The 57,671-nt window shown below is 33.3% G+C and carries 54 protein-coding genes (1 of these 54 only partly in view); 22 read left to right on the top strand and 32 right to left on the bottom strand.

All coding sequences use genetic code 11. From position 1 onward, the window contains the following. Window positions 1–1,004 precede the first annotated feature (1,004 nt). Entirely contained in the window at window positions 1,005–1,337 is a 333-nt protein-coding gene (locus LG45_RS11685; RefSeq protein WP_035127405.1) for a hypothetical protein, read from the bottom strand. Between the two features lie 39 nt (window positions 1,338–1,376). Here LG45_RS11685 and LG45_RS11680 point away from each other — a divergent pair, with 39 nt between their 5' ends. From LG45_RS11680 to LG45_RS11660, 5 genes are all read left to right on the top strand, one after another. Beyond that, window positions 1,377–3,353, top strand: coding sequence for an alpha-ketoacid dehydrogenase subunit alpha/beta (locus tag LG45_RS11680; protein ID WP_035127397.1), 1,977 nt, complete (start codon window positions 1,377–1,379; stop codon window positions 3,351–3,353). A gap of 228 nt (window positions 3,354–3,581) precedes the next feature. Next, entirely contained in the window at window positions 3,582–3,806 is a 225-nt protein-coding gene (locus LG45_RS11675) for a hypothetical protein (RefSeq protein ID WP_035127395.1), read from the top strand. 17 nt (window positions 3,807–3,823) lie between these two features. Then, entirely contained in the window at window positions 3,824–4,057 is a 234-nt protein-coding gene (locus LG45_RS11670) for a hypothetical protein (RefSeq protein WP_035127393.1), read from the top strand. Between the two features lie 9 nt (window positions 4,058–4,066). After that, the gene (locus LG45_RS11665; RefSeq protein ID WP_035127391.1) at window positions 4,067–4,468 is read left to right on the top strand and encodes an RDD family protein; all 402 of its coding nucleotides are present in this window, start codon (window positions 4,067–4,069) and stop codon (window positions 4,466–4,468) included. Window positions 4,469–4,500: 32 nt separating this feature from the next. Further along, a complete protein-coding gene (locus LG45_RS11660; protein WP_035127389.1) occupies window positions 4,501–6,228 on the top strand; it encodes a DUF885 domain-containing protein in 1,728 nt (575 codons plus the stop codon). 12 nt (window positions 6,229–6,240) lie between these two features. Here the strand turns inward: LG45_RS11660 and LG45_RS11655 are convergent, their stop codons facing one another. Beyond that, window positions 6,241–7,134 carry a LysR family transcriptional regulator gene (locus tag LG45_RS11655; protein WP_035127387.1) on the bottom strand — a complete coding sequence of 298 codons (894 nt, stop codon included), beginning with the start codon at window positions 7,132–7,134 and terminating at the stop codon, window positions 6,241–6,243. A 100-nt stretch (window positions 7,135–7,234) separates the two neighbouring features. On the opposite strand from LG45_RS11655, the gene LG45_RS11650 reads away from it, so the two are divergent. Both LG45_RS11650 and LG45_RS11645 read left to right on the top strand, forming a co-directional pair. Beyond that, window positions 7,235–7,828 (top strand): NAD(P)H-dependent oxidoreductase, encoded by a 594-nt coding sequence (locus tag LG45_RS11650; protein WP_035127385.1) that lies wholly within the window; start codon window positions 7,235–7,237, stop codon window positions 7,826–7,828. 2 nt (window positions 7,829–7,830) lie between these two features. Continuing rightward, complete coding sequence (locus LG45_RS11645; RefSeq protein WP_035127382.1) at window positions 7,831–8,121, top strand: putative quinol monooxygenase; 291 nt, start codon at window positions 7,831–7,833, stop codon at window positions 8,119–8,121. A 51-nt stretch (window positions 8,122–8,172) separates the two neighbouring features. On the opposite strand, the gene LG45_RS11640 is transcribed toward LG45_RS11645, so the two are convergent. From LG45_RS11640 to LG45_RS11510, 26 genes are all read right to left on the bottom strand, one after another. Further along, on the bottom strand, window positions 8,173–10,458 hold the full coding sequence (locus LG45_RS11640) for a GH92 family glycosyl hydrolase (protein WP_035127381.1): 2,286 nt from the start codon (window positions 10,456–10,458) through the stop codon (window positions 8,173–8,175). A 170-nt stretch (window positions 10,459–10,628) separates the two neighbouring features. Beyond that, the gene (locus LG45_RS11635) at window positions 10,629–10,862 is read right to left on the bottom strand and encodes a 4a-hydroxytetrahydrobiopterin dehydratase (protein WP_035127379.1); all 234 of its coding nucleotides are present in this window, start codon (window positions 10,860–10,862) and stop codon (window positions 10,629–10,631) included. A gap of 5 nt (window positions 10,863–10,867) precedes the next feature. Then, entirely contained in the window at window positions 10,868–11,614 is a 747-nt protein-coding gene (locus LG45_RS11630) for a maleate cis-trans isomerase family protein (protein WP_035127377.1), read from the bottom strand. 103 nt (window positions 11,615–11,717) lie between these two features. Then, a complete protein-coding gene (locus LG45_RS11625) occupies window positions 11,718–12,626 on the bottom strand; it encodes a fumarylacetoacetate hydrolase family protein (RefSeq protein WP_035127376.1) in 909 nt (302 codons plus the stop codon). Further along, window positions 12,626–12,805: a hypothetical protein gene (locus LG45_RS11620; protein WP_035127374.1), complete on the bottom strand. Its 180-nt coding sequence runs from the start codon at window positions 12,803–12,805 to the stop codon at window positions 12,626–12,628. The genes LG45_RS11625 and LG45_RS11620 overlap by 1 nt, the downstream gene beginning before the upstream one ends. A 34-nt stretch (window positions 12,806–12,839) precedes the next feature. Continuing rightward, window positions 12,840–13,946, bottom strand: coding sequence for a cupin domain-containing protein (locus LG45_RS11615; RefSeq protein ID WP_035127372.1), 1,107 nt, complete (start codon window positions 13,944–13,946; stop codon window positions 12,840–12,842). A gap of 85 nt (window positions 13,947–14,031) precedes the next feature. Beyond that, window positions 14,032–15,012 carry a carbon-nitrogen hydrolase family protein gene (locus LG45_RS11610; RefSeq protein ID WP_035127370.1) on the bottom strand — a complete coding sequence of 327 codons (981 nt, stop codon included), beginning with the start codon at window positions 15,010–15,012 and terminating at the stop codon, window positions 14,032–14,034. A 2-nt stretch (window positions 15,013–15,014) separates the two neighbouring features. Further along, window positions 15,015–15,881 (bottom strand): hypothetical protein, encoded by an 867-nt coding sequence (locus LG45_RS11605; RefSeq protein ID WP_035127368.1) that lies wholly within the window; start codon window positions 15,879–15,881, stop codon window positions 15,015–15,017. Next, window positions 15,878–16,300, bottom strand: a complete 423-nt coding sequence (locus LG45_RS16145; RefSeq protein WP_052087573.1) for an acyl-CoA thioesterase — start codon at window positions 16,298–16,300, stop codon at window positions 15,878–15,880. Before LG45_RS16145 ends, LG45_RS11605 begins: the two co-directional genes overlap by 4 nt. A gap of 203 nt (window positions 16,301–16,503) precedes the next feature. Then, a complete protein-coding gene (locus LG45_RS11595; RefSeq protein WP_035127366.1) occupies window positions 16,504–18,084 on the bottom strand; it encodes an FMN-binding glutamate synthase family protein in 1,581 nt (526 codons plus the stop codon). Between the two features lie 8 nt (window positions 18,085–18,092). Continuing rightward, complete coding sequence (locus LG45_RS11590; RefSeq protein WP_035127364.1) at window positions 18,093–19,682, bottom strand: AMP-binding protein; 1,590 nt, start codon at window positions 19,680–19,682, stop codon at window positions 18,093–18,095. Window positions 19,683–19,684: 2 nt separating this feature from the next. Further along, window positions 19,685–21,985: an oxidoreductase gene (locus LG45_RS11585; protein WP_035127362.1), complete on the bottom strand. Its 2,301-nt coding sequence runs from the start codon at window positions 21,983–21,985 to the stop codon at window positions 19,685–19,687. An 83-nt stretch (window positions 21,986–22,068) separates the two neighbouring features. After that, complete coding sequence (locus tag LG45_RS11580; RefSeq protein WP_035127361.1) at window positions 22,069–22,674, bottom strand: flavin reductase family protein; 606 nt, start codon at window positions 22,672–22,674, stop codon at window positions 22,069–22,071. Between the two features lie 147 nt (window positions 22,675–22,821). After that, entirely contained in the window at window positions 22,822–24,120 is a 1,299-nt protein-coding gene (locus LG45_RS11575) for a DUF389 domain-containing protein (protein ID WP_035127358.1), read from the bottom strand. A 307-nt stretch (window positions 24,121–24,427) separates the two neighbouring features. Next, window positions 24,428–25,051, bottom strand: coding sequence for an MCP four helix bundle domain-containing protein (locus LG45_RS11570; protein WP_035127356.1), 624 nt, complete (start codon window positions 25,049–25,051; stop codon window positions 24,428–24,430). A gap of 70 nt (window positions 25,052–25,121) precedes the next feature. Beyond that, window positions 25,122–25,661 carry a hypothetical protein gene (locus LG45_RS11565; protein WP_035127354.1) on the bottom strand — a complete coding sequence of 180 codons (540 nt, stop codon included), beginning with the start codon at window positions 25,659–25,661 and terminating at the stop codon, window positions 25,122–25,124. 286 nt (window positions 25,662–25,947) lie between these two features. Further along, window positions 25,948–26,514 carry a hypothetical protein gene (locus LG45_RS11560; protein WP_035127352.1) on the bottom strand — a complete coding sequence of 189 codons (567 nt, stop codon included), beginning with the start codon at window positions 26,512–26,514 and terminating at the stop codon, window positions 25,948–25,950. 44 nt (window positions 26,515–26,558) lie between these two features. Continuing rightward, window positions 26,559–27,449, bottom strand: coding sequence for an alpha/beta hydrolase family protein (locus LG45_RS11555; RefSeq protein ID WP_035127351.1), 891 nt, complete (start codon window positions 27,447–27,449; stop codon window positions 26,559–26,561). A 106-nt stretch (window positions 27,450–27,555) separates the two neighbouring features. Continuing rightward, complete coding sequence (locus tag LG45_RS11550; protein ID WP_240471874.1) at window positions 27,556–28,014, bottom strand: nuclear transport factor 2 family protein; 459 nt, start codon at window positions 28,012–28,014, stop codon at window positions 27,556–27,558. A 43-nt stretch (window positions 28,015–28,057) separates the two neighbouring features. Further along, window positions 28,058–28,372, bottom strand: a complete 315-nt coding sequence (locus LG45_RS11545; RefSeq protein WP_035127347.1) for a hypothetical protein — start codon at window positions 28,370–28,372, stop codon at window positions 28,058–28,060. Window positions 28,373–28,459: 87 nt separating this feature from the next. Beyond that, complete coding sequence (locus tag LG45_RS11540) at window positions 28,460–29,521, bottom strand: tetratricopeptide repeat protein (protein ID WP_131494660.1); 1,062 nt, start codon at window positions 29,519–29,521, stop codon at window positions 28,460–28,462. 126 nt (window positions 29,522–29,647) lie between these two features. Beyond that, complete coding sequence (locus tag LG45_RS11530; RefSeq protein ID WP_052087572.1) at window positions 29,648–31,129, bottom strand: rhomboid family intramembrane serine protease; 1,482 nt, start codon at window positions 31,127–31,129, stop codon at window positions 29,648–29,650. Window positions 31,130–31,313: 184 nt separating this feature from the next. Continuing rightward, window positions 31,314–32,351, bottom strand: a complete 1,038-nt coding sequence (locus tag LG45_RS11525; protein WP_035127335.1) for a serine hydrolase domain-containing protein — start codon at window positions 32,349–32,351, stop codon at window positions 31,314–31,316. Window positions 32,352–32,619: 268 nt separating this feature from the next. Continuing rightward, on the bottom strand, window positions 32,620–33,003 hold the full coding sequence (locus tag LG45_RS11520) for a DoxX family protein (protein ID WP_035127333.1): 384 nt from the start codon (window positions 33,001–33,003) through the stop codon (window positions 32,620–32,622). Between the two features lie 6 nt (window positions 33,004–33,009). Continuing rightward, complete coding sequence (locus LG45_RS11515; protein WP_035127331.1) at window positions 33,010–33,513, bottom strand: SRPBCC family protein; 504 nt, start codon at window positions 33,511–33,513, stop codon at window positions 33,010–33,012. Then, window positions 33,503–33,829, bottom strand: a complete 327-nt coding sequence (locus tag LG45_RS11510; RefSeq protein ID WP_035127328.1) for an ArsR/SmtB family transcription factor — start codon at window positions 33,827–33,829, stop codon at window positions 33,503–33,505. The genes LG45_RS11515 and LG45_RS11510 overlap by 11 nt, the downstream gene beginning before the upstream one ends. A 171-nt stretch (window positions 33,830–34,000) precedes the next feature. Between LG45_RS11510 and LG45_RS11505 the strand changes: the two genes are divergently transcribed. Continuing rightward, the gene (locus LG45_RS11505) at window positions 34,001–34,270 is read left to right on the top strand and encodes a MerR family transcriptional regulator (RefSeq protein WP_052087571.1); all 270 of its coding nucleotides are present in this window, start codon (window positions 34,001–34,003) and stop codon (window positions 34,268–34,270) included. A 107-nt stretch (window positions 34,271–34,377) separates the two neighbouring features. Here the strand turns inward: LG45_RS11505 and LG45_RS11500 are convergent, their stop codons facing one another. Both LG45_RS11500 and LG45_RS11495 read right to left on the bottom strand, forming a co-directional pair. Then, window positions 34,378–34,923, bottom strand: a complete 546-nt coding sequence (locus tag LG45_RS11500; RefSeq protein ID WP_131494659.1) for a hypothetical protein — start codon at window positions 34,921–34,923, stop codon at window positions 34,378–34,380. A gap of 124 nt (window positions 34,924–35,047) precedes the next feature. Next, window positions 35,048–37,942 carry an SIR2 family protein gene (locus LG45_RS11495; RefSeq protein WP_035127324.1) on the bottom strand — a complete coding sequence of 965 codons (2,895 nt, stop codon included), beginning with the start codon at window positions 37,940–37,942 and terminating at the stop codon, window positions 35,048–35,050. A 503-nt stretch (window positions 37,943–38,445) separates the two neighbouring features. Between LG45_RS11495 and LG45_RS16140 the strand changes: the two genes are divergently transcribed. After that, the gene (locus tag LG45_RS16140) at window positions 38,446–39,087 is read left to right on the top strand and encodes a DUF6266 family protein (RefSeq protein ID WP_052087570.1); all 642 of its coding nucleotides are present in this window, start codon (window positions 38,446–38,448) and stop codon (window positions 39,085–39,087) included. Between the two features lie 201 nt (window positions 39,088–39,288). Here LG45_RS16140 and LG45_RS11485 read toward each other — a convergent pair whose 3' ends face one another. Both LG45_RS11485 and LG45_RS11480 read right to left on the bottom strand, forming a co-directional pair. Further along, the gene (locus LG45_RS11485) at window positions 39,289–39,984 is read right to left on the bottom strand and encodes a PAS domain-containing protein (RefSeq protein ID WP_131494658.1); all 696 of its coding nucleotides are present in this window, start codon (window positions 39,982–39,984) and stop codon (window positions 39,289–39,291) included. A 263-nt stretch (window positions 39,985–40,247) separates the two neighbouring features. Beyond that, window positions 40,248–40,973 carry a hypothetical protein gene (locus LG45_RS11480; protein WP_131494657.1) on the bottom strand — a complete coding sequence of 242 codons (726 nt, stop codon included), beginning with the start codon at window positions 40,971–40,973 and terminating at the stop codon, window positions 40,248–40,250. A gap of 296 nt (window positions 40,974–41,269) precedes the next feature. Between LG45_RS11480 and LG45_RS11475 the strand changes: the two genes are divergently transcribed. The 13 genes from LG45_RS11475 to LG45_RS11415 form a co-directional block, all read left to right on the top strand. After that, window positions 41,270–41,689, top strand: coding sequence for an IS1/IS1595 family N-terminal zinc-binding domain-containing protein (locus tag LG45_RS11475; RefSeq protein WP_035127320.1), 420 nt, complete (start codon window positions 41,270–41,272; stop codon window positions 41,687–41,689). A gap of 99 nt (window positions 41,690–41,788) precedes the next feature. Beyond that, the gene (locus LG45_RS11470) at window positions 41,789–43,165 is read left to right on the top strand and encodes a hypothetical protein (protein ID WP_035127318.1); all 1,377 of its coding nucleotides are present in this window, start codon (window positions 41,789–41,791) and stop codon (window positions 43,163–43,165) included. A gap of 27 nt (window positions 43,166–43,192) precedes the next feature. Continuing rightward, a complete protein-coding gene (locus tag LG45_RS11465; protein WP_035127316.1) occupies window positions 43,193–44,731 on the top strand; it encodes an MFS transporter in 1,539 nt (512 codons plus the stop codon). 11 nt (window positions 44,732–44,742) lie between these two features. Then, the gene (locus LG45_RS11460) at window positions 44,743–44,958 is read left to right on the top strand and encodes a DUF6814 family protein (RefSeq protein WP_035127314.1); all 216 of its coding nucleotides are present in this window, start codon (window positions 44,743–44,745) and stop codon (window positions 44,956–44,958) included. 553 nt (window positions 44,959–45,511) lie between these two features. Beyond that, entirely contained in the window at window positions 45,512–48,208 is a 2,697-nt protein-coding gene (locus tag LG45_RS11455) for an ATP-binding protein (protein ID WP_035127312.1), read from the top strand. A gap of 92 nt (window positions 48,209–48,300) precedes the next feature. Next, on the top strand, window positions 48,301–48,663 hold the full coding sequence (locus tag LG45_RS11450) for a response regulator transcription factor (RefSeq protein ID WP_035127309.1): 363 nt from the start codon (window positions 48,301–48,303) through the stop codon (window positions 48,661–48,663). 183 nt (window positions 48,664–48,846) lie between these two features. Beyond that, entirely contained in the window at window positions 48,847–50,742 is a 1,896-nt protein-coding gene (locus LG45_RS11445; RefSeq protein ID WP_035127307.1) for an acetate--CoA ligase, read from the top strand. 82 nt (window positions 50,743–50,824) lie between these two features. Beyond that, a complete protein-coding gene (locus LG45_RS11440) occupies window positions 50,825–51,412 on the top strand; it encodes a TetR/AcrR family transcriptional regulator (protein WP_035127305.1) in 588 nt (195 codons plus the stop codon). Next, complete coding sequence (locus tag LG45_RS11435; RefSeq protein WP_035127301.1) at window positions 51,409–52,494, top strand: efflux RND transporter periplasmic adaptor subunit; 1,086 nt, start codon at window positions 51,409–51,411, stop codon at window positions 52,492–52,494. The genes LG45_RS11440 and LG45_RS11435 overlap by 4 nt, the downstream gene beginning before the upstream one ends. A gap of 2 nt (window positions 52,495–52,496) precedes the next feature. Continuing rightward, window positions 52,497–53,720 carry an ABC transporter permease gene (locus tag LG45_RS11430; protein ID WP_035127300.1) on the top strand — a complete coding sequence of 408 codons (1,224 nt, stop codon included), beginning with the start codon at window positions 52,497–52,499 and terminating at the stop codon, window positions 53,718–53,720. A 2-nt stretch (window positions 53,721–53,722) separates the two neighbouring features. Further along, window positions 53,723–54,394, top strand: coding sequence for an ABC transporter ATP-binding protein (locus tag LG45_RS11425; RefSeq protein ID WP_035127298.1), 672 nt, complete (start codon window positions 53,723–53,725; stop codon window positions 54,392–54,394). A gap of 130 nt (window positions 54,395–54,524) precedes the next feature. Then, the gene (gene acs, locus LG45_RS11420) at window positions 54,525–56,432 is read left to right on the top strand and encodes an acetate--CoA ligase (protein ID WP_035127297.1); all 1,908 of its coding nucleotides are present in this window, start codon (window positions 54,525–54,527) and stop codon (window positions 56,430–56,432) included. Between the two features lie 123 nt (window positions 56,433–56,555). Further along, window positions 56,556–57,671 carry the start of a zinc-dependent metalloprotease gene (locus tag LG45_RS11415; RefSeq protein ID WP_035127295.1) on the top strand. 1,368 nt of this gene lie beyond the right edge of the window, so the window shows 1,116 of its 2,484 coding nt (coding positions 1–1,116); the start codon lies at window positions 56,556–56,558; its stop codon lies beyond the right edge, outside the window.

Raw genomic sequence — 57,671 nt, 5'->3', positions numbered from 1 at the left:
AAATTTAGTTTAAGTTATATATTTTCAGTTAATTAACTAGGTTTGTTTATTTGATCTTTTGTTGCGAAGAGTAAATTACTGCTAACTTATTGATGTCAGCGATAAATTACCAAATATCTAAACAAATTAAACTAGTGATGTGATGCAAATCAATTTTGCTACAACACAAACATATAAAATTATTCCTATTAAAAACCAAGTAAAACTACCTGATTTTCAACAAAGTTATTACCAAATTTTCATAGTTCGTTTACGGTTTTCCGTAAGGTTATTAAAAAAGTTTGTTGTAAGGCAATTGCATTATTTGGCATTTTTTAAAATACTTACTCCGTACTTACGTCATACATACGTCATACATACGTCATACATACGTCGTACATACGTCGTACATACGTCGTACATACGTCACACATGAGTCGGGTATGGTTAGTTTACGGTTGTCAAAAAGGTTATTAAAAATGTTTGTTGTAAGGCAACATTAATTCGTAGTAGCAAAGGCATGGATAAAGCATAGATAAAGCGTACATAGTGTGTGTAGTGTATGTAAAAGCAGTACTTAGTTTGGGTATGATTAGTAAGAAGGTTTTTTTGTAGTGATTTTTGGGTTTTAGTTTGCCTTTGTTCTACAGTTGTTCGACAAAAGTGCCCTTTTAGCGAAGCGCAGTAGAACAACATACGAACAAGATAGTAACAAAACCCCTAAAAAAACGGTCAAACAAGTCAAGACCGGTCAAAACCAGTCAAAACCAGTCAAGACCAGTCAAAACCGTTCACGCAATTTATGGGTTTTTAGAGTAAAATAGCACTAAATACAAGGCTTTACAGCGTTTATCTTATAAATAACAAAGTTGTCGTTTTTAACCACAAAGTGCACAAAGAATGCACAAAGCACACAAAGAAAAAAATCAGCGCTAAATCCGTTTAATCCGTTTAATCTGCGTCCCAAAATTTAACCACAAAGCACATAAAAAAACCGCTTCAATCCGCGCTGCTTAGCATCCGTTTCATCCGCGTCCCAAACTAAACCGTGCCATCCGCGTCCCAACATTTAACCACAAAGCACATAAAATAATCCGCTTCAATCCGCGCTGCTTAGCATCCGTTTCATCCGCGTCCCAGAAAAAACCGTGCCATCCGCGTCCCAAACTAAACCGTGCCATCCGCGTCCCAACATTTAACCACAAAGCACATAAAAAAATCCGCTTCAATCCGCGCTGCTTAGCATCCGTTTCATCCGCGTCCCAAACTAAACCGTGCCATCCGCATCCCATTTTATACAATTCACGGAAAACAAATAAATTCATAAAGAATTCCGCAAAAATAATAGGAGAAACCATGCTCTTTTTTATATTTTTGCAAGGCTTAAAATACACGCAATGAACTTCGATAGAAAAGAATTATCCAATATCCAATTATTAGATTTATATAAAAGACTACTAAAACCAAGACTTATAGAAGAGAAAATGCTTATTCTTCTGCGTCAAGGAAAAGTATCCAAATGGTTTTCTGGAATTGGTCAAGAAGCCATTTCTGTGGGAATCACTGCCGCTTTAGACCAAGACGAATACATTTTACCAATGCATAGAAACTTGGGTGTTTTCACCGGTCGTGACATTCCGTTGCACCGTTTGTTCTCGCAATGGCAAGGTAAAAAAACCGGATTCACAAAAGGTCGCGACAGAAGTTTTCACTTTGGTACGCAAGAGTTCCACATCATCGGAATGATCTCGCATCTTGGTCCGCAATTAGGTGTTGCCGACGGAATTGCATTGGCAAACAAACTAAAACAAAACGGTAAAGTAACCGCCGTTTTTACTGGTGAAGGCGCAACGTCTGAAGGTGATTTTCACGAAGCGTTGAACATTGCTGCTGTTTGGGATTTACCTGTTTTATTCGTTATCGAAAACAACGGTTACGGATTATCAACGCCAACCAACGAGCAATACCGTTGTGAAAACCTTGCCGATAAAGGCGCAGGTTACGGAATGGAAAGCCACATCATCGACGGAAATAACATCTTAGACGTTTATACCAAAATAGCCGAATTGAAAGCTTCGTTAGCCGTAAATCCGAGACCTGTTTTATTGGAATTTAAAACCTTTAGAATGCGCGGTCACGAAGAGGCGAGTGGCACCAAATACGTTCCGCAAGAGTTGATGGATATGTGGGCAATTAAAGATCCGATTGCGAATTATAAAGATTATTTGGTAGCTGTTGGCGTACTTTCGGAAGAATTGGACACCGAATTTAAAGCCAAAATAAAAGCAGAAATAGACGAACATTGGGCAATTACACAAGCCGAACCAGATATTATTGCTGATTTAAGCGAAGAATTAAATGATGTGTACAAACCGTATCAATTTGAGGAAGTTAACCCTTCAAGCGAAGTAGAAAATATTCGTGTGGTGGATGCTATTTCTCATGCGTTGCGTCAGTCGATGGAACGTCACGATAATTTGGTAATTATGGGACAAGACATTGCCGAATATGGTGGTGCGTTCAAAATTACAGAAGGTTTTGTAGCACAGTTCGGAAAAGAACGTGTTAGAAATACACCCATTTGCGAAAGCGCCGTAGTTTCTGCCGGAATGGGATTATCGATTAACGGACACAAAGCGATTGTAGAAATGCAGTTTGCCGATTTCGTTTCTACAGGATTCAACCCAATTGTGAATTTATTGGCTAAACAACATTACCGTTGGAACGAAAAAGCCGACGTAGTAGTAAGAATGCCTTGCGGTGGTGGTACACAAGCTGGACCATTTCACTCGCAAACTAATGAAGCTTGGTTTACCAAAACACCAGGTTTGAAGGTAGTTTATCCAGCGTTTCCTTATGATGTAAAAGGACTTTTGAATACTGCGATTAACGATCCAAATCCGGTGATGTTCTTTGAGCACAAACAATTGTATCGTTCGGTTTATCAAGATGTGCCTAAAGATTATTACACCATTCCGTTTGGAAAAGCGTCGTTGATTAAAGAAGGAAATGATGTTACTGTAATTTCGTTTGGAGCTGGTGTACATTGGGCTTTAGAAACTTTGAATAAAAATCCAGAAATAAAAGCCGATTTAATCGATTTAAGAACATTAGTTCCAATGGATACCGAAGCGATTTTGGCATCGGTTAAGAAAACAGGAAGATGTATTATTTTGCAAGAAGATACTATTTTTGGTGGAGTTTCTAGTGACATCTCATCGTTTATTATGGAGAATGCGTTCCAATACCTTGACGCACCAGTAAAACGTGTTGGAAGTTTGGAAAGTCCGATTCCGTTTGTGAAATCGTTGGAAGATCAATATTTGCCTAAAGTTAGATTTGAAGAAGTATTGAAGGAGTTGTTGGCGTATTAGATTCTACTATTTAACCACAAAGCGCAAAAAAAAATTACACAAAGAAACGCAAAGAGACACAAAGCAACACAAAGGAAGAATCTTTTTAATCTTTGAATCAGTGGCTAAAAAAAATAACCTAAATCGAGAGTTCGTAAGTTCGAGTGTTTTTTGTGGAGAGCAACGGAACAAAAAATTTATCGAGAACCGTTTTATATTCGAGAAAAGTATAATTACTAATGCATCATAATGAAACCTTTAATTGAAAAATTATTATTGGAAGACGCCACCATTCATAAAGTAAAATATGATAAAGAGTGGTTTTATAATCTAGAAGATATTGCATTTTATCTGAAAGAAGATTTATCTGAAGTAGATTTCATACATTTACCAATGCAGATTTTTGACGAAGAAGAAATCGTAAAATGCAGTACATTTGAAGAAATTCAAAGAGGTAGAAAAGAGGCGAAGTAAAGTAAAAGTAAATCGAGATGGATGCAACTGCAATAGGAGAATTGAAGATTAAATACCAAGAAGTAATTGATTTAATTGCACAGAAAAAAGTGGTTGAAGCAGCGTTGAAACTTTCGGAAGTTACTGAAAAGGTGAATGATCTAATCGATTTTGCTACATCGGATAAAGAACTGCAAGAATTGAGTCCGTTTCAAATTTTGTCCAATCATTTGCAGTTGAAAATTGATTTGTTGAAATTACCTTTGAATTAAAAAGCAGTTATGAACGAAAATTATCCTTCAATTTTAGACAGAATTAAATCAACATTAATTGATTCAATTATTGTCATAGTATGTATGATGTTTTTTTCTGACTTACTTAATTCATTTGAAAATGTTCCCAATTGGGTAAGGATAACTTTATTCTTCTCTTTGCTTATGTATGAACCAGTATGTACTGCTTATGGCGCTACTTTTGGAAATCATAAAATGGGTATTAGAGTACGAAAACAATCTAATGAAAATGAACGTATTTCAATCTTTCAAGCTATAATTAGGTATTTTCTCAAAATTATACTTGGTTGGTTTTCATTTATATCAGTTTTTTTAAATCCAAAAAGCAGAACTATTCACGATATTATTAGTGGAAGTGTAATGATTAAAATCGATGAAAAACAAAGTTAATATCAAGGTTACTAATTTATAAATCAATTTCCATGAAAAAAATAATTGCTTTAAGTCTTGTAGTTTTATTTGCTTCTTGCAAGAAAGAAGAACGTGTTAAAACCGATGCTGATTTTGAAAGTTACAAGAAGAATTTTGTTGACAATTTGTGGAAACTGAATCCGGGTTGGGCTTCCAATGTAGGATTTCATAAATACGATAGCGTTTTGGTTGTTCCAAATGCCGAGTATTCTAAGAAATTAGTAGATTTTGTTCAAGCTAATTTAGATTCGTTGGAAACCTATTCGATAGATAATTTATCGGATAATAATAAAACGGATTTCTACATGATTAAGAATTATGCAGAAGGAACAGTTTTTTCAATAAACGAATTAAAATCAGATACTTGGAATCCTTCTGAATATAATGTTTGCGGTGCTTTCGCTGAAATATTAAACGGAAGTTACGACACTTTAGAAACCAGATTAAAGAATTTTGGTACTAAAATGGATAACATTCCGGCGTATTATGAAGCTGCAAAAGCGAATATTAAAAATCCAACAATTGAGCATACGCAATTAGCAATAGATCAAAATTTAGGTGGTATTTCAGTATTTGAATCCGATTTAAAAGCCTCCTTAGACAAAAGTAAATTATCGGAATCGGAGAAAACGGCTATTTTAAGTAAAGCACAAAAATCGGTTGCAGCAATTAAAAGTTATGCTGATTGGTTGCAAAAATTAGAAAACAAAACACCAAAATCATTTCGATTAGGAAAAGAATTGTATGCAAAGAAATTTGATTTCGACATTCAGTCGAGTTATTCTGCCGATGAAATTTATCAAAAAGCCATCAATCATAAGAAAGAATTGCATGAAAAAATGTTTGTTTTAGCCGATAAATTGTGGTCAAAATACATGGGTTCGGCTCCAAAACCAACTGATAAATTACAAGTTATCCGACAAGTTATTGATAAAATCTCGTTACAACATACCTCGCCAGATAAATTCCAATCGGAAATAGAAAAGCAAATTCCCGAACTAACGGCTTATGTAAAAGCGAAAAACTTGCTTTATATAGATCCATCAAAACCATTAGTTGTGCGCAAAGAACCCGATTATATGGCTGGTGTTGCTGGTGCGTCTATTTCTTCGCCTGGACCTTATGACAAAAATGCCAATACGTATTACAATGTAGGAAGTATGTCGGGTTGGGATGCCGAACGTTCTGAAAGTTATTTGAGAGAATACAACGATTATATTTTGCAGATTTTAAACATTCACGAAGCAGTTCCTGGACATTACACGCAGTTGGTTTACAGCAATCAATCGCCAAGTATTATCAAATCTATTTTAGGAAATGGCGCAATGGTCGAAGGTTGGGCGGTTTACACCGAACGAATGATGCTAGAAAGTGGTTACAAGAATTCAGACGAAATGTGGTTGATGTATTACAAATGGAATTTAAGAACGACTTGCAATACAATTTTGGATTATAGTGTTCACACCAAAGATATGTCTAAAGAGGAAGCGATTAGTTTGCTAACCAATGAAGCCTTTCAACAACAAGCCGAAGCCGATGGCAAATGGAAACGAGCTACGTTATCTCAGGTGCAATTGTGTTCCTATTTTACAGGTTATACAGAGATTTACGAATTTAGAGAAACACTTAAAAAGAAAGACGGCGATCAATTCGATTTAAAGAAATTCCATGAAACGTTCCTGAGTTACGGAAGCGCACCAGTGAAATACATTAAAGAATTGATGTTGGATAAAAAGTAGTTTGTAAAAGATTTACATTACTTCTAAAAATATTTTCTTTATCAAATCAATTTCATCGACATACAAAGTTTTCTTTCGTGTGGCAAAATATAAAGTGTTTACCAACGGCACTTTTCCTTTCCAGATGAGTTGAATCTGATGGTTGTCGATTTCTTTTCGACACAGAAAATCAGGAACAACGGCAAGACCTTTTCCGCTGCTTAAGCAACGTACAATAGAATTCAAATTAGGCACAATATAATTCGGACGAAAATCGGCGTATTTATTAAAATTCAATTGCCAAAAGCGACGTAAATGTTCCATATCGCCAGTGGTTCCGTACCATTTTTGTTGCTTTAACCAGTTTTCAGTTGCTTCAAGATTGTTGTTATTTTCTATGGTTTCAAATTCTGATTTGTCGATTTCATTTCCACCAACAAGTACAATGGTTTCTGATGAAAAAGGTTGGTATTCGATAGTATTTTTCGAAACCATTTGTGGTGTAATTATCAAATCTAAAATTCCTTTTTCAAGATTTTCAACCATCAACGGATATTCTCCAAATTGAATTATTACATTAAATGGCAAGGTTGAAATGTACTGTTCTAGAGTAATTTGAAAAGTTTCAAAACACATTCCGATGCTTATCGTTGGTGTATGTTTTTCGGTACTTCGTTGGAAGTTTTGTTCGGCTTCTTCTAATTTGCTTAAAGCTTCTATTGTAAAATTATACAAAACTTTTCCTTTCTCTGTTGGCACCATTTTTCTTCCAGTTCGATCAAATAATTTGTACCCAACATAATTTTCAAGAGAACTTAAGTGCAAACTCACGCCAGGTTGCGAAATAAACAGTACTTCGGCAGCACCAGTTAGTGTTCCGGTTTTGTAAACGGCTTTAAAAGTACGATACCATTCTAAATTTACCATAATTAACTATTATAATTCTGATACAAAGGTATGAATTAAGTTATTTTAATAATACAAATGCTGGTCGTAAATTTGTGACATCAAATTAAAGTATAAGAATATGACAAAAATATTTATAATCAATGGCGGACAAAAGTTTGGTCATTCAGGTGGAAAATTCAATGAAACAATTGCTAAAGAAACATTAGAATTTTTTAAAAACAACAGCAATTTTGAAGTAAAAACAACCGATGTAAACGATGAGTACAATCCTGCAGAAGAAGTTGAAAAATACGTTTGGGCAGATGTGGTTATTTATCACACACCAATTTGGTGGTTTCAATTGCCACACGGTTTTAAGAAATACATTGATATAGTTTTCACAGAAGGACACGACAAAGGAATTTATCACAGTGATGGAAGATCGTCCAAAAATCCAGCTATAAACTATGGAACAGGAGGAATGCTTCACGGTAGAAAATACCTTTTAACCACTTCGTGGAATGCACCAAAAGAAGCGTTTACATTGCCAGGAGAATTCTTTAATGAAACTAGTGTTGATGATGGACCGTTATTTGGTTTTCACCGAATGAATGCTTTTACAGGAATGACATCGTTGCCAAGTATGCACTTTCATGATATTGAAAAAAATGCTGATGTACCGAGAGATTTGGAGCAGTACAAAAAACACTTAACTAACTTATTTTTAAACTAATTATGACAATAAATATAACCGTACTACTTGAATCTAAGGAGGAATTTACTGAAAAACTAAAAGAATTATTTGAAGGTTTAGTGGTCAAAAGTAGAGAAGAAGCAGGTTGTATACAATATGATTTGCATCAAAATATTGAAAATCCACAAGCGTTTATTTTGCATGAAGTTTGGGAAAATAAGGACATATTTGACAGACATAATTCACAACAGTATGTAAAAGATTTTTTTGCTGCAACACCAACTTTATTAAAAGCCGAACCGAAGATTTATTTCACTACTAAATTAGCATAAATAAAAAATGCGAATCAGTATTGGTTCGCATTTTTTATATTTTTTTAGTATCTATTTAGAAGTGGTGGATAGTGAAAAAGGGAAAGAACTTTCTGTCGTTCCTCTTTTTTTATTTGGAGTATCTGACATTTTGAAATTAAAAGTTCCTCCGTTTAAAATCGTTTCATGGCTAATCCAGTTATTTAAATGTTCTTTACCATTCAAATCTACTTTTTGGATGTAGATGTTTTGCAAATTATTATTTGGCGCTGTAATCACAAATTGTTTTCCGTTTTCTAAAGTAAGCGTAACTTTCTTAAACAAAGGAGTTCCCAAAACGTATTCATTAGTAGCAGGACAAACTGGATAGAAACCTAAAGCAGAAAACACATACCAAGCAGAAGTTTGACCGTTATCTTCATCACCACAATAACCGTCTGGAGTTGGTTTGTATAATCTATTCATAACCTCTCTAACCCAATATTGCGTTTTCCAAGGTTCACCAGCATAATTATACAAATAAATCATGTGCTGAATAGGTTGATTTCCATGAGCATATTGACCCATATTGGCAATTTGCATTTCTCTAATTTCGTGAATCGTCTCACCATAATAACTATTGTCAAAAACTGGTGGCATAGTAAAAACGGAATCTAACATAGAAACAAATTTTTTGTTTCCGCCCATTAATTTTGACAAACCAGCGATGTCGTGAAAAACACTCCAAGTGTAATGCCAACTGTTTCCTTCGGTAAATTCGTCACCCCATTTAAAAGGATTAAACGGTTTGTGGAAACTTCCATCTTTATTTTTTCCACGCATTAAATTGGTTTCAGAATCGAAAAGATGTGTGTAATTCATACTTCGTTTTTCATACAAATCGATTTCTTCTTGCGGTCTGTTTAAAGCTTTTGCCAATCGGCTAATGGTGAAATCATCGTAGGCATATTCTAGAGTTCTAGCCGCATTTTCATTGATACCAACATCATAAGGAACATAACCTAGTTTGTTATAATATTCCACACCTTTTCTTCCAGTAGCTTGCGGACCTTCATTATTGGCGCCATGCACTAAGGCTTCGTATAATTTATTAATATCATAACCTCGAAGACCTTTGATATAAGCATCGGAAACTACTGAAGCAGAATTATTTCCAATCATAATATCGCTGTACGATGGGCTGCTCCATTCGGGTAACCAACCACCTTCTAGATAATCGTTCAATAATCCTTGTTGCATTTCTTTATTGATAGAAGGATACATCAAATTTAGAAATGGATATAATGCTCTAAATGTATCCCAAAAACCAGTTCCTGCAAATCGATAACCTGGCATTACTTTTCCTGAATACGGACTATAATGAATGATTTTATTCGAAGCATCAATTTCATACATTTTCATCGGAAAAAATAGCGTGCGATAAAAAGTTGAGTAAAAAGTTCTAATTTGTTCTTCCGTTCCACTTTCAACTTGAATTCGTCCAAGTGTTTTGTTCCAGGTATCTTTGGCTTTTTGTTTTACGGTTAGGAAAGTATCATCTCCAATTTCTTTCAAATTGATTTCTGCTTGCTCAAAACTTATAAAAGATGAAGCAACTCGAGCTCCAACAATTTCCTTAGAATTGTTACAATCAAAGTTGATTAAAGCAGACATGTGCGAACCTGATAATTCGAGTTCTTTCAGTTTCGTTTTGTCATTATAAAGAGCTGAAGCTTTAAAAGGTTTGTCAAATACAATAACAAAGTAATTTTTGAAATTGCTTAATTTTCCACGTGCATAACGGGTACTGTAGCCAATAATTTTGTTTTCTTCTGGGATAATTTTGATGTACGAACCTCTGTCAAAAGCATCAATAACTACAAAAGCACTATCGGTTTTCGGAAAAGTAAAGTGAAAAAAAGCTGCTCTTTCTGTTGGAGTAATTTCAGTTGTTACATCATGATCGGCCAAATAAACAGAGTAGTAGTAAGGCTTCGCAATTTCCGATTTATGACTGAACCAACTGGCTTGATCTTCTTCATCGACAGTTCCTTTTCTAACAATTGGCATCAATGAAAATTGTCCGTAATCATTCATCCAAGGTGAAGGTTGATGCGTTTGTTTGAATCCTCTTATTTTCTTAGCATCGTAGGTATATTGCCAACCATTTCCATTGTTTCCGGTTTGTGGCGTCCAAGCGTTCATTCCCCACGGCAAACCAATTGTTGGATAGGTATTTCCGTTACTTAAATCGTAACTACTGGCTGTTCCCATCAAAGGATTTATGTATTCAACTAAATCTTTTGAGTTTACAGCATGTTGCGCATTTGCAAAAAAAGAGGTCAGAAAAAAGAAGCAAAGTAGTTTTTTTATTACCATAAATTATAAGATAAAATAGATATTGTACGTAGTACTACAAAACTTTTTTGATTAACCAATAAACAACAATAAAAACAATAATAGTTCCAAAACATCCAAATTTTGTATTCTTTGCTGCAAAAAATGCACCGATTAATGCGATTAAGTTCTTCATAGATTTTCTTTTTTAATTAAAGTAAAGTGTCAATTTTTTGAGCTAGTTGATGATCTAGATCGGTTATTTTATTTTTATCGTGACTGTATAAAGTGATTTCGAGTTGAAATGCTTTATGAATTTTACAATCAGGATGATGGTTGATTTCATCGGCGTAATTGGCTACTTTTAATAGAAATTGTGCTAATTCAGTTTGTGTTTTAAACTTAAAATTGTTTACTAGTTTTCCGTCAATTACGTTCCATTCCATGATATTTAGTATTTACCGTTTAGAAGTTCTCCACCGATTGCCGATTTGGTTTCGATGCCGAGTTTCTTCATCATTTCAAAGGTAGTGCAAACTGCGGCAGATGTAACAGGAATTCCACATTCTGCCTGAATTAAATCAATTGCTTCCAATGATGGCATCTGAACACAAGCAGAAACTACTAAAACATCAACATCAGTCAAATCCAATTGCTTGTATATTTCCAATAAATTCAACGGATTTTGAGCAGCAACTTCTAAATTATCAGGAATTTCCAAAGCAATACTTTCTTTTACTTTAATGCCTTGATGTTCGATATAATCTACAACCATATCGGTTAATGGTCGCATGTAAGGTGTAATTATCGAAATTTGTTTCGCACCTAAAACCTTCAATCCGTTAATTAAAGCTCCGGCAGAAGTTACAATTGGAGTAGGAAAGTCATTAGCCACAGTTTCCTGATGCAAATTTACTTCCGATACGCAATGATAACCTCTTCCCATGCTCATAATGGCAACCAAACAAGCATAACCCATAACATCAACATGCGCGTCAGAAAGTTCTTGAGCACATTTCAAACTCATGGCATCCATGGCTTCAAGTTCTTCTTTGGTTACTTTTTTCATTCGCATTCTACTCGAATGGAAGGTAAAACGTTCTGGCAAAATGGTTTCACGTGAACGAAAAATTGCTGGTATTTCGGTTTCCATCGTTACATTACTTGATGGAACTATTTGTCCTATTCTGTATTTCATTTTTAGTATATTTTATTTCACTAAGATTCACAAAGGTTTCACGGAGTTTCACAAAATGTTGTGCGACTTTGCGCTTACTTTGTGAAACTTTGTGTAATAATTTCTATATCTCTTTTACCGTATTCACGATCGTTCCAATTCCTTCAACAGTTGCTTCAACTACATCGCCATCGTACATCCATTCTTGAGGATTTCTTCCTGCACCAACACCTGATGGAGTTCCGGTTGCAATGATATCGCCAGGTTCTAATGTGAAAACTGTACTTAAATCTTCTATCAAATCATTGATGTTGAAAAGTAGGAACTTGGTGTTTGAATTTTGTTTTTCAACGCCGTTTACTTTTAATGATAAATTCAAGTTGTGCGGATTTTCAATTTCGTCTTTGGTAACCAAAATTGGCCCCATTGGTGCAAAAGTATCTTGTCCTTTTGACACGATCCATTGTCCTTCACGACGACAATCACGCGCTGAAATATCATTTATGACTGTATAACCAAAAACGTAATCCATGGCATCTTCCTTAGTAACATATTTTCCTTTCTTGCCAATTACAACTGCCAATTCCACTTCCCAATCCAATTGTTCGGTTAGTTTGGTGTTTTTGATAATATCGGTATTTGTGGCCGTAACTGTTGTTGGTGGTTTTGAGAAAATGATAGGTTTTTGAGGTAACTTTCCTGTTGTGTCTAATGTTCGAGCACTTTCAGCAACATGTTCAGTATAGTTCAATCCAATTCCGATGATGTTTTTTCTTGGTTTTGGAATAGGAGCTAGGAACGTTACTTCGTCCATGTCATAGGCTATTTCTTCAAATAATTCGGCATCTGTATCGGCAATCATATCGTTTAGTTCTTCGACTAATTCAAATCCCAAATCGATTAAATCAAGCATGTTGTCTGGTAACGGAAAATTGGATATCTCTCCAAAATCCTCCATATCAATCACTTGATTATTATGGATGAAGCCTAATCTTGGTTCGGTGTCTTGTGTTTTGTAGGTAAGTAGTTTCATTATGTTTTATTTCTATTTGATAGTAGTTTGATAATTGCAAAAATGATTAATCCAGAAAAGAAAATGATAGTTGCATAACCAACAATCACAGTAAATTCATCCTCTTTTGAAATAAGATTTATTCCTAAAATAATAAAGACTACTGCAATAAAAATTCCAAATAATGGTATTTTTTTCATTTTGTTTTGTTTAATTGTTTTCTAAAATTTATTTTTAAATTAACTGATTTCCGTTATTTCCTTCCAATTCTCTTGATTGATACAATCCTAATTTTTCAATAACAGGTAAATCATTGAATGAAAACAAGCACGCATCTTCGGTTTCTGATAAATTGTGGTGTTCGTGCCAAGCCCAAGATGGAACGCAGAAAATATCGCGTTCTTTCCAGTCAAATCGTTTTCCGTTGATGATTGAATAACCATGACCTTTTGCACATTGATACACGAATGAACCTGTGTGTTTGTGCGCTTTTCCTTTAAAATTGGCGGGTAATAATTGCATTGATGCGCCCATAGTTTGCATCACGTGTCCGCCAGTTAACGGATTAGAATAGTGCATCAAAATTCCGTCAAACGGATTAATTTCATTCACTTTTACAGCTTCCAACAATGATGGATAAACGGTTTTCCACGAATATTTGAATAATGGTGAATAGGGTTTGTCCCAAACTTTATCTGCTGGAATAAATCCCGAAGTTCCATAGGTTATTGGTGAATAATTCACTGGAAAATCTAATGGTTGCTTTCCGTCATAAACTGCATAGTCATTTGCTTCAAGTGCATTTACTAAAGGAATATCCAATCCGTCCTGCCAGATGCAAGTTTTTCCATTTGCGTCAACGCCGTGTTCGTGCCATGTTGAGTTTGGTGTAATTACGAAATCGTTAACTTCAAATGTGATTTTGTTTCCATCAACCACTGTGTAACCGCCTTCGCCTTCCATGATGAAGCGCAATGCCGATGCTTTGTGTTTGTGCGCCGATGTGCTTTCGCCTGGACGTGTAACCTGAATTCCGGTGTACAACCAACCAACAGCTGCAGAAACGTCTTTTCGTTTGTCGTTTACCAAATAAACAACGCGTCTTCCTGCTTGTTCCGGCGTAACTAACTCAGAAGATTTCAGGACTAATTCGCGTAAATCGTCGTATTTCCAAAGCATTGGAACCGATGAACTTCTTGGTTCCCAAGGTTCTATATCGTTGGCAACTGTCCATAATGCGCCAGCTCCGAGAGTTTCTAATTCTTTATAGTAAGCTTCGAGTTCGGGTGTGTCGTGAACCCTTGCTCTGCCTATTTGATCGTCTGAATGATTTTCGTTCATATGTAATTTATTATTTTGCCATTGATTTAAAAGATAAAAAGGATTTTTATAATCTGTGAAAATCTTTTAAATCTGTGGCATTATTCTATCTCTTATTAAAATCCTCATGATTATCAATAAACGTGATTTTTCGGGTTGGAGCGATGTTTACCCGCAAATCAAAAATATCAAATCTATTGTAATGTCCGAGAATGTCGTGCATTTGTTTTGGTTGGATGCATTTCTGCAAATCGATATCGGCGTACACAATTCCTTCGTCGTCGATTAATGGTTCGCCAACAACTGCGCCATTCGGACCAATAATTCCCGAAAAAGCGGAATTTTTACGTGTTAGTAATTCATCTACATTTGGAACATCATTTCGCAAGGCATCTTTAATTTCCTGTGAAATTGTAGAACACGAAACGATTGTGAACAATTTTCCTTCGAATGAATGTGCGGCTGCTCTAATTTTGATTGCTTCTGCCATATCGTAATCTGGTGGTGCAACTGGAAGCGAAATGTAGTTGGCAATATGAATTAATTCGCCTTGAGAAAGTAAGGTGAAACGCGCTAATGTATTGGTGTTTTCTCCACAAGCTAATGTTCCTATTGGACCAATTTCTGTATCATAAACTTTTAAGGACGAACCGTCGCCAGAAGTCCAAGTTAGTTTTTCTGCCCAAGTTGGAACTAGTTTTCGGTGTTTTCCTATTAGGTTTCCGTTGTTGTCAATGATTAAATTGGTGTTGTAAATTTCACCGTAACTGTCTCCGCGTTCGTTGATTCCGATTACAATATGGCAATTGTGGTCTTTTGCCGCTTGAAATAACGGTTTCATTGATTCATCGGTAACTTTTACAGAAGATTTATACAATTCTTCATACCATTTGCTTCCTTGAACTGGCGTCATAATCCAATTCCAATACGGATAACCAGCAACAAATACTTCTGGAAAAGCAATTAGATTGGCTCCGTTGGATGTGGCTTCTTTTACGAAGGATACGGCTTTATCAATAGTTTTTTCTACGTTTAGAAAAACTGGTGATGTTTGTACAGCGGCTGCTTTGAATTTTTTGAATTCCATAGTTAATTGCAATTTTTTTTATAAGATTCTATTAAATTTAAAAAAGGTTCCGATTCTTTTTTTAAATATAAAGTATCAATAGTGTAATATTTTTCAAATTCATCTAATGTTGATTTTTTTGCTTCATCAATTAATGAATCATAATCTATTGTTGATTTATCAAATTGTGAATGTTCCCATTTACCATTTTTAATTATTGTTTTAACAAAATCACTACAATCTTGAAATATATATTGGAAAACTTTTGCTACATATTTATCATTATATTTGGGCATGGATATTCGAAATTTTTCAAGATCATAAATTTCAAATGCTATATCTTGTTTTTGATTACTTAAATAGGTTAAAGTAATAAGTTTTTTTCTTTTCTTCAAAATATAGTCTTTAGACTTTCTACTGTATTTAAAGGTATCTTCATAAAAGTTTTTCTGATATAAACTTATAATGTCTTCTTTTATAATGGGTAACCATGCTTTTTTGGTAGATGTTATTAATTTACCATCACTATCTAATTTTCTAATATTCATTAATCTGTAGGACATATAATAGTTTTTATCGTAAAAAACCGTGATCATAGATAGATTCTTTTGAGTAATAGTCTTTGGTAAATCGGAAACGTTTGCTTTAAATTCAAAACTATTATCATCTAAATTTAAAAATCTTTCAAATGATGATGCATAAAGGTCTTCATAATCACCTGAAGTATTTTCAAGAAAATACGCTATATAACCATCTACTTTATGTCCATCGGTATAAGTTAATTCACATTTATTGAAATTTTTAGCGCGTTCTAAGTCTTCTAATTGTGAAAACATCAATTGACTAGTTATTAAAATTGATGCTAAAACTATTTTTTTTAATAAAATCATATTAAATATTTTAAGATTCTATTTTTCATTTCCTCATTAAACGGTTCGGCTTTAATATCATTTTTATTTTCTTGAAAGGCCACGTTAACTAAGGTTACTTCTCCTTCAAGACAGGTTTTTCCTTCTTCGTCTTCAAATTTAAATCCGCATAGGATGGAAGCAGAGCCGAGATTTTTAACCCATAGTTTTTTGGTTAGGATTTCTCCTAATCGTGCTGCTTTTTTGAATTGTACTTTTAAATCCACGGTTGGAATTCCGTTGGTTTCGTGCATTTTTGAAAAAGGTCGGTCGAGCGCTTCATCAAACCAATCTTCGACCAGACAATTGAGCATTTCTAGAAATCTTGGATAGAATACAATTCCGGCGTAATCTACATGCTGGAAACGAATTTTTTCTTGTTTTATAAAAGGTTGGTTCATTTTTAATTACTAATTATGAATTACGAATTTGATTTTATACGATTTTGTTTTGTCACAGAACTTTACTGATTATCACAGATTTTAAATTAGTCACTTACCATTGCTGATAAGCTTAGCCCAGATTGCAACGAAATCCTTTTCTTTTTTTTCTTTAAAAAAAGAAAAGATTGGAGTGTAAAGCTGGAAATAGCTCCTAAAAAAAACTAAAAACTCTCGACACTTGCTCTTTTCCAATCTTTAAAAAGGCTGTTAGAAACGGTACTTCCATCTAATAGTGAGCCGGTTTTTATCTCTGGATAGGTTTCTTCAAATGTTTGTGTTTTGCCTAAATTGATTCGTGTACTTACCACAGAACGATCGACTTTGTCTGGATGATCGATTCCTGCTGATGCCATTAAATCCATTGCTGATTTTACGGTTTCGTGCTGGAAACGTGCCACACGAATGCTTTTTTCTTCGGGAACTAAACCTTTTGTCAGTCTTGGGTCTTGTGTTGCAACTCCGGTTGGACAAGTGTTTGCGTGACATTCTAATGCTTGAATGCAACCCAAGGCAAACATCATTCCGCGTGCTGAATTACATAAATCGGCTCCAAGGGATAAATTTCTGATGATGTCAAATCCTGTAATTACTTTTCCGCTGGCAATGATTTTTATTTGGTCTTTGATTGCAAAACCGTTTAAGGCGTCGTAAACAAATGCTACGGCATCGCGCAATGGCATTCCAACGTGATCTGAATATTCTTGTGGTGCCGCACCAGTTCCGCCTTCGCCACCATCTACAGTGATGAAATCGAGATAGGTTTTGGTAGCAACCATCGCTTTACAAATGGATAGAAATTCGGACTTGTTTCCGATGCAGATTTTCATTCCGATAGGTTTTCCGCCAGAACCTTTTCGGAGTAATTTAACAAATTCCATTAATTCTAACGGATTGTTAAATGCCGAATGCGTTGGTGGAGAAATGATATCGTGACCTTTTGAAACCAAGCGAATATTGGCAATTTCATCGGTTACTTTTTCTTTTGGTAAAATACCACCATGACCAGGTTTTGCACCTTGAGAGAATTTAATTTCAATCATTTTGACATTCTCTTGCGTAGCACGTTTTGCAAACTCATCATAATCAAATCGTCCATCGGCATTGCGACAGCTGAAATAACCAGTTCCGATATTCCAAACGACATCTCCGCCTTGTAAATGGTACGGTGAAAGTCCGCCTTCGCCAGTATTGTGATAAAATCCACCTTGTTTTGCTCCAGCGTTTAATGCAATAATTGCGTTTTTACTAAGTGAACCAAAACTCATTGCGCTAATGTTAAATAAGCTCGCTTGATACGGTTTTTCACACTGAGAAGAACCAATTCTAACGCGAGGATTTTCGTTTACATTAGAAAATGAAATGGCTTTGATACTGTGATTAATCCATTCATAACCATCTTGATACACATCGAGTTGTGTTCCGAAAGGCATCGAATCGGTTTCTTTTTTACTTCTTTGATATACCAAACTTCGTTGTAATCTTGTAAATGGTTTTCCGTCGGTATCGCTTTCTATAAAATACTGACGAACGCCAGGTCCAAGAGCTTCAAGGAGATAACGCATTCTTCCTAATAGGGGAAAATTTCTACGAATGGTTTTCTTGGATTGATACATATCGTAAAAACCCATTATTATTAGGGGAATAAATATCAATAACAGGAAACTGAATTTCCAATTGATATAGGTTAGAATTCCGATAATTGCCAAGGATGTTATGGCGAATGTTATGAATACTTTTCTCATTTATATTCTTATTTCAACTTAAATCGTTGTATTTTTCCTGTTTCCGTTTTTGGTAATTCTTCAACAAAATTTATTGCTCTTGGATATTTATATGGTGCAGCTACTTCTTTGAACCATAGTTGTATATCTTTAGCTAATTCGTTAGAAGCTTTAGTATAATCTTTTAAGACAATGTGAGCGCAGACTAACATTCCACGTTCTTCATCGGGCAAACCTACAACAGCACATTCTAGAATTTCTTCGTGGGTTAAAAGTACGGATTCTACTTCAATTGCACCAATATTATATCCAGAAGAAATAATCATATCGTCGCCACGAGCCACAAACCAAAAATAGCCGTCTTCATCTTGTCGGAAAATATCTCCAGTTAAATTCCAGCCGTTTTCTACGTATTCTTTTTGTTTTTCAATTCGGTTTAAGTATTTGCAACCTGTGATTCCGCGAACGGCCAATCTTCCTGGTTCATTTGTTGGAACTTCATTTCCGTCTGCATCAATAATTTTAGCTTCGTAACCAGTAATTGCTTTTCCGGTTGCGCCGGGTTTCATATTTTCTTCATTAGATGAAATGAAGATGTGTAACATTTCGGTTGCTCCAATTCCGTCAATAATTTTTAGTCCAGTTGCATCGTACCAATCTTGCCAAACCTTTAATGGTAATGTTTCACCAGCAGAAATACATTTGCGCAAGCTGGAAATATCGTAATCGTTGACTTTAGTTGTTATGATTCTCCAAGCTGTTGGAGCTGTAAAACAAATGGTAATTTTAAAATCTTCAATTGCTTTTAACAATAAATCTGGGCTTGGTTTTTCTATTAAAAAAGTGGATGCGCCAAAGTACATTGGAAACAAAACCAATCCGCCTAAACCAAAAGTGAATCCGAGTGGCGGACTTCCTGTAAAAACATCATTTTGAGTGGGTTGTAAAGAATATTGAGGAAATGCTTCGCAAATATTTAAAATATCTTTGTGATAATGCGATGTCATTTTTGGTAATCCAGTTGTACCAGAAGTGAATCCGATTAGGCAAATGGAATCGGCTTTGGAATGATAATTAACGAATGTTTTTGACTTGGTCTCCATTAACTTTTCCAAATCAGAATTTCTGTAGAAACTAACTTTTTTAAGAAAATCAGATTTTACTAAATTCATTTCTTCCGACAATTCGCTGTCACAAAAGGCGTGAGAAATCTCGGCGCAATCAATTATGGTGGTTAATTCTTTTGCCCGAAGCAATGGCATTGTGGCGACAACAATTCCACCAGCTTTTAGTATTGCAAACCAACAAGCAACCATCATTGGGTTATTGGCAGAACGTATCAACACGCGATTACCTGATTTTAATCCTAAATCATCAATTAAAACATGCGCAATTTGATTTGCTTTTTCATATAAATCTTGATACGTCCAAGTTTCTGTAAAAGTTTGGATACAAATGTTGTTTCCACGACCTTCCTTAATATGATTGTCTAATAATTTATCGACGCAATTCAGCATTTCTGGATGTTGAAATTGAGGTAAATCCAAAAAAGAATATTCCGGAAGAAATTCTAATTCAGGTAAACTATTGTGAGCGAAATTGTCTTCGTAATTTTTCATGACTATTTCTTATTACTCTTTGGTTTTAACGCTTTTTTCATTCCGTCAGCTTGCTTTCTTTCGGAAGTTTTTAATGGATATAAATGTGAAATTCCCATTTTGTATTGCTTTGGAATATCGTCTGCTTCAAAATTTTCATAGGCTTGAGCATTTCTAACAAAATACGGATCCAATAATAGTGGTCTTCCAAGTGCCACAATATCTGCGCGACCGTTTAAAATTATGGTATTTATCTGATCGATGTCTTGAATGTAACCTGCTGTAATTGTTGGAACTTGAACTGTATTTCGAACCAAATCTGAAAATGGTGTTTGCCACATTCTGCCCGTTTGCGGTTTCTGATAGGTAACTGTATTTCCTGTCGAAACATTAATAATATCGGTTCCGGCATTTTTAAAAGCGGCTGCAATTGTAAGTACATCATCTTCTGAAATTCCGTTTTCTGCCCAATCTGTTGCTGAGATTCTTACTGACATTGGTTTTTCTTTTGGAAAAACGTTTCGCATTTCTGTGAAAACTCGTAATGGAAATCTCAATCGGTTTTCGATACTTCCTCCAAATTCGTCTGTTCGAACATTTGTCAATGGCGATAGGAAAGAAGCTAATAAAAATCCGTGATGTGCTTGTAGTTCGATCATGTCAAATCCAGCTTTTTCTGAGTTTATTGTTGCTTGAACAAATTGAGAAGTGATTTCATCCATATCGGATAAAGTCATTTCTTCTGGTATTGCAAATTTTTCATTAAACGGAATTGCTGATGCCGAAATTAATTGCCACTTTTCATCCAAATCATTTTCTTCCCAAGGTTTTTTAGTGGCGCCTTTTCGACCTGAATGTCCTAATTGAATTCCAATTTTTGTAAATGTATTATTATGAATAAAATTAGTTATTTTTTTCCATTCAACTATTTGATTTTCATTATAAATACCTGTGCAACCTAAAGTGATACGTCCAGTTTCTGAAATAGCCGTCATTTCGGTTAAAATCAATCCCAATCCGCCAAGAGCTCTTGAAGTGTAATGTTGAAAATGCCAGTCGTTTACCACTCCGTTTTCTGCTGAATATTGTCCCATGGACGACATGGCAATTCGGTTTTGCAGTTCTAAATCTCTTAATTTGAATTTGGAGAAAGCAGCAGGAGATTCAGATTCTGAAACAAGTTCAGAATGACAATTGGTATTATATTCTTTTAAAACTTTATCAGTAAATGAATTATCACGTAATCGTAAATTCTCGTAAGTTACTTTTTTGGCACGTGTCATGCATCCGAAAGCAAATTGATAGAACGGATGTTGGTTGTGACGGTTCATGTTTTCGAACCAATCTAACGACACTAAAGCCGCATATTGAATCATCTCGACAGTATTTCTTCGGGATTTATCATACTGTTGGAAAGCAGCTTGCACATCTTTTGGATTTGCCATCACTGCATCGAATAAACCTATAGCTGAATCCATCGCTAATTTTGTTCCCGAACCGATAGAATAATGCGCTGTAGCTTTAGAATCTCCAAGTAAAACTATATTTTTATGAAACCAATTTTGATTTGTTACATGTGGAAATTGACGCCAATGTGATTTATTTGAAATCAATCCATGACCATCTAATTCTTCCTTGAAAATTTCTGAAATTTTAGCAATGGTATCGGCTTCGTTGGTTACTTCAAAATTAAACTTTTGCCAAGTTTCATCGGAACATTCGAAAATCCATGTACTCATTCCGGCTTCGTATTGATAGGAGTGTGCTACTATTAAGCCGTGTTCTGTATTTCTAAAAAAATAGGTAAAAGCATCTAATGGTTTTGTTGAACCTAACCAAACAAATCGGTTTTTCTTAAGTTCTATTTTAGTTCCGAATTCTGATGCGAATTGCGTTCTTATTTGACTTCCAATTCCGTCTGAAGCAATGATTATGTCGGCATCTTCAAATTGGCTTAAATCATCTACATTGTGTTCGAAATGAAGATTTACGCCTTCTTCTGTACAGCGTTGTTGTAATAATTGTAATAATGTTTTTCGAGAACAACCGCAAAATCCGTTTCCGGCAATATTTACTGTTTCTCCATCACGAGCGATGATAATGTCATCCCAATAGGCGAATTTGCTTCGGATTAATTCATAGGATTGCATGTCGCGTTTTAAGAATTCGCCTAAAGTTTCATCAGAAAAAACTACACCAAAACCAAAACTGTCATCTGATTTATTGCGTTCGTAAACATCGATTTGACAATGAGGCATTGCTTTTTTTGTTAATATCGAGAAGTAAAGTCCGCCTGGACCACCACCAATTACTGCTATTTTCATATTTTTTTGAACGCGGATGACACGGATGCTTTGCAACGCGGATTTCCACGGATTTTTAATTGTTTATATTTTGTTCAGCTAAATTATCCTCTTTTAATGGAAAATAATTCGCCTAATTTAGCATAGTTTGATCCTGCTAAACGTGCTATTGGTTTGTAGGTTTCTAAATTAATTTTGTAATTATCCAACAAAATACTGTCATCAAAATGCATCATGACTATCCGACCAATAACGATGCATGCGCCACCATTTTTGTGATTTTCTAGAAAGTAATGATGTACCATTTCGCATTCAAAAGTTACTAAACTTTCTTTAACACGCATTGGTTTTATTAGTGTGGATGGAATAGGAGTGACCTCTGCCAATTGGAATTCGTCAACATCTGCAGCAACAGTTTGTGCTGTGGTATTCATTTTTTCGGCCAATTCTTCGGTAACCATGTTTACCACAAATTGTCCATTTGCCAAAACATTATTTAGAGTATCTTTATTGGTATTGTTTCCACGAGTTGTAGAAAACATAACATGTGGTGGATCTTCACCAATAGCATTGAAATAGGAGAAAGGAGCAAGATTGTTAATTCCGTTTGCATCAACAGTAGAAATCCAGCCAATTGGTCTAGGAATTACCGAACCTGTGAGTAGTTTGTAAACGGCAGAATGCTCTAATTCGTTTGGATTGAATTGCATTTAGTTAGTTTGTTTTGTTTGTACACAAATTAACTAAAAAAAGATGAATAATAATAATACAATTTTCAAGGAAGTTTTTAAAACATAATTTAAAAATGGAAGCTTTAAATTTTGATAATCATAAATAGTTGAGATTAAATACCATTTTTAGCTATTTTTCCAAAATACATCTATTTTTTCTTTTTTAATTCTGGTTTTCACCCATAGTGTTAGTTTTTCAGCATCTGTTGTGCTTAATGGTTTAGTACTTGTATAAATTACTACTGGAATTATTTCAATTTTTTCTTTACCTGAATTAAATGGATGATTAGAAATTGATATATCGGTAAGTGACGGAAAGAGTATTTTGGCTTCTGCCAATAATGAATTGTTATCGTATTTATTGTCTTGTATTTCCTTTTTTAAGGACGAAATTAGTACGTCTTTTTCATTCAAATTTGTTTTCTCATTCTTAATTTGATTTAAAATATCTTGCTTTAAATTGGTAGTATCTTGTCTAATTTTAAGTTCGGTATTTGCTAAACCATATATTTTCATTTTCTGATTGAGCTCAACTTTCTCAAAATCAGTAAACTTTTTAGATAAAAAAGCCACTTCAATACTTTTAGGATTGGTCTTGAATCTGGTTTTTTTATAAATGACCGTAAAACCATTATCAACGAATTCGTTTTGGATAAATGTGCTTACTTTTTGATCAAATTTTCGTTCTTCAAAAAGTGTGTAGGCAAAGTAAATACTAGGTAAAACAAGAATTATTGTTAATATGCTTATAGCGTAAGTGATTTGTTTTTCTCTTGCTTTTTCAAATGTTTTTATTCTGGGATATTTTAAAAATTTGACTATTAAAAAGGTCGCAACACAAATAAAGACACAGTTGATGGTGTATAAATATAACGCACCACCAAAGAATCGAAGATTTCCAATAGCCAATCCGTAACCAGCAGTACAAAGTGGTGGCATTAATGCCGTTGCAATAGCGACACCCGGAATTGGATTTCCTTTTTCTTTTCTAGTAATGGCAATAACACCGACAAGTCCGCCAAAAAAGGCAATTAGAATATCATAAATATTAGGAGATGTACGTGCTAAAAGTTCGGATTGGGTTTCTTTAAACGGACTTAAATAAAAATATATTGTAGAAACGGCCAAACTCACGAAAGTGGCAATAAGCAGGTTTTTTAGTGATTTTTTCAAAAGCCCAAAATCATAAATACCCAATGCAAATCCAGCACCAATAATCGGACTCATTAGCGGTGAAATAAGCATTGCACCAATAATTACCGCTGTTGAATTTACATTTAATCCGACCGAGGCAACAACGATAGCACAAGCAAGAATCCATAAATTGGCACCTCTAAAAGAAATGTTAGATTTTACATTTTCTAAAACTACTTGTTTTTCGTCTTCGCCTTTGGTAAGATCTATAAAGTCTAAAATTTTGTTCATGGTAATCACAATTTGTGTTTATTCGCTAAGATACTAATTATGGCGGATTAGAGCATTCAGATAAAGCAAATTTTAAAGTAATTATGCAATTTCTACTTAATTGTTCGCGATGTCAATTTTACAATAGTATGAATTTTAAATAGATGATTTAACGCTGTTAAGATTGCAACTCTTGTATTTTTTTCATTATTAATTGATAACTAATACTTCTTCTCAATGCTAAAACTGTAAGGTTTGAAAAATTGATTTTACTTTTGAAACCTAATAAATTAAAAAAAACTCTATATTAACGTTTGTTTATTCAATATTAATTAAGCGATGGATCTTTCGTTTTAATTACTGGGATTATTGACTCAGCAGAGAACACTATAATTTGCAATACAATCAAAATTAATATAATGATAGCAAATGCATACTGTGAAGATGCTTTGATAGTAGCGTATTGTGATTCAACATTTTTCATTATTAATTTAGATTCCTCTAATTGTATCTTAGAGAGTTTGCTTAAAGTGGTAAGCGCTTTGTTAGTATAAAGGGATGGGCTGTAGTTGTTAGTGGAAAAAGTAGACTCAAATTTATTAATGTAATTTAGTAACTCTACTGCAGTAGTTTTTTCTTTTGGTGTAAGTTTTGTTTTGCTATACGCACTGTAAGTAGCATTGAAATTATCATTTAAAGTCTTTATGGCATTTGATTTTGAATTACTATTAGAATCGGATGCTAGTACTTCTCTAACTTGATAAATAGTGCTCGTCATTTTTAATATGTATTCCTCTGCAATTAGCCTATCTTCATACAAAGTAGAAATAGCATCTTTTACATTTGTAGCATGAACTCTTTCTAAATAATTATTTAAAAGTACTAGCAAACATAAAGATAACAGTATTATCGAGGCTAAAGATTTGTTTTTGATGTTATTGGTCCATTTCATTTTTAGTGCTAGTTTAATTATATTGTGTACTATTTGTGAAAAAGTAAATGCAATTTTTTATCGAAATTGACTATCTTCTAGGAACCTCATCCAACCACATTACTTTTAAATCATTTTTCAAAATATTTAAAATATAGCTGTGTTTTTTTGTTTCAAGAATTAGGAGTGGTTCATCAATATCGAAGGAAATAACCGACCAATAGTATCTAAGTTCTCTTTCATTTGCTTTTCTAATAGAATAATTATCCTTACCAATTTCTTTTCTCAATTCATCCCATACTTTTTTAGTATCCTCAACATCTTGAGTCATTTTTCCACTTAACTTATCATTATCAACTAAGAATGTTGTGTTACCACCTTCAATTTCATTGAGTTTTTTGATATTCTTGAATCTGTTCCAAAGTACTGGTCCAATTATCATTATTTTTCCCGATAAAGCGTAATTAGAATCATCTTTTAAATCACCTTCAATCAGTTGCTTGGCTTTTTCAACAAGTTCACTTTTTGCATAATTATAAACGACTCCTTTGGGAATTGTTATTTTTTCAACGGTTTGTCCAAATGATGTACTGAAAATTAAAAAGAGTAGTAGCGTTAAATTTATTTTCATAGTTTCATAATTTAAAAAACGGTTTTTAAAATTTTATACAAGCATCCTCGTTATGATAGTTTTTGCTCCTAGTATCATAATAGTATCTGCTAATATACTAATTATTAAGATGTTTTAAATTTCCAATGAGCAGAAACTTTACAAATGCACAAAACAAACATTTATATACAAAAACTGAAGTGAGTGCTATTTCTTAACAAAAGGATTTCTTTACCAACAGGATTCCACGCATAAGAATCGATTTGCGTGGTAGATTTCCAAAAAACAATAATCACTAATGAATCATTTAGACCTTACTTCTTTGTGAGCGAAGTTTCATTTGATATGATATTTCAACGATTCCCAACAATAGAATTGCTAATACCAATCCTTGCACAAAAACCATTGTTATATAAATAGCGAAATCTGGCAAATACGAATTTGCTGCTTGTGGTGTATAATCTCTATGCAAACTGGTAACTAGAATAACAAAACGTTCAAAATAGGAACCTATTTTAAGGAGTATTGAAATTAATAAAACGTAGAGAAACTTCGATGCTAGTTTTTTAAATAATAACGTAAAAGGCATTACAACAGCAGCGATTAACATCAACCAAGAAGCAAACCAATACGATCCAGTCGCTCTATTAGTAAAAGCAAATTCTTCGGGAATAAAAACCATCCCGATAATAAAGAAGGATGTTGTAATTGCTGCATAAGCAATAATAAGCCAACGAACGATATTTAAGGCTTCTTTGGTTTTAAATTTATTCTTAAATAAAAGTCTTATCAGCAGCAAAATCAGTATAAGCGGAGGAAAGCAATATATTAAATTGGCATCTATTATTTCTATTATTCTTTTGTAAACCTCCATTTAGTTTTAAACTTTAAAATTGCGTAACTCTTGTATGCGTTACTTTATTTAGATTCTTTAGACTTCTTACTACTCAAAGCATTCTGTTTTATCCATTGGATAGAAATGGCAACTGTAGTAGTATCACTAACAGTATTGTGTCCCAATTGAGGAAACAAAGTATAATCAAAAGGTTTGCCTTGTGCTTTTAATGTATTTAATTGCTCCATGCACAACTTCACTGGAATCTGTATATCCTTCTCACCAAAAAGCCAAAGCCCAGGAATGGATAACGTATTCAAAGAAACTTTTGGATCAGTGGCAACAAATTGATATTTGTCAGGGTCATTTTTTATGTGTTCGCGTGCATCAGCTTCGGTATGAGTTTCCCAAAAATTAGTTCTTCCATTAGTATAAAACTGAAATCGGAGCTGCTCTAGTGTTGTAATGGTAGGGCAACTAAATAAAACCATAAATGCTATTTGTGGATTTTTGCTTGCAGCAATCGGAATTATCCATCCTGCCTGACTGAAACCAACCAATCCAATGGGCAGTTTTTTATCTTTTAAGTAGGCTCGAAATGTAGTAACTGCAGCATTTGCATCTTGAGCTAACAAATTAAGATTAGTAGTGTCAATATTATTGGTTCCAACGGTTGGTCCAACATAAACGCCACCAGAAGCTCCAACGCCACGTTTATCATACGTCAATACAGTAATGCCTTCTTTGGCAAGACGTTTAGCAAACTCCAATTCTCTTTTTACAGGATCTGAGCCATGAACAATTACAACGGCTGCAACTGTTTTTTTAGGCGTTACAATAGAACCTGCAAGAGTAATACCTTCACTTTTAAAAGTTACCTCTTGAATGGTAAAGTCGTGCGATTGCGAAAATACCATTGCTGGTAAAGCTAGTAATGATAAACAAAGAAATACTTTAGAAAGGATAATCTTCATTGGAGTATTGTAAAATTGTGTTTGATTCTTTAGTCTGTGTTTTCTATCGCGCTACTATTTTTAATATTTTATAAAAGTAACGCGAAAAGAGTTGTTAACACTTGATTTATTCATTTTTAATAGGAGTAGAGTGAAGCATTTCTAGTTTCCATCCTTTATCTGTTAAAATTGCTGTGGCACTTTCTAGCCAATGCGCTTTATAAACGATTTTAGTATCAATTGAAAACGTCGCATAGTTATGGTAGGCAACCCATGCCGTTTTGTTTGCGACTTTAATTTCAATTATTTCAATGGTATTGATTCGTGTAGGATTAGGTTTCTCTAGTACTGCTTTATTCAAATACTTTGCAATAGAATCGTTAGTCCAAACTTCTCCGTTTTCCAAAAGCAGAAAGTCTTTGGTGTAATACTTATCAATATTTTTAGAACTCAACTTAGACCATATTTCGTCAAAAGATTCAATTACTAAATTTTTAATCAGTTTTTTGTCGGTTTCATTAGAAACTTGACCAAAGGATAGTGTTGTAAAAGACACCATTACTATTATTGATATGAGTTTTTTCATTTTAATTGTTTTGATATTATGCCTAACTATTTATCGTTTGATATTAGTCTTTTATATTAATTTCAGATTTTTCAAATATGTTATTAAAATCTCGTAATCTTTTTGTTTTTTCAAAATTATTGTGGTTTTCATATTCTGCCCAAAACATTACATCTCTTGGATCAAAAACTGCTGCATTAATGTATTTATCTAATTGCGTGAGATTTCCTTTGGACAAAAAAATTATACATCTAATAATTCTCTCCGTCTGCAAATAGCCGGTTTCTAGAATTGCGCTTTCCAACATTTTACCAGCTTCGATTGAATTTGTACCAAAATCAATTTCTATTTTATCGATTATGTCTTTCTTAAATATCATTTTCTAATTCCTCTATTTAGTAACTTTTCAAATTTAAGATTATTGCTAATTAAATAAAATTTATTATTCCAAGCGAAGAGTAAATTACTAATTACAATTATTTTTATATAATTCTATACCATTTGTTTGTCCCAAATCTACTAATTCTTTCCAAGTTTTGCACGCATTTTCTTTATCGCCACCTTCAAAATATGCAACGGCTTTGTTGTATAATGCATCTATATTTTTAGGATCAGTTTTATATGACTTAGAAAAATATTCGGCAGCTATAATATAGTTTTTATCAGAGTAAGCCTTGATTCCCTTTTGGAATAATTTATTTGACTTTTCCATATCATCAAGCGTCGTACTTCTGTTAACATAATCAAATTCAGAAATAGTATTAGTAAAATAAAGTACTCTAACTCCTTTGTATGTTAAACTTGAGTATCTTTTAATTTCAGATCTTATTATAAATGGTATTTTAATTGACTCAAATTCTTCAAAATTGGTTAAATCCCATTTATCAAACGAGTTGTTAATGACGTTAGTGATGATTCCGATTTTATTAGATTTTACACTTGAATAACTTATTTCAGAAGTTACTACTTTTTTCCCTGGAAAAATTGTCAAAGAGCCAACTACATCAATGTTTGAAATATTATTTTTAAATGCTATAAATATTTCGTCATCAAGATTTACATTCAATTTTGGTGTAAATAATTTAGTTGCAACAATATTTTTTTCGCCCTTTCTTTTTTTCAATTCAGTTGAAAACAGCATTTTTTCATCAACTAAATAGGAACGTTTTAGCTTGTCGTTTTCCAATCCAGCTATTTTTTGACAAATGACTAAAGTATCAGAAGAACTTTTTTCAATATGATATCCCGATTTAATTGAAGTTTTTATAACATCTTCTTCAAGAGAAAAGATAAGACATTGGGATTCGTCAGTTTTATAAATAGGGCTTGAATCCATGCAGAATTTTGAATTCCTTATTACTATTTTTGAAAAATTTATTTCAGATTTTGAAATTGGAAGAATCCTACTTCCATCTTTCATTTCTGATTTATATTCTATCCAAGTACCATTAATTTCAGATTCTTTTATTTGTCCAATTACGAAATTAACAAATAGTAATTTGATTATGATTGTAATTTTTAGCTTCATTTTTTAGAATTAATGTCAACGTTTTGAGGTTTGGCAAGAATGTAATTTTCACGACAAAAGTTACTATTGAAACGTTACTATTGGCAAAGCCTTGTACTATCCAGTTGAGTTTTTTTGTGTGTCTGTTTATTGTGTCTGTTGTTCACTGCCAAGCTCTTTAATTTTTGCTTCTATTTGCTTGTTGTAATTTTCTATTTGTATTCTATATTGATCTGTATTCTCCGAAATTGCTTTGTAAAGTAATTCATAAGTCTTAATTCGCAGTTCGCAATATTCCTTTAAAAGCCTATTTCTTGTTCTTATTTCAAGAGGTAAATCCAAGTCTTTGAAGCTGTCTACAAGTTTTATGTTTTCGTTCCAATAGTAAATTCCTCTGTCTTTTATGCTAGATAATATTTTGTCTTTAGAAGTGGTAGGTGATATATTGTAAACTTCTAAAGCCATAGATTCCATCGAAACAAATTCTTTCATTTTTGCATCGTATGTTCCAATGTCGTTAGGTAGTTTTTTGTAAACAGCAAAAGAGGAAACAAGAATCAGAATTGACAATAAACCAATTGTTCCAAATTTCAATTTGTTTTCATCAGGATTTTTTAGGCTTGGAATTAAAGCATAACCAATAACAAGTCCGCCAAGTAAACCGCCAATGTGGGCTGCGTTGTCAATACCTCCTTTAAGTCCATAGATTAAGTTATAACCAACAAAAACTGCAATACTTGTCAATAATGTTTTTCGAGCCGTTTTCTCAATTAAATTCGTCGTCAATAGGGCAAGGAAAACACCATACATTCCAAATATGGCACCCGAAGCACCAGCACTTATGGTTAAGTCGTGCCACCATAAACTTGCAATACTTGCTGTAATTCCTGTAAGTAAGTAGGCTGTAATAAATCTTGTTCTGCCTAAATGAGGTTCTAACAATACACCAATATAAAGTAGTGCATACATATTCATTAAAAGATGAAAAATTCCAATATGTAAAAAGCAATTGGTTAGTAATCGCCACCATTCGCCTTCTAATGTCATAGGTCTAAAATTGGCACCCCAATTCAATAAACTTTCATTGTCTGGTTGCATAATATTTACACCTTTAATTACCATTAAAATAAAAATTAAAATATTCAAGTTTAATAGAATTGGCGTAATGAAGAAACCTTGTGTAGGCTTAAAAATAGAGAAGAAATCTTTTATTTGTTCTGCTGTAGTTGCTGGAGGCAACTTTAAAATATCTTCCTCTTGTGAAACAAGTTGTTCGTTTAATTCTTGATATTTTACATCAAGTTCATCTTTTGTTAAACTTGGTTTTAATTCTAAAAAAGTGTCAATGAAATTAGCAATGTTTTTCTTGTTTTTACCCCAATCCATCATTTCATTTCCGGTCGAAGCACTTTGAATAGTTGCAACTCCGCTCTCTATTTTTATTTTAATTTCTGCGTTCCAAGAAAACATTCCGTTGTCGGTATAACCAATAAGTCCATTGTCGCTTAGGTAGCCAACTTTCCAACCTATTTTCGTTGCGGTCTCGTTTGCAAGTACAAGAAATTGTTGTGGTGTCAATTCGTTAAGAGGAAATTCCTCAATGTGTCTTGGTGTAAATCCTACTGCCATATTTTTTTATTTGTCTGTTAGTTAATGTGTCATGTTACAATTGGCTATAACGTTTTGGCGATTGGCGAGGTTGCGAGCTTAGGAACTGATTATTTTCTATCAAAGATAAAATTTCTTGCAAAATGTAAACGTGAATTTACTACAAAAGTAGCAATCTCGCCAAACCGATATCGGCAGTTTTTTTTTATTTCACTAAATTGCTTTTTAATACGATTTCTTTAATTTTTGTTTCAAAATAATACCATAAATCACTACTTTCAACCATTTGGTTTTCCAAAACAATAATGCTTAAATCATCTTTTGGCACATAAATATTTAAAGAAGCAAAACCATCTCCTAAACCTGTATGTCCAAAATAGTTAGTCTCCTTTTCTTTAACAATTCTGATATTGTAACCATAACCCATTTTTTCTTTTCCAAACACATTGTGTTGCGATTTTACACTTTCCGTTGTCATTAATTTGTAGGTTTCTGGTTTCAAAATTTTTCCGTTATGTAGGTTTTTATTCCAAATTGCCAAATCTTTTACAGTCGTTATAATTCCGTCAGCAGGAATATTTTCTGTATTGATAAACGTTGAATCAACAACTTTGTAATCTTGATTGTTTAAATTATGTCCAGAAACAAGATTTTTAATATCTTTTGAATAACAAAATGTATTTTTCATTTTTTGTTGTTCAAACAATTCTTTTGCTAATTCTACATACGTTTTTTTAGAAGTAAACTCAATAATTTTTCCAAGAAGAATATTTGATAAATTTCCATATTTGTAATCAGAACCAGCTTTAAAAAGAAGTGGCTTTTTAGTATCGATAATTCCGTGAGTATGATTTAATAATTGATGAACAGTGACAGAGTCTGCCCAAGATTGAGTTAGTTCAGGTAAATATTTTTTAATAGGTGATTGTAAATTTACATTTCCTTTTTCAACTTCTTTCAAAAGTAAAACGGATGTAAATTGTTTACTGTTAGACATTATTTCAAATTTGTCATCTAATTTTAAAGGTGTTTTTGTGTTGATATTTGTAAAACCATAAGCCTTAGAATATTTAATTTTTCCATTTTTAGAAATAAGAATAACACCATTAAAATTATAAGGATTTTGTGCTTTTAATAAACTGTCAATTTTTGCAGAATAATCATCTTTTAGTTGAGCTGATGAATTACAAGAAATAAGAAGAAATGCTAATGCAATGAAAGTTAGTTTGAAAAATGGTGTCATTAAGTGTAGTTTTCTTTATGTTAAAGGTTAGTTTGGTGAAATTAGTGCTAACTTATATATAAATCTGATAGCATCATCCTAAATAAACCCAATTTAGTTTGTATAAGTTTGATACACCAAATCTTCATTTCTCAAATATATAAAAAAATCCCTAACTGCTTTAACACAATTAGGGATTCTAAATTCAATAAAATACTTCACAGTTGATAACTATGCTAGGAATTAATTTTTTTACTGGTACCGATTGTAAATCTGTATTATTGTTTTGCTATTCATTTTGAATATTAGATTTCATTTTTTTGCTATAAACATATGAAACTAGTAACACAGCTAAAACTAATAGTGGCATTATCATATTGCCAATCTCTCTGTCAACCATAGCGTGGCTAATAAATGCAAACAGTAAATTGAAAGTGAATCCAGCATAAGCCCATTCTTTTAATGTATTTGGTGTTTTAGGATATACAATCGATATAACACCAAGTATTTTGGCTACAACCAATGAATAGGCAAAGTAATCTGGATAGCCCAAAGCTTTTGTTCCCAAGGTCATGTACTGTGGTGCTAAAATCCAAGTTAGCAACGGCATGACACCTTCCATAAGAGCAATAATAATAGTACTTACCCAATATATAATTTTATTCTTTTTCATAATAAATTATTTTTTTAGTGATGATAATAAAGCATCCAATTGATTTAATCCCATAGTAAAGCCTTCTTTAAAGCCCATTTGTATCACCATCTCTAAATCGGCTAAAGAATTATACTTTGCTGAAATATTCACTAGGGTTTTATCATTTTCTTTGGTAAAGACATTTGTCCATTCTGTTCTTGGCATTTCTGTGTTAATGATCCCATTTTCATCACAAAAAGCATCTAAACCAGTATAGCTCTTGTAAAGTTCAATTTTTACATAATCATTTTTACACCAATGAATTTCGTTTTCAGGGCTTATCATACAATAAAGCCATGTTCCGCCTTCTCTAAAATCCATTGACTTTGTTTTGTTTTGATAAGGTTTTGGTGCCCACCATTGATCTAGCAATTCAGGTTTTGTCCAAGCATCCCAAACTAAAGCTAAATCGGCATTAAACTCACGTTTTACCTTAACTGTTTGTGTTTCTTTGTCGACTATAAAGTCAAATAATAAATTACTGTTCATTTTTTTGTTCTTTAATTGTTGATAATAAATTGTCTAGTTGATTAAACTTAGTTTCCCAAATCTTGCGGAATTGTTCCAGCCATTTGTCTATTTCTTTCATTTTGTCAATTTCAAGCGAGTAGTAAATCTCTCTACCTTGATGTTCTTGTTTTATCAGTTCGCACTCTGTCAAAATCCGAAGATGTTTTGAAACCGCTTGTCTTGATGTGTCGAAGTGTTCGGCAATGGCGTTTGGCGTCCTTGCCTGTAATGCAATCAAGACGATTATCGCTCTTCTTGTTGGATCGGAAATTGCTTGAAAAATATCTCTTCTCATTATTTATTAAAATTAAATACGAAACTAATTGGTTGCAAATATATATGCAACTTTTCGGTTTCGCAAATTTATTTTCACTTTTTTCTCAAAAATATACTTTGTATTAAAAAAAATACTACTTTAGCATTTATAAATGCACAAGTAACTGAACATTAACTAACTATATACGCCATGAGTAAAAAACGCATCCAACAATTAGAACTGAAAGTTCAAGAACTTATCAACCGTTTAAATACTAGAAACGACGAAAACCTTACCGAAGTATGGCTCGATAGTGCCGACATTAAACAACTCTTTCACTTTAGCGACAGCAAACTCTACCGCTTGCGAAAAGCCAATAAAATACCGCATGAACTAATTGGTGGTACTTACCATTACCCAAAAAGCTATTTTACCAAAACACTATTGCAGAAAATTAAAAATAGAGAGAAGTTGGAGTAGGTGATAACAATACTCAACTTTATTTAAAGAATAAACCTCTTTAAAATTGGTTTTAAAGAGGTTTGTTTAATAATGTTATGAGTTATAGAAAACTGTTATAAGCTGTTTTATTTAAATAGTACTTCTTTAAGTGTTCCGTTTTCATTGGCTTCAATGTAAACTTGCATATCACTGTTTAACGGAAAATTATTATCTTTTTGCTTTGCGTAATTTAGTAGAATTTTAGCGCCTTCATATTGTACTTCTTGTACTTCTGGTAAGTCTGAAAATTTTACACCTTCCACTTTAACAAATTTAATGACTCTATTCTTTTCTATTTTTTGAATAAGATTGTAATGCATCATTGCTATAACATAAAAGAATTTTTGATTGTTTTCTTTGGTTAATTTAGTATGAAATACTCCAAAAATTGGCATTCCAAATTCGGTATCCCTATTCATCCAGAATTGAGCAATCTTTACCGCATAAAGAAATTCTTCTGATTTTGAATTCACAGGATTAGAAAAAATATAGGTAGTTGCCTCATATACCAATTCATCATAATCACTAAAACTAGGATTTTCAATTTGCTCCATAGCTTTAAACTTTGCTTTAAATTGTGAAAATCCAATTAATGGGAGAAAACAGAGGAATGTTATAAAAAATTTTTTCATCGTTGAAATTTATTTTTTTTGTTTGATTAGAATGGAGGTATTAAAAATATTATTTTTATGTGCGCACGGATTTCAATTTCGCACTCATAGGTAATTCCTAAAATAATATTTATTAATAATAAGACTATATAAGTTTGTCATTTATGAAACTTGAACAGTAATTTTTAATTTTCCATTCCGATAATTTGTTAATATATTCTTTTGTTTCTTTATCGGCAATAACATTTGACCATAAAACATCAACTTCTTTTGCTAATGGTACTGAAGTTTTTTTCCATGAATTTTGAGCAAATTTTAAAAAATATAGAGCGTCTTTGTTTTTATTTTCTTTGGTTAGTAAATTACCAATCCACATACAAGCGTATCCTATGTTTAATACTGAATTTATATAATCCTCCAACAATAGTAGTTTTAAAGAAATGTAATAGCATTCAAGTGCTTCTTCATTTCTATTTAGATATTCTAAGCATCTACCAACGTTTCCATAATATGAGCCCCCAAGGTCAGTATTTAAATCTTTATTGAGTAATAATGTCTCTAAGTTCTCATTATGCAAAAAATAATTAAGTGCTTTATTAATATTTATAATATCCTTTGAATCTCTGTGGGCTAATGCTAAGTTGTGTTTTAAACTATAGTTATCAGCAACTCCAGACTCATCTAATAAAAACACTCCTTCTTCTCCAATTTGAATTGCATTTTCAAAATCTTTTTGGTACCATAGGGTGTATGTCTTTTCACTACAGTAACTCAGGTAATAAGAACTTTTACCAGCAATTAGGGTTGAATATTTATCAAGGTTCTTTTTACAAGATTCAAACTCTCCCATTTGAGTTAACGCAGTACAATATCTGTTAAACTGAGAGTGAAAATATGGAATCTCTTGACTTACAGCTTGTTCCCAATTTATTGAATAAAATAATCTTTCAGTTACTCTAATATATTCCTCAATATATCCAGCAGATAATATTGAATAACTAACTTCCTCTAATGCAACCAATGCTGCTTTAAAATCATTTTTATTAATTTGCAATTCAATTTTCGATGTCCAATTTTGAAATTCTTGAATGCTTAGTTTTGAATTTAAATTAGGTTTTAAAATATAAATGAAACGATCATAATATTTAACAAAAAGAGTAATAAACTTTGCTCTTTCGGTTTTAGGGTATTTTGTTAGTACAAATTCTTTTACCAAAGGGTGAAGTTCAATTTCACCATCACTTAGTGTTTCAATTAAGTTTAAGTTTTTTAACGTTCTTAATGCTCTGCCAAACTGATTTGAATTTAACTCACTATCTAAAATTGTTTTTAAAATTTCCTCGGTCTCTGGTTTAACTGTTTCAGCAATACCACGAATTAAATTTTTTTGTTTATCATTAATACTTTTCCATACTTCATTAAGAATTTTTTCTGAAAGTATTGATGAAAAATCATCTTCATTAAAATTTGATTTATTTTCAATTTGATCCATAAAAACTGTTACAATATCTATTCCCCGGATAGCTTGTCCAGCAATAAGGTTCAACCATAACGGATGTCCTTTTGTAACTTTATGTGAACGACTAACTAAATTTTGTAAAACATCGTCACCAATTGGAATTTTGTATAGTTTAAATAAATCGAAAGTTTCTTCAGGAGTTATACCATTAAGTGAAATTTGATAAAAATCAACGCTGGCTTCTCTTATAAATGGTCTACAAGTAAAAATAAATTTTGATTGATGAGATTTATTTAAAATTTGATTAAAAAAATACCCAAAACTACCCGTTGGTTTAAAAGTTTCTAAATCAATATAATTGTCAATATTATCAAAAACAAAAACAATTCTTCGTTCATTCAAGAAATGAAAAAATGTATCAATTAACTCTTCATTACTTAATTTATCAAAATTAATTTTATCAGATTCAGGATTTAATCTTTTGATTATTGAAATGATTTTAGTGCTAAAACGATTTCCTTCTTCTTTAAAATCCCTCCAATCAGCAAATTCATATAAATTATTATTGAAATAATTATGAATAAATTGAGCAGCAAGCCCTGATTTTCCTTGCCCTCCAATTCCTGTGATGAAAATAACTTTAAAATTTTCGTTACTGATATTTTCAATTTCTTTAGTTCTTCCAACCCAAAATTTATTGTTTGGAGGTGAATCATAGTCTAAATTTTCAGAATATGAAATAATATTTGATTTTGATTCTAATTCAAGTTGTTCTTTAAAATTTACTTCATCTTCTATTTTGTCATGAAGACCATTTATAATTTCGTCAATTAATTTTTCTTGTTCATTATAATTTTCTATGATGATTGGGTTTATTTTCTTTGGCCAAATTTTTTCTTTCGAAGTTGTAATTATGTAGTGGTCTGGGCTAAAACCTGAATATAAATTACTTATATAATCAAGAATAAAGTTTATGTAAGGATCAGTTAAACTAAATCCTATAAATAAAATTGATTTATCGGATATTATTTTTTTTAATTCAAAAATTGAAGACTTTTCCTCTGTTGAATATAATTCTTCGTACTCAGTTGGAAAAAGAATACATTTATTTGGTTCATGAATGTCTCCGTGAATTTTGAAAATATACTCAGGATACTGAGATAAATGTGCTACTTTAAATTCATTTGAATAACAAATTTTTTCAAAATTTGGTAAAGCTTTCTCTAATAATTCATCATAATTTGTAGTTATAATATGTTTTGAGAGTTTACATAATTTATTGTGAATTGGCGTTGGGTTGCTGCCATCAAATTTTCTTATTTCTTTTTCTAATATTTCAATTGCATCTTCTCTAAAGTGAGAAATTTTTGTTAACACCTCTAAAGGGGTTAATACATCATCATTTAATGCGGCTTTAATTTTTTCGCTTTTTGGCTCTTTAGCTGAAATTCCATCTAAAATCTTTTCAACTAACGAATTCCAATTTGGTAATCCTGCTTGTAGAGATAAACCTGCACCTACAAAAATTACTACACTTTTTTGTGATATTTTATTTATTAACTGTTGAGTAATATTATCCATTAATTTTTTTTTAATTGCATTTGTAGATTTTTATATAATTACAGTAATCCAGTAATCCATTTATTTTTAACTTAAGCTTTAACAAATAACAATTTACTAAATACATGTCAACTTATTTATTTTTAAAATAATGAATTGAGACTTCATAAGACTTGTTAATATTTATTTTTTAGCCTCCCAAATATATAAAAAAATCCTACAAAAATTACAAACATTCCTTTTTTCCTGCTTCATTCCCATCTCATTCACAAGTTGTTCGCAAAAAGCTCCATTTTAAGAAAACGCAGTAGAACAAAGGCAGAACAAGATAGGAACAAAACCCCTCTATTTTTGGGGTAAACCAGTCAACACCAGTCAAGACCGGTCAAGACTAGTCAAAACCAGTCAACTTTGGCGGTAGTCATTGTAGAGTTAAAGGCTTTTAGTAGTTTTGTTTTCAGTTAGTTACACCTCGAGGAACTAGCTAAAGTATTTAACAAAATGTTTAATTAAAATTTAGAATTATGGGAACTTATAATAAGGGAATTTTGGGAGCCTTTTCGGGCAAAGTAGGACCAGTAGTTGGTGCCAGTTGGAGAGGAAAAGACGTGTTGCGCAGTTTACCAAGAAAAGGTACTCGTGTGGCAACAGAAACACAAATTATACAACGACTGAAGTTCAGTACCGTAACGGCGTTTCTTACTCCGTTAAAGCCTATCGTCAGTAAGTATTATGGCTCGGACAGTGGCGAGATAACGCGTAGAAACCAAGCCATGTCGTACCACATGAAAGAAGCGGTGAACTTTGTAGATCCTAATTTTGTTTTTGTGTACAACAAAGTGCAAATCAGCAAAGGCGATTTACTGCAATTGCAAACGCCCAATGCTGTGGCTGGTGCAGCAACAAGCATCGATTTTACTTGGGTGAACAATGCAGGTCAAGGACAAACATTGGCAACTGATAGAGTTGTAATTGCGGTGTATGAACCAACATCTAAAACTACAGTGTACACCATAAACGCTGGTGAGCGAAGCGATGGTTTGTGTAATTTTATTCTGCCAGCGTATCTTACTGGTACGAGCGTAGAAGTATGGATAACGGTAGTTGCTAGCGACGACAAGTTGTATGCTACAAGTCAGTATTTGGGAACAATTGTCTTAACGTAAGTGTTTATGCTAAACTAAAAAACAGACAAAAAGTGGTGCTTCTGTCTGTTTTTTTTATGGGTAAAAGTTAAAGAAAGTATAAGTTACCTCGCAGTATGCACACATGCAGTTAACGAAAACTACTACTGAAGTACCATGTCATTGTTAAAGATAGGATTAGATATGAAACTGTAAATTACATTTCTTACTTTGTTTACGTTTTTAAGTACCACTGTGTTTATATTTTGTTTCAAGAACATTCATAAATGTGGTAAGCTCGCTAATAAAAGTATCAAGCTCTAAAGCGCTAGAACTTATATGTGCTATTATCTCGCGCATCTCTTCATCAGTAAGATTTTCATCATTCTGTAAAAGCGTTAGTAAACCCAAACATCTTGCTAATGGAGCTCTAACTTCATGGGAAGTCATTTGAAGCATTTCGCGCAGTTTATTGGTGTATTCTTCTCTTTCTTGTTCTGCAATTTTCTTTTCAGTAATTACAGTGCGCAAGGAAAGGTAAAAAGTAGTTTTTCCTTCATTAATAAAAATGGGTATTATAACGGTGTCAACCCAGTAGATAGATCCATCTTTTGCTTTATTTTTTATTTCATCATGCCAAGACTGGCCACTTTCGAGTGTTTTCCACATTTCGGCGAAAAACGATTTTGGATGATATCCAGAGTTAACTATTCGATGATCTTGGCCAATAAGCTCTTCTCTAGTATATTTTGATACTTTACAGAATTTATCATTCACATAAAGTATTTTACCAGTTTTGGTAGTAATTGAAGAAATAATATTGATATCAATTGCCTTTTGGTAAGCTTTAAGTAACTCGTTGAGCTGCTCAGGTTTATCTTTGACTAAATCGAAAATAACTGAATTATAAATTCCCATAAAATTAAAATATAGAAACAAAAATAAATTTTAATTTTATAATTGAGCATGATATTTGTCAGGTTTTGATTATTAATTGTATGAAATTTTGACGTTGTAGATTGCTACTAATGTTTTGGAAATAAGCCAAGAAGCAACTTTAGAAGCACAAAATTATCTGCAAGCATTAGACCTTATTTTTTGCCAAACGTTTACTAGAAATGTAGTGTTCATGTCTATTTATTTTTAGCAATTATAAAGTCATGCTAATCAAATTTAAATTCAATAGGTGAAATTAGGAACTGTTATCGCACCGGACTCACAATAGTATTCAACATCGGACTGTTGGCGTCTTTCCAATTCACCGAACCTTTAAGCAACCATGAATTTCCAAAACACAACAAGGCCGTAGTTTCAAATATAAACGTAGCAAACGTGGTAAAAGTAGTCGTACCATACATATTTTCATATATAGTACTAGCGCCAATAATGACAATACTGGCTAGAATACCATAACCACAATAGCGATAGATTTTGTTTCGCAATTTCTTCTTGGCATCAAACTGCGACGGTGATTTTCCAGCATCGGACTCTTGAAATATCTTCAAACAGAAAAAGGCGAAGCACAAGAACAGCAATCCAGCGCATCCAAAATGAACCGCTTTAAACCAGCTGTGCCAAATGATAGGGTTGAGGTAATCGTTGCCAATATAGCCTTTAAACTCGGTAGGGAAGATGGCAACACCAAAGGCAAACGCACCCGAAAAATTGGATACTCGATTCTCTAAAGTGCTTTTTCCTCTGTAAGTTATTAGAAATCCGCCCAAAACACACAATACACCTACAAAAGCAATGTGCATGTAACTGTAGTAATAATGACTTATAGAAGGTTGCAACCACGCCGTACTGCCCAAGAGTTTGTTGCCAAAAAGCAAAGCAAAGGGAAGGCACAAGCCGAGAATGCCTATTAATTGGCGCAGTAGTAAATAGGATATGGTGTAATCGTTGTCGTCTTTGTGTTTAGTAGTCATAAGAATAGATTTTGAGGTTTGGTTATACAAATCTAGTAGATATATTCTAATTGTGTATCAGTATTTTAACGGTATTTGATAGGGTGAAATTCCCTTTTTTACAATTTCGTATATACTTAAAACGTTGTCTAATTGCTTATTTTGAATAATTGGAAAACGTATTTTTAGGTAAAAACTATACTATTCCTATAAAAAAGTCAATAAAATTGCACACTATGTAATTTTTATTTAAAAAAAATAGCAAAAATGTTTTTGTATAATTGCTAAAATAGTATATTTATGCAAAATTTATATATATGGAGATTGTAGCATGCCCCAAATGCCAAAGCGATAACATTGTAAAAAGCGGTGTCATCAAAGACAGACAAAGGTTTTTATGTAAAAAGTGCAACTACTACTTTACGGTAAACAAACTGGGTAAAAAGATAGACAGTTACTATGTAACCAAGGCATTGCAGTTGTACTTAGAAGGCTTGAGTTTTAGAGAAATTGAGCGTATTATTGGTGTTTCGCACGTTACGGTGAGCAACTGGGTTAAAGAGTTTAAGGTAACTAAACCCAATCATACCGATTATCATCCTACTTATAAGATATATAACCACTTAGAGCTGGTAGAATTCCTAAAAAATAAAGACCAATTGAAAGGTGCTGGTATGATTATTACCGAACTAGGTGATAAGTTTATGCTAATAAAATGGGAGCGTTTTAAAGATTAACTATAGTAGTTTACATATATATATATCATAATTTTTTTCATTGGTAAAATTTTAGAATTTGGCTGTGCAGAATAGAACACTAACCAAAATTTAAACCACATGAAAAAAATTATTCTTTTAGCTGCTGTACTAATCACTACAGTATCTTTTGGACAAGGCTCGCCAGATTACGGTGGCGGAATGAAATTCAACCTTAATCCAGAAGGAACCAAGTACATGCGCTTCATTACTTGGAACCAAATATGGATGCGTTCTTCCGAGTTGAATCCGGGAACGATGATAGGTGAAGAACGTGCTACTAAACAAGAAGACATTGGAGCTCGTCGTTTGCGTTTGTTAGCGTACGCGCAAATTTCGCCTCGTTACATGATTGTAACGCACATTGGTATCAACAACCAAACGTTTACTAACGGTGGTGCATCGGGTAGCGCAGGAACTGGAGGATATGGTGCAGGAAAAAAACCAGGTTTGTTCTTTCACGATGCTTGGAACGAATACGCATTGGTTTTACCAAAAGAAAACAAACCATTCAGCCTATCTGTAGGTGCTGGTTTACATTACTACATGGGATTGTCTAGAATGACCATGTCTTCAACATTAAACTACTTAGCAATTGATGCGCCTATCTTCAACTGGCCATTAATAGAAAATTCCGATCAGTTTGCACGTCAAATGGGAATCTTCGCTAAAGGTAAATACAACAAATTCGAATACCGTTTTAGTTTGAACAAACCATTCGTGACTAACAATACACCAGTAGATGTTACTACTCAAGATGCTGCAGTAGCTGTAGATAACAGCAACAATACCAAATGGTCTAAAACGGGTTATGTAGAATACCAAATATTTGATAAAGAGTCCAACTTTTTACCTTACAAAGTAGGTTCGTATTTAGGAACTAAAAAAATGTTCAACATTGGTGCTGGTTTCTATACGGCTCCAAGTGCTACTAAAACTTCAGTAAATGGAGTAATTGAAAAACACGCAATCAATTTATTCTCTGCCGATGCATTTTTAGACATGCCAGTAGGTAAGAAAGAAAAAAAGATGGCCGTTACAGCGTACAGCGTTTTGTATGATTACGATTTCGGACCAAATTATGTGAGAAACTTAGGAATCATGAATGTAGGTGTAAATGATGCAACATTCACAGGAACACGCGGATTGGCTGGTGCTGGAAACTTGCAACCAACTATCGGAACAGGAACTATTTGGTACACACAAGCCGGATTTTTATTGCCAAATAAAAACGAAAAACCTAAAGTGAGAGTACAACCATTTGGAGCTTACACCTATAAAAAATTCGATGCCTTCGAAAAAGCAAGCAACCAGTTTGATATCGGAACTAACTTATTCCTTGACGGACACCACGCTAAAATTACAGCTCAATATTCTACAAGGCCAGTATATACAGCGGTGGATAACATCGACAAATACTTGGGCGAATTCATAGTACAATTACAAATTTATCTATAAACTAAAACCAACTTAAAACTTTATAATATGAGTGATAAATCATCAAAAGGAATTTGGAAAGTAATCTCCGCTTCCTCAATGGGAACAATGATCGAATGGTATGACTTTTATATCTTCGGTAGTTTAGCAGTAGTGTTATCTACAAAGTTCTTTCCAACAGATAATCCAACGGCAGCGTTCTTATCTACATTAGCAACATTTGCTGCAGGTTTCGTAGTTCGTCCGTTTGGAGCACTTTTCTTCGGAAGATTAGGCGATTTAATTGGAAGAAAATACACGTTCATGGTAACGTTAATGTTGATGGGTGGAGCCACATTTGTAATAGGATGTATTCCGAGTTATGAAACGATTGGTTTTGCAGCTCCAATATTGGTTTTAGTTCTTCGTTTGTTACAAGGTTTAGCACTTGGTGGCGAATATGGTGGTGCAGCAACGTATGTAGCCGAGCATGCGCCTAAAGGAGAAAAAGGATATTGGACGTCATGGATTCAAACTACTGCAACAGTTGGTTTATTCATTTCGTTGATGGTAATCTTAGTTACTAAAGCGTCTTTATCTAAAGAAGCGTTTGATGATTGGGGTTGGAGAGTACCGTTTTGGGTATCGATCTTGATGGTGTATGTATCGTATTTGATTCGTAAAAATATGGATGAATCTCCAGTTTTTGCCAAAACAAAAGCCGAAGGAAAAACATCTACTAATCCGTTAAAAGAAAGTTTCGGAAATAAATTCAATTTAAAATTCGTTCTTCTTGCATTATTCGGAGCAACGATGGGACAAGGTGTGGTGTGGTATACCGGACAATTCTATGCGATGAACTTCTTGAAAACGGTACAAAGCATTGATTCGTCACAAGTAGATATGTTATTGGGTGTTGCCCTGATTTTAGGAACTCCGTTCTTCGTAGTATTTGGATGGTTGAGTGATAAATTGGGTAGAAAATCAATCATGATGACCGGTATGTTATTGGCTATTTTATTGTACCGTCCAATTTACCGTGCGATGTATAATTCTACCGATTTGGCTAACAAAACAGAAGTAGTAGCTCAAACTAAAGTAGTGCCTTCAATTAAAGAAATTGATGCATCTAAAATGGACTCGATTTATACAACTACGAAAGCTTACACTGATGGAACAACGGTTGAAGAAATTAAAACCATCCATTTTGAAGCAGGTAAAGTAATGGTAGACGACAAAGGAAAAGATAAAGTTGAAACTAAAATCACTAAAACTATTAATAGTAGCGACCGTTGGTTCTTGATCTTTATGGTTTTCATTCAAGTAATCTTTGTAACGATGGTGTACGGTCCGATTGCGGCATTCTTAGTAGAAATGTTCCCAGTAAAAATCAGATATACGTCGATGTCGTTGCCATATCACGTTGGAAATGGTATCTTTGGTGGATTACTACCTGCTATATCAACGTATTTTGTTACCAATGCCAAAGAAGCAGGTGATGTAGAATTTTACCTAGAAGGATTATGGTATCCAATTGGTATTGCCGCCGTTTGTTTCGTTATCGGAATGATCTACATTGACAGAAAAATTAATACACTTCACGACTAAAACATAGTATTATGAACGCAATAAAAAAATATTTAGGAATTCTGTGGATTGCACTAGCGATAGCAGTAGCCTACTTTTCAATTGGAATTTTTGGTTACAAATTGACCACAGGAAAACAAGACGATTTGGTTTTCGGAATAATTATTTTCTTCATCCTATTACCAATGATTGTTACTGGTTTAACCATATTTGGATGGTACGCCATCACCAATGAATACGAAGATTAAATGATTGGTATTGATTAGTCTCAGAAGCTCTTATTTACGTAAGAGCTTTTGGGATTTTTATTAGATAGAGTATAGAAATAGAGTATAGAAAATAGACCATACAATTAATTAAGATTTTTTAAATTATTCCAATTTCTTCAATCTGTGTTCAAATAAATAAAAAGGAACGCTGATTAGAGAAATCTGAGAAATTGTTTAAATTATTCCAATTTCTTCAATCTGTGTTCAAATAACATAAAACTTTTTCTAAATTCGTAAACTAATAAGTATTCAAAAATTTGCGCTAATTTGTGCAATTTGTGGTTAAAAAACTAGATATAAAATCTTATAAAAACTTTGTGCCTTAGCGCCTTTGTGGCAAAGACTATGAAAAAAAGACACCAACAAAAATTTGTGATTGTATCAATGGTTCTATTGATAGGGTTTAATATGCCTATTGTCTTGCTATTTGATTCCTCTAACAATTTGTTTGGATTTCCTGTCGTGTATATTTATTTCTTTTCGATATGGCTGTTTTCTATATTACTCTCCATGCTAATAGTAAAACGATACAATGAATAGTATAGCCTTATTAGCGATTCTTTCGGGCTACTTGGCCGTTCTCTTTTTTATTGCGCATTGGGCAGAAAAAAAAGGAAATAGCAAATGGACCAATAATCCTTATGTGTATTCACTTTCATTGGCGGTGTATTGCACAGCTTGGACGTATTACGGAAGCATTGGTGTTGCGGCAGATAGCGGATTGAGTTATCTTCCAATCTACCTCGGACCCATAATTATTGCACCTTCGTGGATATTAATTCTGAAGAAAATCATCCGAATTTCTAGAGTCAACAAAATATCAAGTATTGCCGATTTTATTTCGCTTCGTTACGGAAACAGTCGTTTTCTGGGTGCTATTGTAACCGTAATTTGTCTTACAGGAATCATTCCGTACATCGCATTACAACTCAAAGCAATATCCGAAACCTTTCACGTAGTTTCTAAAACCAATATTAGTTCGCTTGTCTTTAATGACACGACGACCTATGTCGCTGTGGCGTTAGCTTTATTTGCATCTTACTATGGAACTCGCTATGTAGATGCTTCCGAAAAACGTAAAGGAATTGTAACTGCTGTTGCCATGGAAAGCGTTTTAAAACTAGTTTTCTTCGTAGTTATCGGAATTTATGTAACGTTTTTTGTATTTGATGGTTTTGATGATATCTATCAAAAAGCATCGTTATTAGAAAAATTTAAAGAGAAAAATACCATTGGTGGATTGCCGCAAGCGATTAACTGGTTCTTACTATGTATCCTTTCTATGTTTGCCATTTTCTTATTGCCTCGACAATTTCAGGTTGGAGTTATCGAAAACAATCGAGAGAATCATGTCAATACAGCCGTTTGGTTGTTTCCATTATATCTTCTGATATTTAATATTTTTGTTTATCCGATAGCTTGGGGTGGCAATATTTTGTTTGATGGAAAAGAGGTAAATTCCGATGCGTATTCGTTGTTAATTCCGCAATTGTTCAATAATCAAACGCTTACGGTTTTGGTTTTCCTTGGTGGATTTTCGGCAGCTATTTCAATGATTGTAGTTTCTTCCATCGGATTATCCACTATGGTAACCAACAACATTTTGATTCCGTACAATTTAATCGGAAAATTAAAAGGTAACGAGCAAACCATCAGTAGCAAAAAGATTCTAAACACCAGAAAAATAAGTATCTTTTCGTTAATTATTACATCGTATTTTATCTATAGAGTATTCGGATTAAATTACAGTTTGGTTTCCATTGGTATGGTGGCTTTTGTAATTATTGCACAATTGGCACCAGCTTTTTTTGGCGCTTTATTCTGGAGAAGAGGTTCACGTTTGGGTGCAATTTATAGTATCATCATCGGATTTATTGTATGTGTATACACTTTGATAATTCCTTATTCGTTAGGACTTACCAGCAGTTCGAGTACTTTTATTTCAGAAGGTTACCTCGGAAATCATCTACTAAAACCGTTTCAACTATTTGGTTTGGATTATTTAGATCCAATTCCGCATGCTTTATTTTGGAGTATGCTTTTTAATTGCATCACATATTTTGCTGTTTCTGTTAGTTTTAAAGGAAATTACCGCGAACGCAATTATGCCGAAATGTTTGTTGATATCAATAAATACAGTACCAATCACGAAAATGCTTTCATCTGGAAAGGAACTGCTTACAGAAATGACATCGAAAAAGTATTAATTCGTTTCCTTGGTGAAGAGCGAACAAAACGCGCCATGAACATCTTCAACTTAAAATACAACGTCGATAAAAATTTAGAACTTGCCGATGCTAGATTAATCAAGTTTTCAGAAAATCTGCTCACAGGTCACATCGGAACAGCATCGGCGAGAATATTGATTTCTAGTGTAGTAAAAGAAGAAAAAATTACGTTACCCGAAGTGTTGAAGATTTTAGAAGAATCGAAAGAAAACATAATTATCAACAAAAAGCTTACTGAAACTTCGAATGAATTAAAAGAAATATCGGCCAAGTTGCAAGAAGCCAATCAATCGTTGATAATTAAAGACCAGCAAAAAGATGAGTTTTTAGATACGGTAACGCACGAACTTAGAACGCCAATTACAGCCATTCGAGCGGCAAGTGAAATACTACACGACGACGATGAAATTCCGGAAGAGATAAAAAAACAGTTTCTTCAAAACATCATTTCCGAATCGGATCGATTGAATCGTTTAATTGATAAGATTTTAGATTTGGAAAAATTTGAAACTGGAAAACAAACGATAAATCCAACAAAGAATAATCTAGTTCAAACTGTAGAGAAATCAATTGAACCTTTACAGCAACTCATTCGAAATAAGAATATTGCCATTCATATTGAAAGCAAAGACGTGATTAATGCCTATTATGATGAAGATAGAATTGTTCAAGTAGTAACTAATTTACTATCAAATGCAATCAAGTTTTGTCCAGAAAAAGAAGGATTAATTACCATTCAAATCATTGAAAAAGACAATTTTATTCATACTTTCGTACAAGATAACGGAAAAGGAATTAATGCAAATGATTTTGAAGCCATATTTGAAAAATTCTATCAATCGACCAATCAAAATATTAAAAAACCAGTTGGAAGCGGATTAGGATTGGCTATTTGCAAACAAATTATAGACCATCATAAAGGTAAAATATGGGCACAGCAAAGTTTAAAAGGAGCCTGTATAGCTTTTACTTTACCGAAACAAAAAGCAGATTTCAGTTAGCAGAAAGCAGATGTCAGACAAATAATTGTTAAATTGATTTTTGAAGTTGAAATTTGAACTTGATTTTTGAGATTGCATAATAAATTTAAGAAATGAAAAAGATATTAATAGTCGATGACGAACCCAATATAGTAATGGCGCTTGAGTATACATTCAAAAAGAATAATTTTGAAGTATTCATAGCTCGCGACGGACAAGAAGCGTTGGATATAGTAAAGTCAACGTTCCCAGATATGATTATCCTTGATGTAATGATGCCGATGGTAGATGGTTATGCTACAATTGAGCAAATTAGAAAAGACGATAATTTAAAACACACTAAAGTAATTTTCCTTTCGGCCAAGAATAAAGAAAGCGATATCGAAAAAGGAATGGCACTTGGCGCAGATGCTTATTTAACTAAACCATTCTCTATAAAAAAGGTAGTTGATCAAGTTATGGAATTACTGTCGTAAATAATTGTCACACTGAGCGCAGTCGAAGTGCTAAATACTAACCTAGCGATTTTTGTTAGGTTTTTTTATGTCTTTACGAAAACGTTTTAGTATATACCTATTTAGCAAGAAAATTCATTGGCGTATTATTTATATAGTTATATTTACTATACTATTTAAACAATCACAAACCTAACAATACCAATGAATTACCAAGAATTTTACAGCCAAAGTTGCCAATTACCTGAGGCATTTTGGAAGGAACAAGCAGATCAAATAGAATGGTATACAAAACCTTCAACCATTTTATCAAAAGACGACAATGACTATCCGTTATGGTACAAAGATGGTGAGTTAAACGCATGTTATCTAGCTTTAGACAAACACATACAAGACGGTTTTGGCGATCAAACCGCAATCATTTATGATTCGCCAGTAACTCAAACTGTAAAAAAATATACCTATAACGAAGTAAAAACGGAAGTAGCCAAACTGGCAGGTGGCATGATTTCTTTAGGTTTAAAAAAAGGCGATACCGCTGTAATTTATATGCCTATGATTCCGCAAGCGGCTTTCGCAATGTTGGCTTGTGCTCGAATAGGAGTAACGCATTCCGTTGTTTTTGGAGGTTTTGCGCCTCATGAATTAGCGATAAGAATTGACGATTGCAAACCAAGATTAATCATAACAGCATCTTCGGGAATAGAAATTGACCGATTAATTGCATACAAACCATTAGTGGATGAAGCTATAAATTTAGCCGAACACAAACCAAAAAAAGTTATTGTTTTCAATAGAAAATTGGGAGCGAGAATTCCGTTTAAAAAATACGATGTAGATTATGATGCTTTAGTTTATGGTTCAGAAGAAGCGGAATGTGTTTCTGTAAATGCAACACATCCATTATATGTTTTATATACATCAGGAACTACAGGGAAACCAAAAGGAATTGTAAGAGATACAGGAGGTTATGCAGTAGCACTTAAATTTTCAATGCAACACATTTACGGAGCGAAACAAGACGAAGTTTTTTGGGCTGCATCCGATGTGGGTTGGGTTGTAGGTCATAGTTTCATTGTTTACGGACCACTTATTAACCGAAATACTACAGTTATTTTTGAAGGAAAACCAATACGAACTCCAGATGCAAGTACGTTTTGGCGAGTGATTGCGGAGCATAAAGTAAGTATTATGTTTACTGCTCCAACCGCTATTCGAGCTATCAAAAAAGAAGACCCAAATGGTGAATTTATCAAACAATACGATTTGTCTAGTTTGAGAACCCAATTCTTAGCAGGCGAACGCTGTGATGTTGCGACTTTAGAATGGTATCGAGAACATATTCCAGTTCCAGCTATTGACCACTGGTGGCAAACCGAATCGGGTTGGCCAATGATTTGTAATATGATGGGCGTGGAGTATTTACCAATAAAACCAGGTTCTGCAGGAAAAGCGGTTACAGGTTATGATATTAGAATATTTGGTGAAAACGGACAAGAATTAGGTTCTAATGAAGAAGGTTATGTAGTAATTAAATTGCCATTACCACCAGGAACCATGTTGGATTTATGGAAAGACAATGACCGTTTCAAAGCTGGATATTTGAATAGATTTCCAGGTTATTATTTCTCAGGCGATGGCGGATTTAAAGACGATGAAGATTACATTTTTATAACTGGTAGAGTAGATGATGTTATCAATGTGGCTGGTCATAGACTTTCTACGGCAGAAATGGAAGAAATAGTTTCATCACATCATTCGGTAGCAGAATGCGCTGTTATTGGAATTAATGATGAACTTAAAGGTCAAGTTCCATTAGCTTTGGTAGTAAATAAATCGGGTGAAGATATCGAACATTTCCAATTGCAACATGAAGTTGTTCATTTGGTTAGAGATCAAATTGGAGCAGTAGCTTCTTTGAGAGATGTAGTTATTGTTCAAAGATTGCCAAAAACACGTTCGGGTAAAATCTTAAGAAAGTTACTAAGAAGTATTGCCGACGGAGAAAACTTCCAAGTACCATCTACTATTGATGATGAAGCAATTATTGATGAAGTAAGAGAGGAATTTATAAAAGCAAAAATAGGTTCGTTTAGATAAAACAAATTAAAAAAGCCAATAAGTATTTTATTGGTTTTTTTATATAAATTTGTAGAGTGAATACTCACTAACTTATTCAATTATGGTCGACAACACTTCAAAAAGGCAACAAGAAATAATAGAATCTGCGGGAAAACTCTTGATGGAAAAAGGTATAAAAGGATTGACTACAAAGAATTTAGCTCAAGAAATGGGTTTTTCTGAAAGTGCTTTGTATCGACATTTCAAAAATAAAGAAGACATCATCGTTTTGCTATTGGACTATTTAGGAAGCAACATAAAAGAACGATTGGATGTAATTTTTGAAAGCAGTGCAACTTCAGAAATTAAGCTAAAACAATTGTTCAGTAGTCAATTTCATTTTTTTAGTAAGAATCCACATTTTGTTGTGGCTATTTTATCAGAAGGTTTGTTTGATGAATCTGAAAAAATCAATCAATCGATTATGAAAGTTATTCAGTATAAAATGCAATTGATTGCCAAAATCATCGAGGATGGAAAAAAAAATAACGTATTTACAAATAGCCTTGAAACGGAAGAAATCTTGCATATCATAATAGGAAGTTTTAGAATGATGATGCTAAAATGGAAGTTCTCCAAATTTGAAATCGATTTGATAAATCAAGGAAATAAAATCATGGATATTACAATAAAATTATTAGCAAAATGAAAAAAATACTAGCCATACTAATCGGTTTGACGCTTTTTTCATGCGGAAAAAGTGAAGAAATTCAGCCTATAAATCAAGATATTAAAGAATTAGTTTTTGCTTCAGGACAATTGGAATGGGACGATTCTTATAATCTTACGGCTCAAACCGATGGTGTTCTACAAAATGCTAATTTTGAAGTAGGAAACACGGTTACCAAAGGAAAAACTCTCGCAACTTTGGATAATGAAATCAACAAAATAAATGCCGAAACTTCACAAGAACAATTAGTGATTTCCAATGAAAATGTAACTTCTAATGCTCCAGCGTTATTACAATTGGAACAAAATATTCAATTTGCCGAAAGCAAATATTTGCAAGACAAAAAGCAAGCCGAAAGATACGAACGCTTAAATCAGCAAAACATTGGTTCTAAAGTAGAATATGAAAACGCACAATTGGCTGTTAAAAATTCGCTATCCAATTTGAATTCCCTGAAAAAACAGTACAGAGTTATTTTGCAACAAGCAAAACAACAACAAATTGCTACCAAAGGTCAATTGAAAAGTAATCAAGTTGTCAGAAATTACAATTCGATTATCGTAACAGAAAGCGGAACAGTTATCAAAAAACTAAAAAACAATGGTGAGTATGTGAAAAAAGGTGAAATCATTGCTACCATTGCCAATCAAACAAAAGTAGAAGCCGTTTTGAACGTAGATGAAAATAGCATCGGAAAAGTAAAATTGGGACAATCCGTTTTTATAAAACTTAATACCGATAAAAATAGTGTTTTAAACGGAAAAGTTTCTGAAATACTTTCGGCATTTGACCAACAAACGCAATCGTTTATTTGCAAAGTAACTTTTGATAAACCAATAGAAAATTCTCTTTTTGGAACACAATTGGAAGCTAACATTTTGGTTGGAGAAAAGAAAAACGCCTTACTAATTCCACGAAATTATGTTGGTTTTGGAAATAAAGTAAACGTAAAAGGAAAAGAGGAAAACGTAATCATAAAACCCGGAATTATTTCAACCGAATACGTTGAAGTTCTTGAAGGTGTAACCAAAGATGATGTTCTTTTACCCATAAAACCATAAAAATGAACATCAATTCAGCAATAGCTAAAACGTATATCGTTTCTAACAAAAAACTTACTGCAGTAGCAGTTATGGGAGTTGTTTTAGGAATGTCAATTTACATTTTCATGAACAGTTTGTTAGTGGGTTTTGACAAAAGTTCGAGTGCATCTATCTTTAAATCAACTTCTCATATAAGAGTTTACAAAGACGATGAAATTAGTAAACCTTTGATTGAAGATACTAATTCTAAACCTATCATAATCAATCCGAAGATTGTTCCTGTAAACAATACGATTATCAATCCGAATTTAGTTATTGAAACCATTTTGAAACAAAAAGAAGTTATCGTTGTTACACCACAAGTCAATTCGAATGTCTTTTTTAATAACGGAAAATCACAAATATCAGGTATTTCCGTTGGTATAAAACCCGATGAAGCCAACTTGATGTTTGATATAAAATCATTCATGGTGGAAGGTGATTTTGAACTGCTAAAATCCAATCCCAATGGAATTGTTATCGGAAGTGGTATTTCTGAAAAAATGAATTTGACCATAAATGATAATTTGAATCTAACTTCTTCCAAAGGAATCAATCGTACTTTTAAAATTATTGGAATATTTAAGACAAATAATTCGATAACAGACAAAACAAGGTCGTACATAAATATAGCCACAGCTCAACAATTATTAAAAGAAGGAACGAGTTACATCACCGACATCAACGTAAACATATCCGATCCTGAAGAAGCAGAAACGGTTGCCAAAAAAATTGAAATTCTAACAGGTTACAAAGCGGAAGGTTGGAAACAAGCAAATGAAACGTTTATGGCCGCCAACAAAATGCGTAAAATCATTATCACTTTTGTATCCTTAACCATATTACTAGTAGCAGGTTTCGGAATTTACAACATCTTAAACATGACGGTTTCTCAAAAAATAAATGATATTGCTATTCTAAAAGCAATGGGATTTAAAGGAAAAGACGTTATCAGAATATTTGTAACTCAAGCCGTTTCAATTGGAATTATGGGCGTTATTGGCGGAATCATTGTGGCCATTATTTTAATAGCCATTTTGAAACGAGTTTACGTTGGTGGTGATATTGGTTATTTTCCAATAGATTATGAATTCAAAAAATTTGTGCAAGGTGTTGTGATTGGTTTAGTTATTACCTTTTTCGCAGGCTATATTCCAGCTAAGAAAGCGGCTAATGTTGATCCTGTTGAAATTTTAAGAAAATAGAAATGAACATTCTAGAAACCAAAAATATAGACAAATTCTTCCACGAGCCAACAGAATTTCAAGTGTTGAAAGAAATTTCATTTGATGTAAAAAAAGGTGAATTTCTTTCCATGATTGGGAAATCGGGTAGTGGCAAGTCAACACTTTTATATATCCTTTCCACGATGGATACCGATTATAAAGGCGAATTGTATATAGATAATAAGTTGATGACAGGTTTGTCGATTGATCAATTAGCCGAAGTTAGAAACGAAAAAATTGGGTTTGTATTCCAATTTCATTATTTACTTCCAGAGTTTTCTTGTCTGCGAAACGTGATGATTCCAGCTTTAAAATTAGGTAAATTATCTGAAAAAGAAATAGAAGCTCGTGCCTATCAAAAATTAGAAATATTAGGTTTGCAAGATCAAGCATTAAAACCAGCAAGCAAACTTTCGGGCGGACAACAACAACGTGTAGCTATTGCACGCGCCTTGATAAATGATCCTTTACTAATTATGGGTGACGAACCTACAGGAAATCTCGATAGTAAAAACACCGCTATTGTATTTGATATTTTTCAAGAACTGACTCGAAATTTTGGTCAAACCATTATTGCTGTCACGCATGATGATGATTTCGCTCACAAAAGCGATCGAATTATAGAGATGAAAGATGGTAGAATTATCAGTTAAATCCCTAGCTGATTATATTATGTATAGCAATTTAGCAAGAAATATCTTTTTTGCTATTATAGAATATTTATATTTACAAAACCAAACGACTATTTAGTAGTCACTATTAACTAATTACAAAAATTATACAATGAGTTATTATACCATAGACAATTTAGAGCATTACTTTAAAATGTATAAAAAATCGGTTCGTGAACCAAGAAAATTTTGGGACCGAATTGCCGATGAACACTTTACTTGGTACCAAAAATGGGATAAAGTAATGGAATTTGATATGCAAGAAGCCAAATTTAAATGGTTTGTTGACGCTAAAGTAAACATCACTAAGAACTGTATTGACAGACATTTAGCGAAACGTGGCGAAAAAACAGCAATTATTTTTGAGCCAAACGATCCCAACGAAGATGCACAGCATATTACTTACAACGAATTGTATTCAAAAGTTGCCAAAATGGCCAATGTACTTCGTGATCAAGGCGTAAAAAAAGGAGATAGAGTATGTATTTATCTTCCGATGATTCCTGAATTGGCAGTATCTGTTTTGGCTTGCGCCCGAATTGGAGCAATACATTCTGTGGTTTTTGCAGGATTTTCATCCTCAGCAGTTTCAGCTCGTATTAATGATTCTGAATGTAAATTGGTTATTACTTCTGATGGAAGTTATCGTGGTAACAAAGCCATCGATTTAAAAGGAATTGTTGATGAAGCATTAGATAAATCGCCTTGTGTAGAAAAAGTATTGGTTGTAAAAAGAACCAATTCAGAAGTAACCATGAAAGAAGGTCGTGATATTTGGTTACAAACACTTTTAGATGAGGCAATTCCAAACAATGTAGCTGAAATTATGGATGCAGAAGATCCTTTATTCATACTTTATACTTCTGGTTCAACAGGAAAACCTAAAGGAATGGTGCATACAACGGCTGGTTATATGGTTCAAACCGCCTATTCATTTAAAAATGTTTTCAATTATCAAGAAAATGATGTGTATTGGTGTACTGCCGATATTGGTTGGATTACAGGACATTCTTATATTTTGTACGGACCATTATTAAACGGAGCAACAACCGTAATTTTTGAAGGCGTTCCATCATATCCTGATTTTTCACGTTTTTGGGAAATTATAGAAAAACATCAAGTCAATCAATTTTATACTGCGCCAACTGCGATTAGAGCTTTGGCAAAAGAAAGTTTAGATTTTGTTCAACGTTTCCCATTACAATCGTTGAAAGTTATTGGATCTGTTGGTGAACCCATCAATGAAGAGGCTTGGCATTGGTATAATGCACACGTAGGAGGAAAACGTTGCCCTTTAGTTGACACATGGTGGCAAACCGAAACTGGAAGTATTATGATATCTCCAATTCCGTTTGTAACGCCAACAAAACCAACCTATGCGTCATTACCATTACCCGGAATTCAACCGGTGTTAATGGACGAATTACGCAACGAAATCGAAGGAAATCAAGTTACAGGAAGTTTGTGTATCAAATTCCCATGGCCATCAATGGCTAGAACTATTTGGGGTGATCATCAACGTTATAAAGAGACTTATTTTACAGCTTTTCCAGGAAAGTATTTCACTGGTGACGGAGCTTTACGCGATGAAGTTGGTTATTACAGAATTACGGGTAGAGTAGATGACGTAATCATTGTTTCTGGACATAATTTAGGAACAGCACCAATTGAAGATGCAATAAATGAACATCCAGCAGTTGCAGAAAGCGCAATAGTTGGTTTCCCACATGATATCAAAGGAAATGCACTTTACGGATATGTAATTTTGAAAGAAGTTGGTGAATCTCGTAATCAAGAGAATTTGGCAAAAGAAATCAATCAGGTTATTTCCGATCAAATTGGACCAATTGCAAAATTAGATAAAATTCAGTTTGTAAGCGGATTACCAAAAACACGTTCAGGAAAAATTATGCGTAGAATACTTCGTAAAATCGCAGAAGGTGACTTCTCTAATTTTGGTGATACATCAACCTTATTAAATCCAGAAATTGTAGAAGAAATTAAAAACGGAAAGTTATAGTTTTAGTATATTTAGTTTAAAAACTGCTCTAGAAATAGGGCAGTTTTTTTTATTTAACAAATTGTTATTAGGTAATTAATAGCGCAATTCCTAAATTTGAATCTTAACTTTCAAAATCAATTCATGAAAAAACTTTTACTACTTTGTTTACTTTTTGTATTTATTGTTCCAATAAATAGTTTTTCGCAATCTAAAAAGAAAAAGAAAGAGCAAGAAGAAGCGGCTGCAAAAGAAGCAAATCCAGCTGCAGAAAAGAAAAAAGAAGGCAAAATTAAAGATTACAATAAAGTAATCACTAATGAGGCAAAAACGCAAGAAGGTCTTTTTAAAACGCACAAAGTAGACGACAAGTATTTTTATGAAATTCCAAATAACTTACTAGGTAAAGAAATGCTTTTGGTAAGCCGAATTTCTAAACTTCCATCCGGAATTGGAAATGGTTACATTAACGCAGGAAGCTCGATGAACGAACAATTAATTACTTGGGAGCGCATCCAGGATAAAATTGTAATCAAAGCAAAATCGTATGCTGCAGTTGCAAATGATAGTTTACCTATTAGCATTTCTGTCAAAGCAAATAATTACGAACCCACTTTATACGCGTTTAACATTGAAGCATTTAGTAAAGATTCAGCCAATGTTGTAATTGATGTTACCAAGTTTTTTAGTACCGATGTTAAAGCCTTAAGCGGATTGGATTCGTCATTGCGAGAAACCTACAAAGTGAAAAGTCTTGATGAGTCAAGAAGTTTTATTACTTCTATAAAATCATTTCCATTTAATATCGAAATAGTTCAAGATTTTACATACACAGCTTCAAAACCACCAGTTTTAGAGGAATCAGAAAGTATTAGTTTGCAAATGAATCAGTCGATGATTTTGCTTCCAGAAATCCCAATGAAGCCAAGATTATTCGATGAACGAGTAGGATGGTTTACCTTAAATCATTACGATTATTCAAGTGAAGCTTTAAAATCGGATAAAAAAACATTCATTAGAAAATGGCGTTTAGAACCTAAAGATTGGGAAGCTTACAATCGTGGCGAGTTGGTTGAACCAATAAAACCAATTGTTTATTATTTAGACCCAGCAACACCAGAAAAATTACGTAAGTACATAAAACAAGGCGTTGAAGAATGGCAAAAACCATTTGAAGCAGCCGGATTTAAAAACGCAATTATTTGTAAAGATCCGCCAACTAAAGAAGAAGATCCCGATTTTAATCCAGAAGATATTCGT

The organism is Flavobacterium aquatile LMG 4008 = ATCC 11947, from assembly GCF_000757385.1.
Classification (GTDB): Bacteria; Bacteroidota; Bacteroidia; order Flavobacteriales; family Flavobacteriaceae; genus Flavobacterium; species Flavobacterium aquatile.
This window is presented reverse-complemented; position numbering and strand designations above follow the sequence as displayed.

What these genes read in the sequence shown, in the direction of transcription:
- LG45_RS11685 (WP_035127405.1), bottom strand. Translation starts at nt 1,337, where the DNA reads ATGGTTTCTCCTATTATTTTTGCGGAATTCTTTATGAATTTATTTGTT.
- LG45_RS11680 (WP_035127397.1), top strand. Translation starts at nt 1,377, where the DNA reads ATGAACTTCGATAGAAAAGAATTATCCAATATCCAATTATTAGATTTA.
- LG45_RS11675 (WP_035127395.1), top strand. Translation starts at nt 3,582, where the DNA reads ATGAAACCTTTAATTGAAAAATTATTATTGGAAGACGCCACCATTCAT.
- LG45_RS11670 (WP_035127393.1), top strand. Translation starts at nt 3,824, where the DNA reads ATGGATGCAACTGCAATAGGAGAATTGAAGATTAAATACCAAGAAGTA.
- LG45_RS11665 (WP_035127391.1), top strand. Translation starts at nt 4,067, where the DNA reads ATGAACGAAAATTATCCTTCAATTTTAGACAGAATTAAATCAACATTA.
- LG45_RS11660 (WP_035127389.1), top strand. Translation starts at nt 4,501, where the DNA reads ATGAAAAAAATAATTGCTTTAAGTCTTGTAGTTTTATTTGCTTCTTGC.
- LG45_RS11655 (WP_035127387.1), bottom strand. Translation starts at nt 7,134, where the DNA reads ATGGTAAATTTAGAATGGTATCGTACTTTTAAAGCCGTTTACAAAACC.
- LG45_RS11650 (WP_035127385.1), top strand. Translation starts at nt 7,235, where the DNA reads ATGACAAAAATATTTATAATCAATGGCGGACAAAAGTTTGGTCATTCA.
- LG45_RS11645 (WP_035127382.1), top strand. Translation starts at nt 7,831, where the DNA reads ATGACAATAAATATAACCGTACTACTTGAATCTAAGGAGGAATTTACT.
- LG45_RS11640 (WP_035127381.1), bottom strand. Translation starts at nt 10,458, where the DNA reads ATGGTAATAAAAAAACTACTTTGCTTCTTTTTTCTGACCTCTTTTTTT.
- LG45_RS11635 (WP_035127379.1), bottom strand. Translation starts at nt 10,862, where the DNA reads ATGGAATGGAACGTAATTGACGGAAAACTAGTAAACAATTTTAAGTTT.
- LG45_RS11630 (WP_035127377.1), bottom strand. Translation starts at nt 11,614, where the DNA reads ATGAAATACAGAATAGGACAAATAGTTCCATCAAGTAATGTAACGATG.
- LG45_RS11625 (WP_035127376.1), bottom strand. Translation starts at nt 12,626, where the DNA reads ATGAAACTACTTACCTACAAAACACAAGACACCGAACCAAGATTAGGC.
- LG45_RS11620 (WP_035127374.1), bottom strand. Translation starts at nt 12,805, where the DNA reads ATGAAAAAAATACCATTATTTGGAATTTTTATTGCAGTAGTCTTTATT.
- LG45_RS11615 (WP_035127372.1), bottom strand. Translation starts at nt 13,946, where the DNA reads ATGAACGAAAATCATTCAGACGATCAAATAGGCAGAGCAAGGGTTCAC.
- LG45_RS11610 (WP_035127370.1), bottom strand. Translation starts at nt 15,012, where the DNA reads ATGGAATTCAAAAAATTCAAAGCAGCCGCTGTACAAACATCACCAGTT.
- LG45_RS11605 (WP_035127368.1), bottom strand. Translation starts at nt 15,881, where the DNA reads ATGATTTTATTAAAAAAAATAGTTTTAGCATCAATTTTAATAACTAGT.
- LG45_RS16145 (WP_052087573.1), bottom strand. Translation starts at nt 16,300, where the DNA reads ATGAACCAACCTTTTATAAAACAAGAAAAAATTCGTTTCCAGCATGTA.
- LG45_RS11595 (WP_035127366.1), bottom strand. Translation starts at nt 18,084, where the DNA reads ATGAGAAAAGTATTCATAACATTCGCCATAACATCCTTGGCAATTATC.
- LG45_RS11590 (WP_035127364.1), bottom strand. Translation starts at nt 19,682, where the DNA reads ATGAAAAATTACGAAGACAATTTCGCTCACAATAGTTTACCTGAATTA.
- LG45_RS11585 (WP_035127362.1), bottom strand. Translation starts at nt 21,985, where the DNA reads ATGAAAATAGCAGTAATTGGTGGTGGTCCAGGCGGACTTTACTTCTCG.
- LG45_RS11580 (WP_035127361.1), bottom strand. Translation starts at nt 22,674, where the DNA reads ATGCAATTCAATCCAAACGAATTAGAGCATTCTGCCGTTTACAAACTA.
- LG45_RS11575 (WP_035127358.1), bottom strand. Translation starts at nt 24,120, where the DNA reads ATGAACAAAATTTTAGACTTTATAGATCTTACCAAAGGCGAAGACGAA.
- LG45_RS11570 (WP_035127356.1), bottom strand. Translation starts at nt 25,051, where the DNA reads ATGAAATGGACCAATAACATCAAAAACAAATCTTTAGCCTCGATAATA.
- LG45_RS11565 (WP_035127354.1), bottom strand. Translation starts at nt 25,661, where the DNA reads ATGAAAATAAATTTAACGCTACTACTCTTTTTAATTTTCAGTACATCA.
- LG45_RS11560 (WP_035127352.1), bottom strand. Translation starts at nt 26,514, where the DNA reads ATGGAGGTTTACAAAAGAATAATAGAAATAATAGATGCCAATTTAATA.
- LG45_RS11555 (WP_035127351.1), bottom strand. Translation starts at nt 27,449, where the DNA reads ATGAAGATTATCCTTTCTAAAGTATTTCTTTGTTTATCATTACTAGCT.
- LG45_RS11550 (WP_240471874.1), bottom strand. Translation starts at nt 28,014, where the DNA reads ATGAAAAAACTCATATCAATAATAGTAATGGTGTCTTTTACAACACTA.
- LG45_RS11545 (WP_035127347.1), bottom strand. Translation starts at nt 28,372, where the DNA reads ATGATATTTAAGAAAGACATAATCGATAAAATAGAAATTGATTTTGGT.
- LG45_RS11540 (WP_131494660.1), bottom strand. Translation starts at nt 29,521, where the DNA reads ATGAAGCTAAAAATTACAATCATAATCAAATTACTATTTGTTAATTTC.
- LG45_RS11530 (WP_052087572.1), bottom strand. Translation starts at nt 31,129, where the DNA reads ATGGCAGTAGGATTTACACCAAGACACATTGAGGAATTTCCTCTTAAC.
- LG45_RS11525 (WP_035127335.1), bottom strand. Translation starts at nt 32,351, where the DNA reads ATGACACCATTTTTCAAACTAACTTTCATTGCATTAGCATTTCTTCTT.
- LG45_RS11520 (WP_035127333.1), bottom strand. Translation starts at nt 33,003, where the DNA reads ATGAAAAAGAATAAAATTATATATTGGGTAAGTACTATTATTATTGCT.
- LG45_RS11515 (WP_035127331.1), bottom strand. Translation starts at nt 33,513, where the DNA reads ATGAACAGTAATTTATTATTTGACTTTATAGTCGACAAAGAAACACAA.
- LG45_RS11510 (WP_035127328.1), bottom strand. Translation starts at nt 33,829, where the DNA reads ATGAGAAGAGATATTTTTCAAGCAATTTCCGATCCAACAAGAAGAGCG.
- LG45_RS11505 (WP_052087571.1), top strand. Translation starts at nt 34,001, where the DNA reads ATGAGTAAAAAACGCATCCAACAATTAGAACTGAAAGTTCAAGAACTT.
- LG45_RS11500 (WP_131494659.1), bottom strand. Translation starts at nt 34,923, where the DNA reads ATGAAAAAATTTTTTATAACATTCCTCTGTTTTCTCCCATTAATTGGA.
- LG45_RS11495 (WP_035127324.1), bottom strand. Translation starts at nt 37,942, where the DNA reads ATGGATAATATTACTCAACAGTTAATAAATAAAATATCACAAAAAAGT.
- LG45_RS16140 (WP_052087570.1), top strand. Translation starts at nt 38,446, where the DNA reads ATGGGAACTTATAATAAGGGAATTTTGGGAGCCTTTTCGGGCAAAGTA.
- LG45_RS11480 (WP_131494657.1), bottom strand. Translation starts at nt 40,973, where the DNA reads ATGACTACTAAACACAAAGACGACAACGATTACACCATATCCTATTTA.
- LG45_RS11475 (WP_035127320.1), top strand. Translation starts at nt 41,270, where the DNA reads ATGGAGATTGTAGCATGCCCCAAATGCCAAAGCGATAACATTGTAAAA.
- LG45_RS11470 (WP_035127318.1), top strand. Translation starts at nt 41,789, where the DNA reads ATGAAAAAAATTATTCTTTTAGCTGCTGTACTAATCACTACAGTATCT.
- LG45_RS11465 (WP_035127316.1), top strand. Translation starts at nt 43,193, where the DNA reads ATGAGTGATAAATCATCAAAAGGAATTTGGAAAGTAATCTCCGCTTCC.
- LG45_RS11460 (WP_035127314.1), top strand. Translation starts at nt 44,743, where the DNA reads ATGAACGCAATAAAAAAATATTTAGGAATTCTGTGGATTGCACTAGCG.
- LG45_RS11455 (WP_035127312.1), top strand. Translation starts at nt 45,512, where the DNA reads ATGAATAGTATAGCCTTATTAGCGATTCTTTCGGGCTACTTGGCCGTT.
- LG45_RS11450 (WP_035127309.1), top strand. Translation starts at nt 48,301, where the DNA reads ATGAAAAAGATATTAATAGTCGATGACGAACCCAATATAGTAATGGCG.
- LG45_RS11445 (WP_035127307.1), top strand. Translation starts at nt 48,847, where the DNA reads ATGAATTACCAAGAATTTTACAGCCAAAGTTGCCAATTACCTGAGGCA.
- LG45_RS11440 (WP_035127305.1), top strand. Translation starts at nt 50,825, where the DNA reads ATGGTCGACAACACTTCAAAAAGGCAACAAGAAATAATAGAATCTGCG.
- LG45_RS11435 (WP_035127301.1), top strand. Translation starts at nt 51,409, where the DNA reads ATGAAAAAAATACTAGCCATACTAATCGGTTTGACGCTTTTTTCATGC.
- LG45_RS11430 (WP_035127300.1), top strand. Translation starts at nt 52,497, where the DNA reads ATGAACATCAATTCAGCAATAGCTAAAACGTATATCGTTTCTAACAAA.
- LG45_RS11425 (WP_035127298.1), top strand. Translation starts at nt 53,723, where the DNA reads ATGAACATTCTAGAAACCAAAAATATAGACAAATTCTTCCACGAGCCA.
- acs (WP_035127297.1), top strand. Translation starts at nt 54,525, where the DNA reads ATGAGTTATTATACCATAGACAATTTAGAGCATTACTTTAAAATGTAT.